At 30.1% G+C, this 55,318-nt stretch carries 50 protein-coding genes and 2 tRNA genes; 22 read left to right on the top strand and 30 right to left on the bottom strand.

Translation table 11 applies throughout. The annotated features are described in order from the left end of the window. Positions 1-457: 457 nt before the first annotated feature. The 4 genes from F7018_RS00040 to F7018_RS00055 form a co-directional block, all read right to left on the bottom strand. A tRNA-Cys gene (locus tag F7018_RS00040) sits at positions 458-528 on the bottom strand. A gap of 55 nt (positions 529-583) precedes the next feature. Beyond that, positions 584-946 (bottom strand): dihydroneopterin aldolase, encoded by a 363-nt coding sequence (gene folB, locus F7018_RS00045; RefSeq protein ID WP_150897931.1) that lies wholly within the window; start codon positions 944-946, stop codon positions 584-586. A gap of 23 nt (positions 947-969) precedes the next feature. Continuing rightward, positions 970-1,182, bottom strand: a complete 213-nt coding sequence (locus F7018_RS00050) for a zinc ribbon domain-containing protein (RefSeq protein WP_150897932.1) — start codon at positions 1,180-1,182, stop codon at positions 970-972. Between the two features lie 53 nt (positions 1,183-1,235). Next, positions 1,236-4,055 (bottom strand): beta propeller repeat protein, encoded by a 2,820-nt coding sequence (locus F7018_RS00055; protein WP_394350021.1) that lies wholly within the window; start codon positions 4,053-4,055, stop codon positions 1,236-1,238. A gap of 138 nt (positions 4,056-4,193) precedes the next feature. Between F7018_RS00055 and F7018_RS00060 the strand changes: the two genes are divergently transcribed. From F7018_RS00060 to F7018_RS00075, 4 genes are all read left to right on the top strand, one after another. Continuing rightward, positions 4,194-5,096, top strand: coding sequence for a RimK family alpha-L-glutamate ligase (locus tag F7018_RS00060; protein WP_150897934.1), 903 nt, complete (start codon positions 4,194-4,196; stop codon positions 5,094-5,096). Next, the gene (locus F7018_RS00065) at positions 5,063-6,028 is read left to right on the top strand and encodes a succinylglutamate desuccinylase/aspartoacylase family protein (protein WP_150897935.1); all 966 of its coding nucleotides are present in this window, start codon (positions 5,063-5,065) and stop codon (positions 6,026-6,028) included. Before F7018_RS00060 ends, F7018_RS00065 begins: the two co-directional genes overlap by 34 nt. A 77-nt stretch (positions 6,029-6,105) precedes the next feature. Further along, positions 6,106-6,357, top strand: coding sequence for a hypothetical protein (locus F7018_RS00070; RefSeq protein ID WP_150897936.1), 252 nt, complete (start codon positions 6,106-6,108; stop codon positions 6,355-6,357). Positions 6,358-6,486: 129 nt separating this feature from the next. Beyond that, positions 6,487-7,848 (top strand): DEAD/DEAH box helicase, encoded by a 1,362-nt coding sequence (locus F7018_RS00075; RefSeq protein ID WP_150897937.1) that lies wholly within the window; start codon positions 6,487-6,489, stop codon positions 7,846-7,848. Here the strand turns inward: F7018_RS00075 and F7018_RS00080 are convergent. Together F7018_RS00080 and F7018_RS00085 are read right to left on the bottom strand one after the other, a co-directional pair. Further along, on the bottom strand, positions 7,845-8,069 hold the full coding sequence (locus tag F7018_RS00080; RefSeq protein WP_150897938.1) for a hypothetical protein: 225 nt from the start codon (positions 8,067-8,069) through the stop codon (positions 7,845-7,847). The genes F7018_RS00075 and F7018_RS00080 overlap by 4 nt on opposite strands. Positions 8,070-8,150: 81 nt before the next feature. Next, positions 8,151-9,692, bottom strand: a complete 1,542-nt coding sequence (locus F7018_RS00085) for a glycine--tRNA ligase (protein ID WP_150897939.1) — start codon at positions 9,690-9,692, stop codon at positions 8,151-8,153. A gap of 70 nt (positions 9,693-9,762) precedes the next feature. Between F7018_RS00085 and F7018_RS00090 the strand changes: the two genes are divergently transcribed. Further along, positions 9,763-12,297, top strand: a complete 2,535-nt coding sequence (locus F7018_RS00090) for a DUF3857 domain-containing protein (protein ID WP_150897940.1) — start codon at positions 9,763-9,765, stop codon at positions 12,295-12,297. Between the two features lie 30 nt (positions 12,298-12,327). On the opposite strand, the gene F7018_RS00095 is transcribed toward F7018_RS00090, so the two are convergent. From F7018_RS00095 to F7018_RS00105, 3 genes are all read right to left on the bottom strand, one after another. Next, entirely contained in the window at positions 12,328-13,125 is a 798-nt protein-coding gene (locus tag F7018_RS00095) for a hypothetical protein (protein ID WP_150897941.1), read from the bottom strand. A 152-nt stretch (positions 13,126-13,277) separates the two neighbouring features. Further along, on the bottom strand, positions 13,278-14,186 hold the full coding sequence (locus F7018_RS00100; protein WP_150897942.1) for a hypothetical protein: 909 nt from the start codon (positions 14,184-14,186) through the stop codon (positions 13,278-13,280). Positions 14,187-14,231: 45 nt separating this feature from the next. Further along, a complete protein-coding gene (locus F7018_RS00105; protein WP_150897943.1) occupies positions 14,232-14,792 on the bottom strand; it encodes a class I SAM-dependent methyltransferase in 561 nt (186 codons plus the stop codon). Positions 14,793-14,845: 53 nt separating this feature from the next. On the opposite strand from F7018_RS00105, the gene F7018_RS00110 reads away from it, so the two are divergent. Both F7018_RS00110 and F7018_RS00115 read left to right on the top strand, forming a co-directional pair. Beyond that, a complete protein-coding gene (locus tag F7018_RS00110; protein ID WP_150897944.1) occupies positions 14,846-15,538 on the top strand; it encodes a ComF family protein in 693 nt (230 codons plus the stop codon). Positions 15,539-15,591: 53 nt separating this feature from the next. Continuing rightward, entirely contained in the window at positions 15,592-17,190 is a 1,599-nt protein-coding gene (locus F7018_RS00115) for an Ig-like domain-containing protein (protein ID WP_150897945.1), read from the top strand. A 4-nt stretch (positions 17,191-17,194) separates the two neighbouring features. On the opposite strand, the gene F7018_RS00120 is transcribed toward F7018_RS00115, so the two are convergent. Both F7018_RS00120 and polA read right to left on the bottom strand, forming a co-directional pair. Then, positions 17,195-17,575: a hypothetical protein gene (locus F7018_RS00120; protein WP_150897946.1), complete on the bottom strand. Its 381-nt coding sequence runs from the start codon at positions 17,573-17,575 to the stop codon at positions 17,195-17,197. Positions 17,576-17,585: 10 nt separating this feature from the next. Next, positions 17,586-20,420 carry a DNA polymerase I gene (gene polA, locus F7018_RS00125; protein ID WP_150897947.1) on the bottom strand — a complete coding sequence of 945 codons (2,835 nt, stop codon included), beginning with the start codon at positions 20,418-20,420 and terminating at the stop codon, positions 17,586-17,588. Between the two features lie 174 nt (positions 20,421-20,594). Between polA and F7018_RS00130 the strand changes: the two genes are divergently transcribed. Next, the gene (locus F7018_RS00130; protein WP_150897948.1) at positions 20,595-21,818 is read left to right on the top strand and encodes a metallophosphoesterase; all 1,224 of its coding nucleotides are present in this window, start codon (positions 20,595-20,597) and stop codon (positions 21,816-21,818) included. An 87-nt stretch (positions 21,819-21,905) separates the two neighbouring features. Beyond that, positions 21,906-22,199: a thioredoxin family protein gene (locus tag F7018_RS00135; protein WP_150897949.1), complete on the top strand. Its 294-nt coding sequence runs from the start codon at positions 21,906-21,908 to the stop codon at positions 22,197-22,199. Here F7018_RS00135 and F7018_RS00140 read toward each other — a convergent pair. Together F7018_RS00140 and F7018_RS00145 are read right to left on the bottom strand one after the other, a co-directional pair. Further along, positions 22,196-22,849, bottom strand: coding sequence for a polysaccharide deacetylase family protein (locus F7018_RS00140; RefSeq protein WP_150897950.1), 654 nt, complete (start codon positions 22,847-22,849; stop codon positions 22,196-22,198). The genes F7018_RS00135 and F7018_RS00140 overlap by 4 nt on opposite strands. A gap of 4 nt (positions 22,850-22,853) precedes the next feature. Continuing rightward, complete coding sequence (locus F7018_RS00145; RefSeq protein WP_150897951.1) at positions 22,854-25,964, bottom strand: glycosyltransferase family 117 protein; 3,111 nt, start codon at positions 25,962-25,964, stop codon at positions 22,854-22,856. A 184-nt stretch (positions 25,965-26,148) separates the two neighbouring features. Here F7018_RS00145 and F7018_RS00150 point away from each other — a divergent pair. Further along, positions 26,149-26,219: transfer RNA gene (locus F7018_RS00150), tRNA-Gln, on the top strand. A 58-nt stretch (positions 26,220-26,277) separates the two neighbouring features. Here F7018_RS00150 and F7018_RS00155 read toward each other — a convergent pair. Both F7018_RS00155 and F7018_RS00160 read right to left on the bottom strand, forming a co-directional pair. Next, entirely contained in the window at positions 26,278-27,921 is a 1,644-nt protein-coding gene (locus F7018_RS00155; protein WP_150897952.1) for a serine hydrolase domain-containing protein, read from the bottom strand. Positions 27,922-27,979: 58 nt separating this feature from the next. After that, a complete protein-coding gene (locus tag F7018_RS00160; protein WP_150897953.1) occupies positions 27,980-28,690 on the bottom strand; it encodes a helix-turn-helix domain-containing protein in 711 nt (236 codons plus the stop codon). A 170-nt stretch (positions 28,691-28,860) separates the two neighbouring features. Between F7018_RS00160 and F7018_RS00165 the strand changes: the two genes are divergently transcribed. Further along, the gene (locus F7018_RS00165; protein ID WP_150897954.1) at positions 28,861-29,337 is read left to right on the top strand and encodes a DUF4252 domain-containing protein; all 477 of its coding nucleotides are present in this window, start codon (positions 28,861-28,863) and stop codon (positions 29,335-29,337) included. A gap of 277 nt (positions 29,338-29,614) precedes the next feature. On the opposite strand, the gene F7018_RS00170 is transcribed toward F7018_RS00165, so the two are convergent. Further along, positions 29,615-29,815, bottom strand: a complete 201-nt coding sequence (locus tag F7018_RS00170) for a hypothetical protein (RefSeq protein ID WP_150897955.1) — start codon at positions 29,813-29,815, stop codon at positions 29,615-29,617. Between the two features lie 69 nt (positions 29,816-29,884). Continuing rightward, entirely contained in the window at positions 29,885-30,232 is a 348-nt protein-coding gene (locus F7018_RS00175) for an arsenate reductase family protein (protein ID WP_150897956.1), read from the bottom strand. 42 nt (positions 30,233-30,274) lie between these two features. Here F7018_RS00175 and F7018_RS00180 point away from each other — a divergent pair, with 42 nt between their 5' ends. The 4 genes from F7018_RS00180 to F7018_RS00195 all read left to right on the top strand — a co-directional run bounded on the left by F7018_RS00180 (position 30,275) and on the right by F7018_RS00195 (position 33,115). Further along, complete coding sequence (locus tag F7018_RS00180) at positions 30,275-30,730, top strand: DinB family protein (RefSeq protein ID WP_150897957.1); 456 nt, start codon at positions 30,275-30,277, stop codon at positions 30,728-30,730. Positions 30,731-30,743: 13 nt separating this feature from the next. Then, positions 30,744-31,892: a cystathionine gamma-synthase gene (locus F7018_RS00185; protein ID WP_150897958.1), complete on the top strand. Its 1,149-nt coding sequence runs from the start codon at positions 30,744-30,746 to the stop codon at positions 31,890-31,892. Between the two features lie 95 nt (positions 31,893-31,987). Continuing rightward, complete coding sequence (locus F7018_RS00190) at positions 31,988-32,581, top strand: TetR/AcrR family transcriptional regulator (RefSeq protein WP_246175012.1); 594 nt, start codon at positions 31,988-31,990, stop codon at positions 32,579-32,581. 51 nt (positions 32,582-32,632) lie between these two features. Then, complete coding sequence (locus tag F7018_RS00195; protein ID WP_150897960.1) at positions 32,633-33,115, top strand: acyl-CoA thioesterase; 483 nt, start codon at positions 32,633-32,635, stop codon at positions 33,113-33,115. A gap of 58 nt (positions 33,116-33,173) precedes the next feature. Here the strand turns inward: F7018_RS00195 and F7018_RS00200 are convergent, their stop codons facing one another. Together F7018_RS00200 and fbp are read right to left on the bottom strand one after the other, a co-directional pair. After that, the gene (locus F7018_RS00200) at positions 33,174-33,782 is read right to left on the bottom strand and encodes a superoxide dismutase (protein WP_150897961.1); all 609 of its coding nucleotides are present in this window, start codon (positions 33,780-33,782) and stop codon (positions 33,174-33,176) included. Positions 33,783-33,921: 139 nt separating this feature from the next. Next, a complete protein-coding gene (fbp, locus tag F7018_RS00205) occupies positions 33,922-34,944 on the bottom strand; it encodes a class 1 fructose-bisphosphatase (protein WP_150897962.1) in 1,023 nt (340 codons plus the stop codon). 178 nt (positions 34,945-35,122) lie between these two features. Between fbp and F7018_RS00210 the strand changes: the two genes are divergently transcribed. From F7018_RS00210 to F7018_RS00240, 7 genes are all read left to right on the top strand, one after another. Further along, complete coding sequence (locus F7018_RS00210; protein ID WP_150897963.1) at positions 35,123-36,718, top strand: hypothetical protein; 1,596 nt, start codon at positions 35,123-35,125, stop codon at positions 36,716-36,718. A gap of 153 nt (positions 36,719-36,871) precedes the next feature. Continuing rightward, complete coding sequence (locus F7018_RS00215; RefSeq protein ID WP_150897964.1) at positions 36,872-37,357, top strand: GNAT family N-acetyltransferase; 486 nt, start codon at positions 36,872-36,874, stop codon at positions 37,355-37,357. Next, a complete protein-coding gene (locus F7018_RS00220) occupies positions 37,344-38,588 on the top strand; it encodes an aspartate kinase (RefSeq protein WP_150897965.1) in 1,245 nt (414 codons plus the stop codon). The genes F7018_RS00215 and F7018_RS00220 overlap by 14 nt, the downstream gene beginning before the upstream one ends. 61 nt (positions 38,589-38,649) lie before the next feature. After that, the gene (locus F7018_RS00225) at positions 38,650-40,458 is read left to right on the top strand and encodes a GNAT family N-acyltransferase (protein WP_150897966.1); all 1,809 of its coding nucleotides are present in this window, start codon (positions 38,650-38,652) and stop codon (positions 40,456-40,458) included. Between the two features lie 73 nt (positions 40,459-40,531). Next, entirely contained in the window at positions 40,532-41,116 is a 585-nt protein-coding gene (locus tag F7018_RS00230) for a Crp/Fnr family transcriptional regulator (RefSeq protein WP_150897967.1), read from the top strand. A 74-nt stretch (positions 41,117-41,190) separates the two neighbouring features. Next, positions 41,191-42,483, top strand: a complete 1,293-nt coding sequence (locus F7018_RS00235) for an aminopeptidase P family protein (RefSeq protein ID WP_150897968.1) — start codon at positions 41,191-41,193, stop codon at positions 42,481-42,483. A gap of 6 nt (positions 42,484-42,489) precedes the next feature. Beyond that, positions 42,490-42,882: a hypothetical protein gene (locus F7018_RS00240; protein WP_150897969.1), complete on the top strand. Its 393-nt coding sequence runs from the start codon at positions 42,490-42,492 to the stop codon at positions 42,880-42,882. A 75-nt stretch (positions 42,883-42,957) separates the two neighbouring features. Here the strand turns inward: F7018_RS00240 and F7018_RS00245 are convergent, their stop codons facing one another. The 11 genes from F7018_RS00245 to F7018_RS00290 form a co-directional block, all read right to left on the bottom strand. Next, on the bottom strand, positions 42,958-43,320 hold the full coding sequence (locus F7018_RS00245; protein ID WP_150897970.1) for a cupredoxin domain-containing protein: 363 nt from the start codon (positions 43,318-43,320) through the stop codon (positions 42,958-42,960). Positions 43,321-43,437: 117 nt separating this feature from the next. After that, a complete protein-coding gene (locus F7018_RS00250) occupies positions 43,438-43,995 on the bottom strand; it encodes a carboxymuconolactone decarboxylase family protein (protein WP_150897971.1) in 558 nt (185 codons plus the stop codon). Between the two features lie 366 nt (positions 43,996-44,361). Further along, positions 44,362-45,207, bottom strand: a complete 846-nt coding sequence (locus F7018_RS00255) for a helix-turn-helix domain-containing protein (protein WP_150897972.1) — start codon at positions 45,205-45,207, stop codon at positions 44,362-44,364. A gap of 132 nt (positions 45,208-45,339) precedes the next feature. Then, the gene (locus tag F7018_RS00260; RefSeq protein WP_150897973.1) at positions 45,340-45,840 is read right to left on the bottom strand and encodes an endonuclease V; all 501 of its coding nucleotides are present in this window, start codon (positions 45,838-45,840) and stop codon (positions 45,340-45,342) included. Positions 45,841-45,845: 5 nt separating this feature from the next. Further along, complete coding sequence (locus F7018_RS00265) at positions 45,846-46,253, bottom strand: hypothetical protein (protein WP_150897974.1); 408 nt, start codon at positions 46,251-46,253, stop codon at positions 45,846-45,848. Between the two features lie 2 nt (positions 46,254-46,255). Further along, positions 46,256-49,105 (bottom strand): hypothetical protein, encoded by a 2,850-nt coding sequence (locus F7018_RS00270; RefSeq protein WP_150897975.1) that lies wholly within the window; start codon positions 49,103-49,105, stop codon positions 46,256-46,258. A 13-nt stretch (positions 49,106-49,118) separates the two neighbouring features. After that, entirely contained in the window at positions 49,119-49,718 is a 600-nt protein-coding gene (locus F7018_RS00275; protein ID WP_150897976.1) for a hypothetical protein, read from the bottom strand. A gap of 114 nt (positions 49,719-49,832) precedes the next feature. Further along, on the bottom strand, positions 49,833-51,041 hold the full coding sequence (locus F7018_RS00280) for a hypothetical protein (protein WP_150897977.1): 1,209 nt from the start codon (positions 51,039-51,041) through the stop codon (positions 49,833-49,835). Between the two features lie 102 nt (positions 51,042-51,143). After that, a complete protein-coding gene (locus F7018_RS00285) occupies positions 51,144-53,072 on the bottom strand; it encodes a hypothetical protein (RefSeq protein WP_150897978.1) in 1,929 nt (642 codons plus the stop codon). A gap of 90 nt (positions 53,073-53,162) precedes the next feature. Continuing rightward, positions 53,163-53,306: a hypothetical protein gene (locus tag F7018_RS18210; RefSeq protein WP_175578593.1), complete on the bottom strand. Its 144-nt coding sequence runs from the start codon at positions 53,304-53,306 to the stop codon at positions 53,163-53,165. 6 nt (positions 53,307-53,312) lie between these two features. Next, positions 53,313-55,244, bottom strand: a complete 1,932-nt coding sequence (locus tag F7018_RS00290; RefSeq protein WP_150897979.1) for an autotransporter outer membrane beta-barrel domain-containing protein — start codon at positions 55,242-55,244, stop codon at positions 53,313-53,315. Positions 55,245-55,318 lie beyond the last annotated feature (74 nt).

The raw sequence follows: 55,318 nt of genomic DNA on the forward strand, positions 1-55,318 counted from the left end.
TCAAACTATCGTTTTTCCGTTAGCGGGTGCAAATATAGAACCCTTTTTTAACATAACAACTATCTTTTTTAATCTTTTTTTGAATTATTCTTTACACGAGCTATTTATCAAGTAGTTATATGTTTTTTCACTTAAAAGCTAAGAGTTTTCTAATTAATTTCTTCTCTTATAAAAGCAGTAACATTACCTAATCTGTACACTAAATACAAATTTCACACATAACACTATTAAAATAAAAATCAACTCAAAAACAAGAAAACTTAAATATTATAAAAAACGCCTCTAATTACATCAATAATAATGAATCAATATAGTAAGTATAAATTTTACTTGGAATTACGTAAAACTATCTATCCTTTAAACATACTTAAATTACTATTAACTTTCTTTTAAAAAACTCAATAAACACATTGAGGATAACAAAAAAGCCTTTCAATATTTTGAAAGGCTTTTTCTGAGGTGTCGAGCGGATTCGAACCGCTGTACATGGTGTTGCAGACCACTGCCTAGCCACTCGGCCACGACACCTTATATTGATAAGGACTGCAAATTTACAGTTTTTATCCTTTTCTGCAAGCTTTTTTTAATTTTTACGCACATCTTTTACAATAATTACAACTTCTCCTACATTTCCTCCTATTGGTGGATTAATTTTTGAAACGCTAACCTCCGCTTTTTCAACAAGTTGTATCTCTCTAAAGATTCTATCTATAATTCTTTGTGCTACATGCTCCAATAATTTAGAACGAATAGCCATTTCTTCTTTTACAATATGATTTAAATGAACATAGTCTACTGTATCAACTAACTCATCTGTTTTTGCCGATTTTTGTAAATCTGCTTTTACTTCAACATCTACTCTATATTCTGAGCCTATCTTTCCTTCTTCGTCTAAACATCCATGATTGGTAAATAAACGAATATCATTTACTCTTATAATTCCCATATAGGCAAAGATACTATTGTTTCTTAATTTGTAAAGAAATCAAAAACATTACTTAATGCGCTTGTACTTGCTTTATAAAACTCTGTATAACTGCATCTTTGACAAGTTACACTAGTAAATTTTTTATTCTGTACATCAAAAATTTTAGACAATGTTCCTCCTGTAGCTCTCATTTCACTTACTTCGTAAGTATGATTATTACATTTTGGACAAGTATAGTTTAACGGTTTTTTCATTTTCTTTTATTTTTTATACTTATTAGAGTACTTAAATAAAAAAATGTTACAACTTACTTAATTTCTAACGTCTGCTTTTTGTCTTCAAGCTTTATAGTATATTTTCCTTTTGGTAAATAATAAACTCCGTTTTTTGCTTTTTTTACAATTGCATCCTTGTGTTTTTTCAAATATTCTTTTCTTCCTTTTTCAGAAAAAGAAGCATCGTATGTTACTTCATTAAATCCTTTCTCTACATCTTTTTTAATTATATTTACTAGAACATCTCCTGCATAAATTTTTATGCTAACCTTTTTATTTTCTTTCACATAAAAAGGAATGGAAATTTTAGGTGTATTTGGCTTTAACCACTTACTCCATGAACTTCCCCAAAAATTACTTTTTCTAATTTTCTTTACAGCAAACAATGTTTCTTCATTTTTGAAATCTTGCAACGGTGCTATGTTTGCTTTATACAAACTACGACCATGCGTTCCTACAATTAAATGCTTAGCCTTTGGTTGAATTACTAAATCGTGAACCGCTACATTAGGTAATCCTTTTTGGAATAATTGCCATTTTGCTCCTTTATTAAAAGATACATACAAACCATTATCTGTCCCTACATACAAAATGTTTTCTTTTTTAGGATCTTCTTTAATCACATTTACTGGTGAAATTGGAATATTACCACTTATGTTTTTCCACGTTTTTCCATAATCATCAGACATGTATACATATACATTAAAATCGTCCCAACGGTAGCCATTCAACGTAACATAGACTCTTTCTTTTTTATGTTTTGAAGCAATTACTCTACTTACCCATAAATTTTGAGGCAATGTATTTGAAATGTTCATCCAACTTCCTCCTCCATTTTTAGTAACTTGTACAAGTCCATCATCTGTTCCTATATAAATTAAACCAAATTGGAACGGGCTTTCCGAAATAGTAGTTAACGTACCATAAGCTACATTACCTTTTCTTCCTCCTTTGGTTAAATCTTCTGAAATAGTTTCCCAAGTATCTCCTTTATCTAATGAACGGTGTAATTTATTTCCTCCTAAGTATAATATATCCTGATTGTGTTTTGATAATTGAATAGGTGTTTGCCAATTAAAACGATATGGATTCTCTCCTAACTTATGCTTTGGTTGAATATATTTTTGCTGTCCAGTTTTTCTATTTATACGGAAATAGTTTCCAAATTGATATCCTGTATATACAATATTAGGGTCTCTATCATCTACAGCCACTTGCATTCCGTCTCCTCCCATAATACTCTCGTATGGATTTTTTCCTGTTTGCTTCCAACGCTTATCCATTTTAGCATTATGATTCGCTACCCAAACACCATTGTCTTGTAAACCTCCATACACTTTATAGTTTTTCTGATTATCGGCATAAACCGTATAAAACTGACCTACTGCTGGTTGATTCAGTTTTGTCCAACTTTCACCATCATCATATGAAATATTTAAACCTCCATCATTCCCATCAATTAAATGTCCTTGTTTCTTTGCATTTACCCATAATGCTTGATGATCGGCATGTACATTTTCTTTACTAATTGATGTAAATGTTTTTCCTCCATCTTTCGATTTTAAAATAGGAACCCCTAATACATAAATTCCTTTTTCATCCTGTGGATCTACTCGTATTTCTCCAAAATAATATCCATATGAATAATATAAATCATCTAAATAGCCTTCGTGTGTTTTCTTCCATGTTTTTCCACCATTGGTAGTCTTAAACACTTCTGCTCCAATTACCGGAGTATCAAATAACAATGTATTTGCGTTTTCTAAATACTTAGCTAAATCGTTTGGTTTTACAGAACCTGAACGCACCATTTGTTTTACATTTTCAGCTCTATACTTTTCTTGAAAACCATTCATTTTTAAATAGGTGTTCAGCTTTTTATCTTTCAATTTTAAAAAGTCTTCTACAGACATTGTTTTAAAATCGTCTTTTGTTAACGCATTAGAGTCTTCTTCTTTTTTCTTTTCCTTTTTTCTTCTAAACTGACTATCGTGAAAAGCATATACTACATTTTCATTAAAAACTGCTAAACCAATTCTTCCTACATTTTCTCCATTTGGGAAACCATTATTGTCGGTTATTTTTATCCAAGTAGTTCCTGAGTCTATTGATTTATATATTGCTGAATTCTTTCCATCTCCATCAAAATTCCATGCCTTTCTATTACGTTCCCAAGCTGCAGCATATAATACATTAAAATTATTGGGAGCTTGCTGCACATCTATAATTCCAGTATTTTCATTAATAAACAAGGTTCTTTTCCAAGTTTTACCACCATCGGTAGTTTTAAAAATACCACGCTCATCATTTGAAGAATATAAATGACCTATAACTCCAATAACAACCTCATCTGGATTATTTGGGTTAATTAAAATTCTTCCTATATGATGACTATCCTGTAATCCAACATTTTCCCACGTTTTTCCTTTATTAGTAGATTTTAAAATCCCAATCCCTGCATATGAAGAACGCGATGAATTATTTTCTCCTGTACCTACCCAAAGAGTTCCGTTTTTCCAATCAACTGCAATATCCCCTACATTTTGTGTTGGTGAACTATCTAATATTGGTGTAAAAGTTGTTCCATTATTATTAGTATACCATAAACCTCCTGATGCATAACCTACATAAAATTCAGTTGTATTTTCTGGATTTACATCAATATCTACTACTCGGCCACTCATTACTGTTGGCCCAATATTTTCAAAAGAAATATTTTTTACTATTGATGTTTTTGCTAGTGTTTCTTTTTGTACTAGCGACTCTTTTATTTTTTTTGAAGTAGTAGCCTGTTGTGCTACCAACGCATAAGGAACTAATGCTATAAAAACTTTACAAATTGTTTTCATCATCTTGGTTTTAGAGCTTATGAAAGTACTCTATGTAAACTTCATATCAAAAAAATTAACAGAAGATTCTCTTATCGTTTTAAAAAACAATTCTCTCTATGCAAAAAAATATTAGATTTGTGTAATTTGAACAGCATAGCTATGAATATTTTTATTCTTTCTGTTAGTAATCAAATATATTCTACTCAAAGAATATATAAAGAAGCACATCGTAGAGGACATAATGTTAGAATTATAAATCACTTAAGATGTTCTATAAAACTTACAAATGGTAAACCTGAAATTATTTATGAGGGTGAAAATATTATTGACATTCCCGATGTAATCATTCCTAGAATTGGTGCTTCTGCAACTCGTCATGGAGCAGCAGTTGTTAAAGAGTTTGAAATGAATGGTGTATATAGTGCTGCCACTTCTTTAGGAATTCTTCGTGCTCAAAATAAGGTTCGTACTTTACAAATAATGAACCGTAAAAACATTCCTATTCCAGATACTTTATTTTCTGTTAATCCAGAAAACATTAACGAACAAATAGATTTGTTAGGCGGAGCTCCAATTATAATTAAATTACAAGAAGGTACGCATGGTTCTGGAGTTATTTTAGCTGAAAGTAAAAAATCTGCTAAATCTATTATCGATACTATGTATGGTACAAATACCAATATTTTACTCCAAGAATTTATTCAAGAGAGTAACAGCGAAGATATTCGTGCTTTTGTTGTTGGGGATAAAGTAGTTTCTTCTATGAAAAGAAAAGGGTTAGAAGATGATTTTCGTTCAAATATTCATAGAGGTGGTAATGGCTTTAAAGTAAGCTTAACTCCTGAGGAGGAAGAAATAGCTATAAAAGCTGCCCAATACTTAAGGTTACCTGTTACTGGTGTTGATTTGATACGCTCAAAAAGAGGCCCTTTATTAATTGAAGTAAATTCTACTCCTGGACTCCAAGGTATTGAAGCTTACACAAAAGACAATATAGCCAAAGCTATTATTAAATTCTTAGAAGAAAAATGTTTAAACAAGAGTTTAAAAACGAAATTGTAGAAATACGTGGAAATAAAATTGGTTTAGGTGAATCTAAATTAATTAAAATCCCTATTGATAGGTTACCTACTGGTACTCTTATCGAAATTCCTGTGTATGTTTTTAACGGTGATAAATTAGGCCCTACCATTTTATTACAAGGAGGTTTACATGGTGATGAAGTAAACAGTATTGAACTTGTACGTAGAATGCTTATTGATAAATCTTATAAAATACATAGAGGTTGTGTTATAGTTGTTCCTTTATTAAACATCTTTGGTTTTTTAAGTTTATCTAGATATATGCATGGGAAAGATGTTAATAGAAGTTTCCCTGGTTCTAAGTCTGGTTCTTTAGCCAGTAGAATGGCATACTACTTAATGAAAGAGCTTACTAAAAATATCAATTTTGCTATTGATTTTCATACTGGAGGTGCTCAAAGAAATAACTTTCCTCAAATAAGATATACTCCTGAAGATGAAAGAGGGTATAAACTAGCCAAACTTTTTAATGCTCCTTTTTTGTTTGGTTCTAAATTGATCCCTAAATCTTTTAGAAATCAATGCTATAAAAACAACATCCCTGTAATTGTTTATGAAGGAGGTGAATCTTTACGTTTAGATGAAAATGCTATTCAACAAGGAATAAATGGCACACTTAGAATTTTAAAACACTTTGAAATGATCAATCATAGTGTTGAAGTTCCGGAAAATCTTATTACTATAGCTATTCATAAGCGAAAATGGATTCGTGCAAAAGTTGCTGGTTTATTCAATGCCAAGATTGAAAACGGAGCAACAATTAAAAAAGGACAAGTTTTAGGTAATATTATGGATACTTACGGTAAAACTAACTTTGATATCAAAGCTCCTTTTGATGGATATATTATTTCTAAAAACAACTTTCCAATTGTAAACATGGGTGATGCTTTATTTCATATCGGAACCACCTAACTAACTGATATTATTTGTTTTATTAATTATTTTTCACTTTCTTTAGAATCAATTAACTAATTAAAAAACAATAAATTATGGAATTAATTATTAGCTTATTAAGTGGTGCCGTTGGGGGTAATATTGCTGGTGCTTTATTAAAAAAATATTCTTTAGGTACTCTTTGGAATTCTGTTGTAGGAATTCTTGGTGGTGGACTAGGAGCCCAACTATTAGGTATGCTTAATATTGATATTTCTGGTATTATTGGAAATATCATTGGTAGCGGTGTTGGTGGTGGAGTTTTAATGGTTATCATTGGACTTATTAAAGGTGCAATGAAAAAATAAGCTAGCTAAATATTACATCTAAAAGGCGCTTTTTAGGCGTCTTTTTTATTTACTATATTTCCTAATAAATAGCAGTACCTTTGCAGCTTCATAGCTATACTTATTATCGCTATTTCTGAAAAAAAACATATGACATTTAAATCTTTAGGTTTATCTGATGCTTTACTAAAAGCCATCAAAGAAAAAGGATACAATTCTCCTTCTCCAATTCAAGAAAAAGCAATTCCACATATTTTAGAAGGAAAAGATGTATTAGCTTCTGCACAAACAGGAACTGGAAAAACCGCTGGTTTTACACTCCCTGTTTTACAATATTTAGCCGACACTAAACATCCTAAATACCGTCCAATAAGAGCTTTAGTATTAACTCCTACTAGAGAGTTAGCTGCTCAAGTTTACGATAACATAAGAGAGTATAGTACTTATTTAAATATAAAATCTACAGTAATTTTTGGAGGTGTAAAAGCATCTGGTCAAATTAAAACTATACGACAAGGTGTAGACATCCTAGTTGCTACTCCTGGTAGATTATTAGACTTATACGAGCAAAAAGCCGTATCGCTCAAAAGAATTAATGTTCTTATTTTAGATGAAGCTGATAGAATGTTAGACATGGGGTTTGTTAGAGACATTAACAAAATTATCAGTTTCATGCCAGAAAAACGTCAAAATTTGTTGTTCTCTGCTACTTTTTCTAAAGAAATAAGAAAACTTGCTGAAGGCATTTTAAAAAATCCTATTTCTGTCGAAGCTGCTCCGCAAAATTCTACTGCTGATAAAGTTGCTCAAAAAGTGTATTCAATTGACAAAAAAAAGAAAACTGAGGTAGTTATCAAACTCATCAAAGAAGGTAATTGGAGTCAGGTTTTAATTTTTACTAGAACCAAACACGGAGCTAACAAACTAACTGAAAAGCTTATTAAAGCAGGTGTTACTGCTGCTGCTATTCATGGAAATAAAAGTCAAGGGGCCAGAACCAAAGCACTTGCTAATTTTAAAAACAATACTAATAGAGTTTTAGTTGCTACTGATATTGCTGCACGTGGTATTGACATTCCTTTATTACCACATGTTATAAACTTTGAACTACCAAATGTTCCTGAAGATTATGTTCATAGAATTGGTAGAACAGGAAGAGCTGGAGCTAAAGGAGAGGCCATATCATTAGTTTGTAGTGAAGAAACTGAATATCAAAAAGAAATAGAGAAAATACTAAACCAAAAACTGAAGACTGAAATTATTGAAGGTTTCGAACCAACTGATACAGCAAAACCTAAAAGAGCTTCTACTCAAAAAAAGAAGCCTTTTAAAAAGAAAAAAGGTGTTGGTGCTACTGATAAAAAACCTAAATCTAATATTCCTAATGAATCTTCTAACAAAAAAGAAAGAAGGTCTAGGAATAATAAAAAGAATCAATCTTCTACTAATTCTAATAACAAACCACGAAAAAGAAACAACAGAAGAAGAAATAATAAAAAAGCTGAGAATTAATCCTCAGCTTTTTTATTTTGATTATTATTTATAATGTACTTCTTGTACTTTCCATCTTTATATCGGTAGTAAATAAATAAAGGCATTAAAATAAATGACATAAATAGAACTCCTAATCCCATTACTACTTGTGCTTTTGAATGCTCAGTATTTAAAAGATAAACTCCAGCAATCATCCATAACAAAAAGATAACGAATAGTATTTTTAATAAAGTCTTCATTGTTTTCTATTTAATAACGCAAAAATAAAAAATCCTACCATTTTTAGAATGATAGGATTTCAAGTTTTATATAAATATCAATTACATTTTTTGTAACCAATTTTTAACATCTACTTCCTCTTTAATAATATCTCTTAATTCAGAAATAGCTACACGTTTTTGCTCCATAGTATCTCTATGACGAATTGTTACCGTGTTATCATTTAAAGTATCGTGATCTACAGTAATACAGAATGGTGTTCCATTTGCATCTTGACGACGGTAACGACGTCCTACAGCATCTTTTTCATCATAAGACACATTGAAATCCCATTTTAAATCATCAACAATTTTACGTGCTATTTCTGGCAATCCATCTTTTTTAACTAATGGTAAAATAGCTGCTTTTGTTGGTGCTAAAACTGCTGGTAATTTTAAAACTGTTCTTGTTGTTCCATTTTCTAATTCTTCTTCTTGTAAAGATGTTGAGAAAACTGCTAAGAACATTCTATCTAAACCAATTGATGTTTCTACTACGTATGGTACATAGTTCTTATTTTCTGCATGATCGAAGTACTGTAATTTCTTCCCTGAATGCTCTTCATGTGCTTTTAAATCGAAATCAGTACGAGAATGAATTCCTTCTAATTCTTTGAATCCGAATGGGAATTTAAATTCAATATCAGCAGCTGCATCAGCATAGTGTGCTAATTTTTCATGATCGTGGAAACGATAATTATCAGCTCCCATACCTAAGCTTAAGTGCCACTTTAAACGAGTTTCTTTCCAAGTGTCATACCATTCTTTTTGAGTTCCTGGCTTTACAAAAAATTGCATTTCCATTTGTTCAAATTCACGCATTCTAAAAATAAACTGGCGTGCTACTATTTCGTTACGAAAAGCCTTACCTGTTTGAGCAATTCCAAAAGGAATTTTCATACGACCTGTTTTTTGCACATTTAAGAAGTTTACAAAAATTCCTTGTGCAGTTTCAGGTCTTAAATATAAATCCATTGCAGTATCTGCTGAAGCTCCTAATTTTGTTCCAAACATTAAGTTAAATTGCTTAACATCTGTCCAGTTTTTAGAACCTGTTAAAGGATCGGCAATTTCCAATTCTTCAATTAACGCTTTTACATCTGCTAAATCTTCATTTTCTAAAGACTTTCCAAGTCTACCTAAAATAGTATTTATCTTTTCTTGGTATCCTAAAACACGGCCATTAGTAGCAAGAAATTCTTCTTTATTAAAAGCGTCGCCAAAACGTTTTGCTGCTTTTTTTACTTCTTTCTCTATTTTACCTTCTATTTTAGCACAATAATCTTCTACTAAAACATCTGCTCTATATCTTTTCTTAGAATCTTTATTATCAATTAATGGATCATTAAATGCATCTACGTGACCTGATGCTTTCCATGTAGTAGGATGCATTAAGATTGATGCATCTATCCCTACAATATTTTCGTGCATTTGCACCATTGCTTTCCACCAATAATCTCTAATATTTTTCTTTAATTCTACTCCATTTTGAGCATAATCATATACCGCACTTAAACCATCGTAAATTTCAGATGATTGAAATACATAACCATACTCCTTAGCATGCGATAATACCTTTTTAAATTGATCTTCTTGTTTTGCCATGGTGCAAAAATATAGGTTTTAAATTAACTTTTTAAGCACAAAAATATACATTTGCTAAAAAAACAGCTTTATGAAAAAAAGACTACTATTTTTTATTGCATTATTATCTAATATTTTTCTTGTTTTTACTCAAATTCAAAAAAAAGCAGCTCCATCATGGATTGAAAAAATTGATTACAGCATTAATCCTGATATTAATCTAGATGATGTTATTCAAGGAAATTTAATTTTACTCTACGATGAACAAATTCATATTGATAAAAAGGAAAATTATTTTCATTTTGCAACCAAAATAACTGAAAATGTTGGTATTCAACCTGCTTCTTCAATTAATATCACTTTTGACCCTACATATCAATCATTAGTAATCCATTCATTAAATATTATTAGAGATGGAGAAGTTATTAATAAACTACATTCTTCAGACTTTCAAACAATAAGAAGAGAATTAAATGCTGAAAGTTATATATATGATGGTAGTATCTCTGCTATTACAAATATTAGTGATGTAAGAACTGGAGATATTATTGACTATAGTTATACAATTAAAGGCTTCAATCCTATTCATCAAAATTTATATTCCGCTATATTTAATTTAAGCTCTTCTATTCCATATGGGAAATTTTTCATAAAAATTATTACTCAGAAACCTATTGAATACAGATTACTTAAAACTGATTTTAAATTAAACCAAACTAAGAAAGGAAATAGTTACATATACACTCTTAATGAGAAAAACATTAATCCCTTTAAATATGAAGCAAATACACCTTCATGGTATATTGATTCTGGAATTTTAAATATTAGCAATTACAAATCATGGGAAAATGTAATTAACTGGGGAATTAATGTTTTTAAAGTCAACAAATCGTTATCTAAAAACCTCAAAGAAAAAATCTTGCTTATCAATAACGAAAATAAATCTCAGGGAGAAAAAATAAGTGCTGTTTTAAATTTTATTCAAAATGATATTAGGTATTTAGGATTAGAGAGTGGTATTGGAGCGTATAAACCATTTACTCCTAATAAGGTTTTTGAGCAACGCTATGGAGACTGTAAAGATAAGAGTTTACTTATGGTTACTATGTTAAATTCAATGGGAATTGAAGCATATCCAGTATTAGTTAACACCTATTTAAAAGGAACAATAAAAAAACTATTACCTGCAACTGAGAATTTTAATCATTGCGTGGTAAAGGTTATAGATGAAAATAAAAATGAGTTATGGTTTGACCCAACAATTTCAAATCAAGGTGGTGATTACAAAAATATTGTTTTCCCTGATTATCGATATGGACTAGTTCTTAAAAAAGGCAATAAAGGTTTTGATAAAACCCCTTCTCCTTCCCCACATGCTATGGATGTTACAGATACTTTTATTCTTGATAAAGAAGGTAAAGGAGCTACATTAAATATTTCTACTATTTATTATCAAAGTGGAGCGGATTATATGAGAGAATATTATAAGAACAATAGTATAAACTCTATAAAAAAAGAATACGAGAATTATTACTCTAAATATTTCAACAATATAAAGAGTATTAAAAATCTTGAATATAACGATGATTTAGCCAACAATACTTTCACAATTTACGAAAACTATAGAATAGATAGCTTATGGACCCCCTCTATAAACAAAGGACAAATTGCTGTTAATTTTTATCCTTATACAATTTCTGAAGTAATTTCATTACCAACAAAATTGGATCGAAAAACTCCATTTGCTCTCAGTTTCCCTATAGAAAGAAACCATACTATAAAAGTCTATTTACCTGAAGATTGGAAAATGAATCAAGATAGTTATGGTATTAATTCATTAAATATATCTTATGACCTAGATATATATTATAACAAGTTTAAAAATCTTTTAACAATTAACCATTCTTTTAAAACTCTTAAAGACCATGTTACAACAGAAGAGTTCCCTGAGTTTTTTAGTGATTTACAAACACTTGATAAACAGATGGTTTATAATATAACTACCACAAACGAAGGTTTATCAAACAACGATAAAACTTCTTTATTTTGGTTAAAAACGTTTGGTTCATTATTATTTTTTCTGTCAGTTGGCTTTAGCATTTGGTTAGCTTTAAAAATTTACAATTACAACCCTGTACCAGTAATAGAAAGTCATTTTGAATCAGAAAAACAAATTGGAGGATGGTTAGTTCTAATTGGCTTGGGACTTTGCTTATCTCCTTTTAGAGTTCTTTTTGATTTATTCACCAACACAATATATATAAATGGTGACTGGCTAACATATATTAGTTCTAATAACTTAGGTTTTAACCCTGCTATTGGATTTCTTTTATTTTTAGAAACTATTATAAATGCATTCCTTATTATTTATTATCCATTAGCTATAATTCTATTTTTCAAGAAAAGAAGTAGTTTCCCTAAAGTGCATGCATTATTTTTAATTGGTTTTTTCTTATTTAATCTTATTGATCAATTAATAGCTAGTTACTACCTTAACGATGATGTTTCTAATAGTATATCTAACGATTTACTACGAATGTTTATCTCTTGTTCTTTAATAGTTCCTTATTTATTATTTTCTGATAGAGCTAAAGAAACTTTTGTAAAATTAAAAAAGAGGGAATAACCCTCTTTTTTAATTTTACTCTTTTTATTTTTATCTAAGCTTTAAAGTTGTAGCTCCTGTATAGACACCATCAACAAATGCACTCACAGTATATTCTCCTTTGTTTATATCATCTCTATTTACTAGAACTAACGATACTAAACTTAATCTATCATTATTATAATTTACTTCAATAGAATCTGAATACTGAATTTTACCTCCATCTTTTAAGTTTGTAACTCCTTTTGGCGCTACCACTTTTTTATTCTCATCTATAATTTGAATATAAACAGATTTTTCTCCTGCTTCAGTAATTACATTTTTTAATAAATCAAAATTGATTTTAAACGCGTCTGTTCTACTTGATCTCGATGTAGAGGTTAATTTTCCACTACTGCGCTCCTTCATTGCAATTGCTTTTACTGGGCTTGTTTTAATAACTCCTCCAATAGCTATTTTCTCTTCAAGTGATTTTTGTTTCTCTGTTAACTCTTTATTCTTTTCTGTTAAAGAAACATTTATTGTTTCCTTTTGCTTTAATATTTCATTGGTAATAACATTCTCTTGAGCTAAAGCGTTGTTAACTGTACTAAGTGAATCTACTCGAATAAATAAGTTTCTGTTTTCTCTTTCTAAAGTAACAATCTTTCTCCTATACTTTCTAATTAGGTTATAATTATCTGTTCGTAAATTTTTGATAGAATCACGTAGTTCTTTCATTTTTACCAACTCTACTTTTAATCTTTTAGAAAGACGTTTTTTTCTTACAACAACATCAGTGTAATCTTTTATCATCTCATCTAGCTCTTTTTCTAAATCAGTTTTTTCTTGTTGAAAGATTTGTTTCAAGTCTTCGTATTGGCTAGATTTCTGAAACGAGTACAATGTTAAAAAAAGTGTAAGCATTAAAAGCACAACAATTAATATGCTTTTTCTTTTGTGGGGAGTCATAATTAAGGGGGTTTATTTGGGGTTAATTAATAGTTTTCTACTTCATTTCTTTATCTTAATTTCACAATTGATTTACCAGCAAAAACGCCATTTACAAATATCTTAACTAAGTAAGATCCTTTGTGTATATTTTCTCTATTTACATAAATAAAAGAAATTACGGGTATTTGCTTATTATGATATTCTGCCATTAAAATATCACTACTCATTATTTTCTCTTTATTTTTTAATCTTACTTCCTTTGCAGGAGCTATTACCTTTTTATTTTCATCTAATATCTGAATATAAATAGGCTTTATTCCTTCTGAAATAATTTTATTTTCTAATAAGTTAAACTCTACTTTAAATGCATCGGTTCTACTCGATCTAGATGTAGAGGTATATTTATCTTTTCTTCTTTTTTTCATTGCCTCTACTTTTACTGATGATATTTCAATAATCTCTGCTACGGCAATTTTTTCCTTTAGAACCTTTTTCTCTTGTCCTAAGAAATAATTTTTATGCTTTAATTTCGTGTTTAGGTTTTCTTTTTCTATCAATGCTTCTTTTACACTATCGTTTTTAGTTTCCAGTTCATTATTAAGAAGGTTTAATGAATCTATCTGTGTAAAAAGAATTTTATTTTGTGTAGCTAAATTGGCGATTCTTTTTCTATAAAAACGAATCAATCCATAATCTATAGCCTTTAAATTTTGAATGGTATCTCTAAGTTTTATTATTTTATGAAGCTCTTCTCTAAGTTTTAATGAAACTTCATTTTTATCAAAGCTTACATCTTCATAATCCTTAATAACAATATTAAGTTCAGATTCTAGCTCCTTTTTTTCTAACTCAAAAACATTCTTTAATTCTGCATAGTCACTAGCATTCTGGTATGACAAATATCCAATGGTAATTATTAAAACCATCAAAAAGGCAACAATGCCGTTATTTTTCAATCTTGGTATAGTAATCATCATCTGGGGAATTATGATGAACAACTTGATGTGTTCTGCGCTAATATACTATTTTTTAACACACTTGTACACAAATGCCGGAGGAAAGTTAAGAGGCTCAAAACTTAAGGATATGTTTTTCCCAAAAACTTCTTTCAATTTTTTATAGTAAGTTAAGCTATATTGATATTGAATAAACATCCCATTTGACTTTAAAAAACGATAACTTTCTAATAAAATATTAGACGATATTTTTTTAGGTATAATTGTTAATGGTAAACTAGAAATTATATGATCTGCTTTATCATAACCTAACTTTTCAATTTCTTCTTTTATTTTTTCAGCAGAAGACTTTAGAACAATTAACTGCGGATGGTCTATTTCTTTTAATTCTTCATAAAAAGCATCATTGATTTCAAAACATATAACAACTGCACTAGGGTTAACTTTCTTTAAAATACTATGCGTAATTGCACCATTTCCAGGCCCCAACTCTACAATAACCTTAGCTCTTGAAAAATCTATTTCTTTTAGCATTTTATCTGCTAAAAATCTAGAGCTAGGAACTACAGTTCCAGATGTTTTATAGTTTTTTACGGCTTCTTTAAAAAAATTAAGTTTCTTGTTCAAAATGCTTTTTTGTTGGTTTTTTGTATCTTTCTATTAAAAAATGGCTTGTAAAGATGCGACTTTTAAAAGAAATATTCTATTTATTTTATCCTAATCTATGTGTTAATTGTACGTTAACCCTATTACAAAACGAAAATTACCTATGTACAACTTGTTACAATGATTTACCTATTATCGACGACAACCCTTATACAAATGTTACAATGTTATCTCCTTTTTATGGAAAAGTCCCTATAAAAAGCATTCGTTCTTTTTTATATTATCAAAAACACGGAATAACACAAAAAATTATTCATGAGTTAAAATATAAAAACCAACAACAAATTGGTGTATTTCTTGCCAATAGGTTTGGTAATAAATTAAAAGAATCTGGTGTTTTCAATAATATCGATTATATTATCCCTGTTCCTCTTCATCCTAAAAAATTAAAACATCGCGGTTATAATCAACTCACTAAATTTGGTCAAACTTTAAGTAAAATTTTAAATGTCAAATATATTCCTAATATCCTTATTAAAATTTCTATTTCAAAAACACAAACTTTAAAAAAGCGTTTTGAACGTTTTTCGAACAGTAAAACCAAATTTAAATTAACTAATTATACTTTTCTTGAAAAAAAACACGTTTTACTTATCGATGATGTTATTACCACGGGAGCTACTCTTGAAAACTGTTGTAAAGAATTACTTAAAACAAAAGATATTACCATTAGTATTGCTAGCATAGCTTACACAAAAAATGTATAAATTTCATTCGTCTTATTTTACTACTTTTGATCTTATATTTTAAATATTAATTTGTGAAAAACAAACACACTCTTTTAGTTCTTTTATATACTCTTATAATAGCTAGTTGCGCAAGAAAAGGTAGGCCTGATGGTGGTCCTAAAGATAAGGACGCTCCTATTATGGTTACCGCTAAACCTCCTTATGAAACTACCAACTTTAACAAAAAAAATATACGAATTGAGTTTGACGAATATATTGTTTTAAAAGATCTTATTAAACAACTTGTTGTTTCTCCTCCTTTAAAAAATCCTCCTTTAATTACTCCACAAGGTTCTCCAAGTAAATATATTAATATTAAAATATTAGATACCTTAAAACCTAATACTACCTATACTTTTAATTTTGGTAATGCTATCCAAGATAATAATGAAAACAATAAATTGGAAAGTTTCAAATACGTTTTCTCTACTGGAAACTACATAGATTCTTTAAGCTTAAAAGGTTCTGTTGCCTCTGCTTTTAAAAAAGAAAAGATTAAAGAAATTAGCGTATTATTATACAAATTAGATAGCACATATAATGATTCTATTGTTTACAAACAAAAACCAAGCTATGTAACTAGTACATTAGACTCTACAAATTTTGAATTTACCAATTTACGAGAAGGAAAATATCTTTTACTTGGTTTAAAACAGTCATCAAAAAACTACCTATTTAATAGTCAAAATGATGAAATTGGTTTTTTTAAAGACACTATTTCTTTACCTCAAGACACCTTGATTACAAAACCTATACGTATTTTTAAAGAACTTCAACCTTATAAATTTAAGAGAGGAAAAGAAGCTTCTAAAGGAAAAATTTTATTTGGATTTAATGGAGAAAAAGAAAATATGAAAGTCGATTTATTATCGTCTGTTCCTTCTGATTTTAAATCTTTTTCTGAGTTTGAAGAAGGCAAAGACACTCTCAACTTCTGGTATACACCAATAATAGAGCAAGATTCTTTAAACTTCATAGTAAGCAATACTAATTTTAAAGATACCATTACTATACGTTTACGTAAAAAGAAAATCGATTCTCTTTCTATTACTTCAAATATTCGTAGAACACTACATCTTAATGACACCTTAATTTTAAATACTAATAATCCTATTATAAATATTGACAAAACAAAGTTTTCTTTGATAAACAAAGACACTGTTGACGTTCCTTTTGAAGTTAAAAAATTAGAAAACAAAAAAATAGCCATTTTATTTTCTAAAAAACAAAAGATGAAATACGATTTTAACGTTTTACCTAAAGGAATTATTGATTTATACAAAACCTCAAACGACTCGTTAAATTATAAATTTAACACTTTAACTAATGAAGACTACGGAAGTATTATTTTAGATATTAAAAAAGAAACTAAATATCCTGTAATTATAGAATTACTAAACAAAGACCTAGTTTTAAAGAAAAAACATATTAATTCTTCAAGAAAAATCGAATTTAATCTGCTAGAACCTAAAGAATATACTATTAGAGCCATTGTTGATAAAAACAGTAATCATCAATGGGACACTGGTAATTTCTTATCAAAAAAACAACCTGAACAAGTAATATACTTTGAAAAAATTATTAAATTGAAACCTAATTGGTTTCAAGAAGAAATTTTCACTATTAAATAACGTTTTACCAACTTGCTGTTGGAGAAAATAAAAAATCCGTGGGGTTATCAACATCATATAAATATTGATAACTCCTCGTTTCTTTTTTACAAAAAGGTTCCATAAGGTTCAACATTTTTATAAAGCTTCTTAATGTGAGAACACAATAAAAAGTTTTATAATCTTCTGTAAGTATTCCTTCATCTGACTTAAATAACCCTAAAATTAGATTACAATTCCTAGGCTTTATAAAATCTACAGTAGATAAATCTAATCGTTGTTTTTTATTAATAATTACATCTTCAATTAGCTCACTAAGCTTCTGTGCTTCTTCCTTATTAAAGTTGTACAGTCTAACAACATTCTCATTAAGACCATTTACATTCTCCAAATAATCTAACTCCATTTTTTAGCTTTTAATGTGCCTCTAACCAATTTTCTCCTAAACCAACCTCAACGTCTAATGGAACTGTCATTTTAAAAGCATTTTCCATTTCTTCTTTTATAATTGGCTGAATAATCTCTAATTCATCTTTATGTGCATCAAACACCAATTCATCATGTACTTGTAACAACATTTTTGATTTGAAATTTTCTTTTTCAAATCTGTTGTGAATATTAATCATTGCAAGCTTTATAACATCTGCAGCACTACCTTGTATTGGCGCATTTACAGCATTTCGTTCGGCAGCACTACGCACAATACCATTACGAGAATTAATATCTTTCAAATATCTACGACGCCCTAAAATTGTTTCCACATAACCATTTTCACGAGCAAAATCTACTTGCTTTGATATATAGCTTTTTAACTTTGGGTATGTTTCGTAATACGTATCAATTAAGGCTTTTGCTTCTTTTCTTGATAAATCTGTTTGATTACTTAATCCAAATGCCGAAACTCCATAAATAATTCCAAAGTTTACTGTTTTAGCATTACTACGTTGCTCTCTAGTTACCTCATCGATGGCTACATTGAAAACTTTTGCAGCTGTTGAAGCATGAATATCTTCTCCATCCTGGAAAGCTTTAATCATCGTTTCTTCTTCACTTAAAGCAGCTATAATTCGTAATTCAATTTGAGAATAATCGGCAGCTAATAATACGTGATTTTCATCTCTAGGAATAAAAGCTTTTCTAACTTCTTGCCCTCTTTTTGTTCTAATTGGAATGTTCTGTAAATTCGGATTATTAGAACTCAATCTACCCGTTGCAGCCACAGCTTGAGCATATACTGTATGCACACGTCCTGTTTTAGGGTTTACCTCATTTGGCAAAGCATCTACATAAGTACTTTGTAGTTTTTTATATTGACGATATTCTAAAATATTAGCTATAATCTCATGATCTTTTGCTAATGCTGAAAGCACATCTTCTGCTGTTGAATATTGTCCCGTTTTGGTTTTTTTAGGTTTATCAACCAACTTCATGTTTTCAAACAAAACAACTCCTAATTGTTTAGGTGATGCTATATTGAACTCCTCTCCTGCTTCTTTATAAATATTTTGCTCTAATTGCTCAATATCTTTTGCTAAATCTACCGATAAAGACTTTAAAAAATCAGTATTTAAGTTAATCCCTTCTATCTCCATTGCTGTTAACACAGACACCAACGGTGCTTCAACATCTTTAAATAACCCTGTTAAGTTGCCACTTTCTAACTCCTCTGAAAAATGTTCTTTTAACTGGTATGTTATATCTGCATCCTCTACTGCATACTCACTTTGCTTTGAAAGCTCTACCTGACGCATTGACAACTGATTCTTTCCTTTTTTCCCTATTAACTCTGTAATTGATACCGGTTGATAATTCAAATAGGTTTCTGAAAGTACATCCATATTATGGCGCATATCTGGATTTATCAAATAATGCGCAATCATAGTATCAAACAATTTTCCTTTTACAGGCATATTGTAATTTGACAATACTTTGATATCGTATTTTAAATTATGTCCTACTTTTTCTATGCTATCATTTTCAAAAAACGGTCTGAATTCTTCAAGTATCGTTTGTGTTTCTTCTTGGTCTTCTGGAAATGTAACATAATACCCTTTCTTTTCCTCCCAAGAAAAAGCAATACCTATTAACTCAACTTCTAAAGCTTTTAATCCAGTAGTTTCTGTATCAAAACACACCGATTTCTGTTGCATTAATTTATTCAACAACAGTTTCCTAGACACTGGTGTATTTATTAATTGGTAAAAGTGATTTGTATTATCAATAGTTCTAAAACCATTAATGTTATTTTCTTCACTAACTTTTCCAGTTCCTGGTGCTGCAAACAAATCAAACTGACCTGTATTGTTAGCTCCATCTGCTACTGTTTTTTTAGTTGTTTTACTTGAACTTTCTTCAGCTACAGGTTTTTCTCCAAATGTTTTTAAGAAGTTATCACTTAAGCGTCTAAATTCTAACTCATTAAATATTTCTGTTGTTTTTTGAATATCTGGTTGTTCAAAAATCAATTTATCCTGTTCTAATTCAACAGGCACATCTAACATTATGGTTGCTAATTTTTTAGAAAGTAATCCTAGTTCGGCATTTGCTTCTACTTTCTCCTTCATCTTTCCTTTTAGCTCGTGGGTATTTGCTAGCAAGCCTTCCATAGTTCCATAGGCAGCAAGGAATTTTTTAGCTGTTTTTTCTCCTACTCCTGGCAGTCCTGGGATGTTATCAGCTGAATCTCCCATCATACCCAAGTAATCTATGACTTGTTCTGGGGTTTCTACACCAAATTTTGTTTTTACTTCCTCAATCCCCCATTTCTCATAACCATTTCCCATTCTTGGTGGACGGTACATAAAAATGTTATCTGAAACCAATTGAGCAAAATCCTTATCAGGTGTAACCATATAAGTTTGTAAACCTTCTTTCTCTGCTTTTTTTGCTAAGGTTCCTATAATATCATCCGCTTCGTACCCTTCTTTTACAATTGCAGGAATATTCATTGCTTCCAATATCTTTTCAATATATGGAACAGCTATTTTAATAGCTTCTGGTGTTTCTTGTCTATTCGCTTTATACTCAGGAAAAGCTTCTACTCTATCTACACTTCCTCCTCTATCAAAACAAACAGCTAAATAATCTGGTTTCTCACGCTTTATTACATCAATTAAAGAATTTGTAAATCCTAAAATTGCCGATGTATCCATTCCTTTTGAATTAATACGTGGATTTTTTATAAAAGCATAATATCCTCTGAATATTAGTGCAAATGCATCAAGTAAAAAAAGTCGTTTTTGTTCTGCCATTTTATTATTTAAAGCCTAATGAAATAAATTACTGATATAGATTGAATTAAGAAAAATAACCTATAGAAATAGTTCCTGCGAACTCCGTTTGTAAAGCTACAAAACTTTAACAAGATGTTAAAAATTGATTTTTTAGAATCCCCCTATCTTTGTTCGACTTAAAAAAACATAAATATGTCTCGTTGGCTTATAACAATCATTATCATTTCGTTACTTATTATTTTACTTGAAACTTATGCTTTTCAAGCCATTAAAACAGTAACTAAAAATAAGTTTACTCGTTACGGATGGTTACTCTTCGGAGTTTTAGCATACGTCAACTTTTTTTATGTAATTTTTACTTCCGATAGAAGCTCTGGTCAAACCAAGCAATTTCAATGGGCATTTGGTTTTTTACTACTAGCTTTAGTTCCTAAATTATTTATTTTATTGTTTATGCTAGGAGAAGATTTAGTAAGATGGATTCAAAAAGCTATCTCGTATTTTTCCTCAAATGACACTAAAGAACTGACTGGAAGAAGAAGTTTTATTGCCAAATTAGCTTTAGGTATTGCTGCCATTCCTTTTGCAAGTTTACTTTATGGAATTTTTAAAGGCAAATACAATTATAAAGTACTTAAATATCAATTAAAATTTAGTGATTTACCTGATGCTTTCGATGGTTTTACTATTACTCAAATTACCGATATTCATTCTGGTAGTTTTACTAATAAAGAAGAAATTCAATATGGTGTTGATTTAATAAACGAGCAAAAATCAGATGTAATTTTATTTACTGGTGATATTGTAAACAATTTTGCTACTGAAATGGATAACTGGATTGACACTTTTAAACAATTAGAAGCTCCTTCGGGAAAATATTCTATCCTTGGAAATCATGATTATGGTGATTATTCAAAATGGGATAGCAAAGAAGAGAAAACTGCAAATTTTGACGCCATTAAAGGAATTCATCCTAAAATTGGTTTTGACTTATTACTAAATGAGAATAGATATCTTGAAAAAGATGGTCAAAAAATAGCTTTAATTGGTGTAGAAAACTGGGGAAAAGGTTTTAATCAAGCTGGCGATTTACAAAAGGCTTCTGAAGGAATTAATAAAGACGATTTTAAAATATTAATGAGTCACGACCCTAGCCACTGGGAATATAAAGTTAAAAAAGACGATTTTAACTACCAGTTAACCTTAAGTGGTCATACTCACGGTTTACAGTTTGGTATAGAAATCCCAGGATTTATCAAATGGAGCCCTGCCAAGTATGTTTACAAGCAATGGGCTGGTTTATATGAGGAATTTGGACGCTATATTAACGTAAATAGAGGTTTTGGATACCATGCTTTTCCTGGAAGAGTGGGTATTTGGCCAGAAATTACTGTAATTGAGTTAAAAAAAGCCTGATTTTTAAAGGAATTTAAACAAATGTTAATATCTATTTAAAAAAAAATCGGTAATTTTGATAAATTTTTTATATAAAACTTTATAGAAATGACAAAGTTTGGTGAAATTATAAGTATTGACAAACCTGTTTTAATTGACTTTTATACAGATTGGAGCGAGGTAGAACCTAGCTTAGACACACTTCGTGATGTCGCTGCTGCTTTAGGAGACAAAGCTAAAGTTATTAAAATAGACATTAAAAAGAATGAAGTTCTTGCTGATGCTTTGCGCGTTAAAGGAAACCCAACTTTTATGATTTATAAAGATGGTGAAATGAAATGGCGCCAGACCGGTGAGCAAGATGCTAACACTTTAATTGGCTTAGTACAACAGTACGTTTAAAGTATAGCCTTAAATTCATACCCCTTTTTTGTATATTCTTCTAAAAACCTTGGAAGAGCATAATACAGCCTGCCACTTGCTTTTATGCTATCATGAAAAACGATAACACTTCCTTTTTCAGTATTATCTAACACGTTTTTTAAGCATTTTTCTTTAGTTACTGAGGTGTCAAAATCTGCAGAAAGGACATCCCACATTATAACCCTATACCCTTTTTTAAGTATATCATTTGCTTGTTTTGCTTTTATCTTACCGTAAGGAGGTCTAAACAATTTTGTTTCGTTAGACTCCTTTATTTTAGAAATCTCATTGTTAATAATCTCTTCACAAAGCTCAACATTCTTTATATAATCTTCTTGATTCGTTTTCCAACCATTTAAATGATTAAATGTATGGTTCCCTACCGAATGTCCTTCTTTTACTATTCGTGAAAAAACTATTGGGTGTTTTCTAACATTATCACCAATGCAAAAAAAGGTTGCTTTTGCATTATATTTTTGCAATTCATCTAATACAAACTCTGTAACCTCAGGAATAGGACCATCATCAAAAGTTAAATAAATTTCTTTTTTATTAGAAGAAAAACACCACGTATACTTAGAAAATATCTTTTTAAGTATACGTGGTGTTTTTATAAAATACAACCTCATTAATTTAAGGTTTTATAGAATCTAATTGTTGCATAAATCGCTCATTTTCTTCTGTTGATGATGGATTAAACAAACCTTCATGAACTAAATAATCTTTAAGCGCTTTTTTTCCATATTCTGTATCATCATAACGCATTATCTGCTGCATTACATTTTGATACATATATAAGTACGTTTCTATATTCTCTTTTACTAAATCTAAGTCTTCATAGTTAAACGTATGATAGTACTTTAATTTTTGTTGGAAAATATTTGTCAACGTTTCTGATGTTTCTCTGGCCTTATCAATATCTCCCATGCGGTAATATAACTCAGGGTACCCTAAAGAAATACTATAATGATCAAAGTCTTTAATTGGCATTTTGTATAATGATAAATCTAGTACATCTTTTGCTTTTACCGAGTCTCCTTGTTTCATAAACTCTTCTGATAATCGCATTAAGTTGTTTCTAATTGATATTGCATTACGCTTACTTTGCTCATCTAAATAGATTTTACCATTATTAATGGTTTTCCAATCCCATTTTTTAACATTAGCATACATTTTTTCTGGGTCAATACGCCCCATATCAAATATAGACTTTCCTTTGTTTGGTGTTTTTATTGGTACTAGTTTATATGCCATTCCATCTAGCTGTAAATAGTCTTTTAACCAAATATACTCTTCATCTGCATTTGCTCCTCCTGTAAAATAAATTGGGCGTTTCCAATCGAAATTATTTAAGATATCTAACATTAAAATTCTATTCTTTGTTAGCCCTTGCTCATCGACAGTAATATCTATATATGGTAAAATTTTATCGGCATCTTTTTTAGCTACCAATCCAGTTTTTAATACATTTTCTTTATTTACTGGAATTCTAATTCTATTTAATGGATAAAATTTTTCTTTAGAATCTTCTCCTGTTTCTAAATATGTTCTATCACTATCACTAGAAATCCAACGCATAAAGGTATCTATTGGCCAAATTGAATCTTTCAATTGTGGTAATGGATAATAATATGCTACATCTAAAGTTCCATACTTATATTGGTCATGTGTTAATTTTGATGGTATCGGATCAGCATCATAGGTTTTCTTTTTCATTTGATCTATATACCAATCTGTTTGAAAAAGACTTGTATTTACAATCTTAATATCAGGTCGAACACCTTCTACTTGTTGCATATACCATAATGGGAACGTATCGTTATCTCCAATAGTAAATATAATTGCATTCGGATCGCAACTTTCTAAATAAGTTTGTGCATTTAACTGTGCAATATATCTGTCTGCCCTATCATGGTCATCCCAGTTTTGAGCTCCCATTAATACTGGTACTGCTAGTAAAGAAACTACCGATACCGCTATAGCTACTGCTCTTTTATTCGCATAATTCTTAAAATATTCATACAGCGCTAACACTCCAAATCCTATCCAAATAGCAAATACATAAAACGAACCTACTACTGCATAATCTCTTTCTCTTGGTTCAAATGGCTTTGGATTAGTATAGAATATAATTGCAAACCCTGTGAATGCAAAAAACATTGCTAGTGTATATAAATTCTTTTTATCCTTCTTAGCCTGATATAATAACCCAATTAATCCTAAAATTAATGGTAAAAAGAAATAGGTATTACGTCCTTTATTATTCTTTACATCATCTGGTAAGTTTTTTTGCGAACCTAAACGAGCTTCATCAATAAAATTAATTCCACTTAACCAGTTTCCTGACTCTATATCTAAATGTCCTTGTATATCATTTTGACGACCTACAAAATTCCACATAAAATAACGCCCGTACATATAACCGAACTGATAATCGATCATAAATTTCATATTTTCTATAAAGGTTGGACGTCTTTTACTTCTTGCAGGTATTCCTGCTATTCTTTTATAATGCTGTTCCGAACCAGGAGCCACCATTCTTGGTATAAACCCTTTGTGTTTACTTGAGTAATTTGGTAATATATTTTTATATTTATTTACAATTACATATTTCCCGTCCTTCTTTTCGTATTTAGGCTTATCGTCTTTATATGGTTTCTCTGAATCTAATTCTCCATCATAAGATACAGAATAGTATTTATCGTAAAACACATTTGCATCTCCATATTGTTCACGATTATAATACGCTAACAACTCTCTCGCACTTGATGGATTATTTTCATTAATTACTGTATCTGCGTTTGCACGTATTGGTAACATTAACCATGATGAAAAACCAATCATGATAAACAATATCGACAACACTAAAGTATTTCCTGTTACTAAACCTTTTTTACGAGTATAATTTAATCCAAAATAGAACATTGCAATTAATACTATTCCGGCTATAATAGTTCCTGAATTATACGGTAATCCTATTTGGTTAATAAAGAAAAGTTCTGATACACTAAAGAACTTAAGTGTGAACGGAAATAAAAACTTAAATACAAATGCCAATACTAATATTGAAACTACCGTTGCTATTGCTGTAGTTTTTACATTGATATCTTTATACGTTTTAAAGAAGTATAATAATACTATTGATGGTATTACTAATAACGATAATATATGTACTCCAAACGAAAGTCCTACAACAAAGCTTATTAATACTAGCCATTTATTACCTCTTGGTGTATTAATTTCACTTTCCCAACGTAATCCTAACCAAAATAACAACGCCATTAAAAATGATGACATTGCATATACCTCACCTTCTACTGCACTAAACCAAAAACTATCTGAGAATGTATATGCTAAAGCTCCAACTACTCCACTTCCTAAAACAGCTATAGCTGCACTTTTACTAAACTCACCATTTCTAGTGGCCATTTTCTTAGCCAAGTCAGTTATAGTCCAAAACATAAACAAAATAGTAAATGCACTTGCTAAGCCCGACATAAAGTTTACCATCATAGCCCACTGACTAGGGTCGCTGGTAAACATTGCAAAGAAAGCTCCTAGCATTTGAAATAAGGGTGCTCCAGGTGGATGACCTACTTCTAATTTTACTGCTGTAGAGATATATTCACCACAATCCCATGAGCTCACGGTAGGTTCTAATGTTAAAGTATAAGTGATTAATGCCACTGCAAATGTAACCCAACCTAAAATTGTGTTCCATTTTTTGTAGTTAAATTCGTCCATAGATTTTTAATAAAGTTATTGCGAATGTACTAATAACTAGTCTGTTTTTGTTTCTAGCAAAAATATAATTTTGATTATATTTGTAGTGATGTAAATCAGATAATTTTCTGTTAAAGAAAAAAAATCAAAAAAAGTTTTGTGTAAACGAAAAAAGTATGTAAATTTGCATCCGCAATCACGCAATTGGCCTATGGTGTAATGGTAACACACCGGTTTTTGGTACCGATATTCAAGGTTCGAGTCCTTGTAGGCCAACTAAAAAGACTTAACAAATAATGTTAAGTCTTTTTTTTGTTATATATTTTGATTCTTTTTACTTCTTTTCAATTACCGAAGGCAGTATATATCCCTTTATAATCTTATCTGCATTAAGGTGAGCAATGGGGTTATTATACGCAGAAGAAGTTATAACTACCACAAATGGAATGTCTTTAAAAATAAAAATCTTGTTTCCGCCTCTTCCACTACAAAAAGAAACCTCGTAACTCTTGCCTTGTACTTTGTATTCTTTATTCCAAAAAAGATAACCATAGTAACCGTTTTCTATCCCTGCATTAATTTGGCTAACTTGTTTTGATAAACTTTTATCTACCCATTCTTTGGTTAGAATCTGTTTTCCATTCCACATTCCTTTATTCTTATATAATTGACCATACTTTGCAAAATCAATAGCTCTTAATTGTATTCCTCCAGCTGTGTTTCCTACTTTTTGTGGAGTGTATTGCCATTTATAGTTAGTTATATTTAATGGTTTAAATAATTTTTCTTCTGCATAAGACACCAATCCTTTTGGAACCGATTTATGAATAACATCTCCCAAAACAACGACTCCTGCTGTAAAATAAGAAAAATCTTTCCCTATTCTTTTTTTCTTTCCCATAGGTAAATCAAGTGAGAATTTAACCCAATTACTCGTTGGATACATCTTCTCTTCATTTCCTATACTATTGTAATTACTATCATCTCCAACAAATCCTGAACTCATTGTTAAGAGAGATTTTAATGTTACCGAGTCTTTCTTTTTACTATAATTTTCAAAAGATTGTAAATCATAAAAATCTTTCAACAATACATTTTCACTTTGTATATAATTTTCTTTAATTGCTATTCCTAATACTGTAGAAGCAAATGATTTTCCTACCGACCTTGCATCATGCAAACTATCTCTAGTTTCTCCATTAAAATATTCTTCTATTAACAATTGGTTGTCTTTTATAACTACAATCCCATTGATATCTTCAAATCTTTTTTCTGTTATTTTTCTATTTAAATCCTCTATCTTTTTTACATTAAAAGTACTTTTTGATAATTCCCATCCACTATTCGGTTGTATTTTTTGAACAGGAATCAAACTTTCATTCACGGGAATTTTAGCCACCTCAACGGTAATATTTCCTTTAGCTAACAATGGACCTACTTTTAATGTTTCTGTTTTTACATAAGGTCGAACCTCAAAACCTAAAGAATGTTTACTTCCTACCAATACATCTTGTCCTCCACTTAGTTTCATGAATTTCATCCACATAAACCAACCCCAAAAATCAATTTGTTCTGGATACATTAAAGGAATAAAGTGTTTTCTTTTTTTGGTTTTAAAGTCAACTGTTCCTGCTCCTTTGTTTAAATTCTCAGTATGTATCTTTTTTCCATCTACTATAATTGAAAACTGAAAGTTTCCTTTATTTAGTAATTGATCATCTCTTAAATTAGGAGCTAACAATTTAAGACTTTCAATAAGAGGTTTATCTAATGCAAAGTGAATATTTAAGTATTTGTCCTTATGTAAAGTGAAACTGTTAGTGTAATTTTTTGAAGTTATTTTACTTTTTTGAAAATCAATTTTGGAGAAAAATAATTTTCCAGTTGCTATTTCTTCAGATTTTTTTTGTGCGAAACTTATCGTATTGTTAGAAATAAATAAACATACAACAAGCACTAAGTAATAATTCAATCTCATGTTTTTAATTTAAATTTTCAACAAACATATATTCACACAAGACAGCAATAGCTCCAAACTATAAAATGGCACTCATTTTTAGTTGTTCTGAAGTGTTTTTTATTGATTTTTTATAAGCTAAAGGAGTAACGCCTTTTATATTTTTAAACACCCTATTAAAAGTTGTTTTTGAATTAAAACCACATTCAAAAGATAAACCTAACAGTGTTATATGATTGTATTTTTCGTTACGCATTTTTTCTATTACTGCTTCTACCCTGTATTCATTTACAAAATCAGAGAAATTCTTATTCAACCCATCATTAATTACTTTTGATAGAATATGCGGAGTCATATTTAGATTCTCTGCTAAAGATTTTAATGTTAGATCAGGATTTAGATAAAACTGGTTTGCTACCATCTGTTCTTTTAACCATGATGCTTTTTTGTAGATTTCTTCTGATGGTTTTTCTTTTTTTATAGTGTCCTCACTATTTTTAAGCGGTACTGTTTCCGGTTTTAAAAAGATTTTAGCACCAAGGCGAGTCGCTATAAAAAAGATGGATGCTACAGAACTTAACTTAAAAATAAATACTACTGAACTACTAATACTATAAGGAGCCCACAAAAACGAAAAGAATGCAAATACAATGACAACCTTATACATCCATTTTAAAATATAAACATCTTTTGGCTCAAATCTTTTATTTAACCAAGAATGATAAATCCTATAGGTAAAAAGGTAAATAACGGAGAATAGTACAACTGCAAAAATAATTTTTTTAGCCATGGAAAAGGTTTATAGTTAAGACTATAAATCCTTCTTTTTGTTACAAGTTTACAACTCATTATCAACAGCTTGCATCTAATCAAATTTAGCTTCATAATTTTCCAAAATTATTTTTATTGTAACAAATTTTAAAGCTGGTCGTCTCCCTTGTAAAACTAAAACAAACCATTATGAAACGAATTTTAACAGCATTATTCTGCTTTTTCTTAGTAAGCTTATCTGCACAAGAAGCCAAGTTCAAACAATTTTACAAGAGTCATAAAGACAAATCTGCTTTTTCTATAAACTTATCTAGCTCTTTTGCTGGTTCTTTTTTAGATGACACTGATAATAAAGAATTAAAAAATCTTTTAGAGCAATCAAGCGACTTTAAGGTTATGATATTTAATAACAACAACAATGATGTTTCAAAAGATTTTAGACGTTTTTCTAGAAAAAACAGTTTAAAAACTTTGGTAAGAGCTAAAGATAAAGGCAGTAAAGCAGAAATTTTATTCTTAGAAAAGAAGGGATATGTAAGAGAAATTATTGTAAGAGCTAGTGGCGATAGCGATAAATTAGTATTATTAGGTATTAAAACTAAAATTACAAAAGACGAATTAGCTAGCTTATTAGCTTCTTCTAAAAACAAAGTGGCTTCTAGATAAAAGCAAACACTAGTACTTTTATATCTTTAAAGTACAGCAACTACTTTGAATAACTATATTTATATAAATACCATAACGGTAATTATTTAAACAATACAACGAGGGTTATAATGTCTTTATAACCCTCGTTATTCTTTTAGTATCATTAGGCTTACCAAAACACTTTGCTTATAAGCAAAATACTTCTTTCACTAGTAACAAAATATTCTTCATTCGAAGCTTTGTTTATTCTTCCGATAAGAAGAGTTTCAAAAGCTTATGGTTAAAAATATTTTATTTAGTCTTTCTTCTTTTCTGATTCTTTTAATTTCCCAGAAAACAAATAATATAACCACATCACAAAGCCAAAACCAGCACTCAATATATAATCTATACTCTCTACATTTTGCCCTTTTATCATTGCAAAAAGATATTTTACAATTACTGAGACTAAGCAGAACACTATCAAATACACTAAATATCTTATTATTCTATTCATTTTTTTCTAAAAACAAAAAAACCACCTCATTACTAAAGCAGTTTTTAATATTTATTCTTTAAAAAAGTCTTAATTCACCCTTTCTTTTAAAGCCTCTACTACTTTTTTACTGTTTCCTATAAAAATCTCATTGTCTACAATAAAAACTGGACGCTTTAAAAATGTGTATTCTTCTAAAATAAATTGACGATAATCAGTTTCCGTTAAGTTCTGATTTTTTAAATCTCTTTCCTTGTATAACTTTGCTCTTTTATTAAATAAACTCTCATAGCTATCCGTTAATTTTCGCATTTCTTCTAATTGCTCAACAGTTATAGCTTTGGTTTTTATTTCTTGCTTTTCAAAACCGTCAATATTTACTTCTTTTAAAATTCTACGGCAAGTATCACAAGTTTGTAAAAAATAAACTTTCTTCATGGGTAAATAATTATCTTTGAGCTAGCTAAAATAAGTAGAAAAATGAACAAACAATTTGAAGTTTTAAAAAAATCAAGAGAATTAGTTTTAAAAAAAATAGAAGGTTTATCAAGTGAGCAATTACATAAAATTCCAGAAGGATTTAAAAACAATATTGCTTGGAATGTAGCCCATTTAGTAGTAACTCAGCAGTTATTACATTATAAGTTATCTGGATTAAACTGCTTAGCTTCAGATGAATTAATTGAAAAATACAGAAAAGGTACTTTTCCTACGAAAGTATTTACTGAAGAAGAATTTGATGAAGTAAAAGATTTATTAATTGGTTTACCAGATACTTTAAAAGAAGATTTTGAAGCTGGAATTTTTACAAGCTATACTACTTACGAAACTAGTACAGGGTTTGTTTTAGATTCTATTGAAAGTGCTATTGCCTTTAATAATTTACATGAAGGTATTCATTTAGGTAATATCATGGCTTTAACTAAGTTGGTATAAAACAAAGCAGCGCATGAAATTTAACACCAAAGCCATACATGGAGGTCAAAAGCATGAGGAGTCTACAGGCGCTGTAATGACTCCCATTTTTCAAACCTCAACATATGCACAAGCCAGTCCGGGAGTACATAAAGGTTATGAATATTCTAGAGGTGCAAATCCAACGAGAACTGCATTAGAAAATTCGTTTGCAGCATTGGAAAACGGAACACATGGTTTTGCATTTGCATCAGGATTAGCTGCTATTGACTGTGTTTTAAGAACTTTAAAACCTGGTGATGAAGTTATTGCTGGTGATGATATTTATGGTGGTACTTACCGTATGTTTATGAGACTATTTAAAAACTACGGGTTAAATTTTCAGTTTGTAAGCATGGATGAAATAGCTAATGTAACCAATGCTATTTCTAACAACACCAAATTAATATGGATTGAAACACCAACCAATCCGTTAATGAAAATTGCAGATATCGCTGCAATTACCAAAGCTGTAAAAGCAAAAAACGCTAATATTTTAATAGGTGTTGATAATACTTTTGCAACACCTTATTTACAACGCCCTTTAGATTTAGGAGTAGACATTGTAATGCATTCGGCAACAAAATACTTAGGAGGTCATTCCGATCTTGTTATGGGTGCTTTGATGGTAAAAGATGCTGAACTTGCTAAAGAGTTACATTTTATACAGTTTGCAGCCGGTGCTATTGCTGGACCAATGGATTCGTTCTTAGCTTTAAGAGGTGTTAAAACTTTACACTTGCGTATGCAGCGCCATTGTGAAAACGGAAAAGCTGTTGCTGAATTTTTGAATGCCCACCCAAAGGTTAGCGATGTTTATTACCCAGGGTTAGAAAGCCATCCGAATCATGAAATTGCTAAAAAGCAAATGGATGATTTTGGTGGAATGGTTTCTTTCCGTTTAAAAGATGAAAGTAAAGAAGCAGCGCTTTCTTTTTTAGAAAATACTAAAGTTTTTACGCTTGCTGAATCTTTAGGTGGTGTAGAAAGTTTGGTAAGCCACCCTATAACAATGACACATGCATCGATACCAGAAGCTGAACGTTTAAAGTTAGGAATTACGAATTCATTAATTCGTTTAAGCATTGGAATAGAAGATATTGACGATTTATTAGCTGATTTATCACAAGCTTTAGAGATATAAAATTGACAACTCCTCATAGTAAGGAGTTGTTTTTTATTACAAAAAATACCGATTGGTATATTTTTTATATATTTACACTTTAATCTAGTACTATTGTGTCTAAATCAGAGAAAACAAAAGCTTTTATTATTGAAACGGTTGCTCCAATATTCAACAAGAATGGGTATTCGGCAATGAGTTTATCAAAAATAACTCAAGCTACTGGTTTAACAAAAGGTGCTATTTATGGTCATTTTGAAAACAAAGAAGAGCTAGCCATTGAAGCTTTTCGTTTTTCTGTAAGAAATGTTTTAAAAGATTTAAATGCACATATTAATAAAGACGCTTCTCCTATAGAAAAGTTATATAACATTGCTTCTTTTTACGAAAACTATTATAACTATAGTAAACAATTTGGAGGTTGCCCTATTTTAAACATTGGAGTAGATTCTAACAATCAAAATACGGCTATTTCTAATTTAGTTCGCTCTTATAATACTCGAATTTTAGAACAATTTTCTTTATTAATTGAAGCTGGAAAGCAAGCTAATGAAATCAAACCTACTATAGATAATGCTACTTATGCAAAACGTTTTTTTTATATGATTGAAGGTGCTGTATACATGTCATATATAATGAAAGACCCTAGTTTTCTTACAGATTTATCATTAACCATGAAACAGATTATACAACAAGATTTACAACTATAACTATTTTTTTAATTAAAAATATACCAATTGGTATATTTAAACTTATTTACTATGGAATTACCAAAAATTTTAGAAAGCAAAACAAAAATAAGGTTTCAAGACTGCGATCCTTTTAACCATTTAAACAATGCTTCGTACTTTAATTATCTTATCAATGCTAGAGAAGATCAGCTAATTGAAAATTACAATTTAGACATCTATGCTCATGGGAAAAACAAAGGAAAAAGCTGGGTAGTAGCTTCTCATCAAATTTCTTATTTGAAACCTGCTACTCTAATGGAAACTGTTACTATAGATTCACAATTAATTAATTACGGAGATAGAAAATTGTTAGTTGAAATTCGTATGTGGAATGAGGCAAAAACTGAATTGAAAGCGGTTTTATGGAGCTCTTTTGCCTATTTTAACTTAGTACAGTTAGCTTCTGAAAAGCATTCTGAAGATTTATTAAATTTATTTGAAAGTGTAGTTTTACCTGTAGAAGAAACCTCTTTTGAAGAAAGAATTAAAAGCTTACGTTTTCAAAAAGTATAAGCATAAAAAACCCGCTAATAGCGGGTTTTATTTTATATGTTGGCTAATAACTTTGTTATTATTTAGCTTCTGCATATCTTCTTTCAACCTCGTTCCAGTTGATTACTTTAAAGAAAGCATCAATATAATCAGGACGACGGTTTTGGTAGTTTAAGTAGTAAGCGTGCTCCCAAACATCTAATCCTAAGATTGGCGTTCCACCACAAGTTACACCTGGCATTAATGGGTTGTCTTGGTTTGGAGTAGAACAAACTTCTACTTTTCCTCCTTTGTGAACACATAACCAAGCCCATCCAGAACCAAATTGAGTTGCAGCAGCCTTAGAAAAAGCATCGATAAAAGCTTCTTTAGAACCAAACTCAGCTTCGATAGCGTCTTTTAATTCTCCTGATAAATATCCTCTATCTTCTGGGTTCATTACTGTCCAGAATAAAGAGTGGTTGTAAAATCCACCTCCATTATTACGAACAGCTCCGTTGCTCATATCTAAGTTTGTTAAAATATCTTCAATAGACTTTCCTTCTAAATCAGTTCCTTCAATAGCAGCGTTTAACTTAGTTGTATATCCGTTATGGTGCTTACCATGGTGAATTTCCATCGTTCTTGCATCTATATGTGGTTCTAATGCATCGTAAGCATATCCTAATTCTGGTAATTCAAAAGCCATAATTATTTGTTTTTTAATAGTTTAAAATTTCGTTTTTCCGATTGTAAATTTAACTCAAAAAAATAAGGCAAACAACCGTTTGCCTTATTGAAAATTTATTTAACTATAAGTTATATCAATCTTATTGTTTTAATGCGTTTTAGTAATTCGCGTCCTCTGGATATTTAGCCATAAATTCTTCTGCTTTTTCAACCATGTTGGTACTTCCACAGAAAAAAGGTACTCTTTGGTGTAATTCAGTTGGTTCTAAATCTAAAATTCTTCTGTAACCATCAGTTGCCTTACCTCCTGCTTGTTCTGCTAAAAATGCCATTGGATTACATTCATATAACAAACGTAATTTTCCTTTAGGTCCAATAGTACTTGTTGGGTACATATAAATACCTCCTTTTAACATATTTCTATGGAAATCAGAAACCAATGAACCAATATACCTAGAAGTATAAGGTCTGTTTTCCTTTTCCTCTTGGCAGTATTTTAAATATTCTTTTACTCCTTGTGGAAAATGTACATAGTTTCCTTCATTTATAGAATATATAGATCCTTGCTCAGGAATTTTAATATTAGGATGTGACAAATAAAAAGTTCCGATAGCTGGATTTAAGGTAAATCCACTTACTCCATTACCTGTTGTAAACACTAAAATTGTAGAAGTTCCATAAGCAACATAACCAGCTGCTACTTGCTCTGACCCTTTTTGTAAAAAATCTTCTTTAGTTACCGGTGTTCCTTCTGGAGACACTCTTCTGTATATAGAGAAAATAGTACCTACAGATACATTTACATCAATATTCGACGATCCATCTAAAGGGTCCATTAACAATACATACTTGTTATCGTTTCCTTTATTCTTTCCTTCAACAACAATATAATCGTCTTCTTCTTCGCTCCCAATTCCACAAACTATTTCTCTATTAATAAGAGTTTGTTTAAATAAATCGTTTGCTAAAACATCTAATTTTTGCTGAGTTTCCCCTTGTACATTTATATCTCCTGAAGCTCCGGTAATATCAACCAAACCAGCTTTTCTAATTTCGTGATTTACTACTTTTGCCGCTAATCTTATCGAGTTTATTAAACGAGAAAGCTCTCCAGAAGAGTATTTAAAATGATTTTGGTTATCAATAATATACTCGCCAAGGGTCATGTGTTTGTTATTCATCTCAAATTTTTGTGTGTTGCGTATGTCTGCACAAAGATGCTACCTTTTTGGGGTTACTACAACGATTTCGTTTATATTTTTTTAGAATATTAGCTATCAATTGATAGTCGCTAATACTCTTATATAAAGAAACAAATATTTTTTTATATTCGCTAACTGTTAAAGAAATCTTAAAACTATGAAACGAATACTACTATCATTTATTTTTTTATTACCAACTATCCTAGCAGCACAAAGTACCAATCTTGATCGAGAAAGGTTTAGTGTTTCTTACGTAAAACTTCCTTCTGATCCTATTATAGATCATGACAAAAGAACATTTTCTATCAATCTTAATGGAATTTCTATCCAAGGATACTCAAGAGTAAACGCACCAGGTACTTTAGATATTAAGTATAATTTTGAAGGCACAACAGTAAGTGATATAAGCATTGAAAAAATTAAACACGAAAAGAAAAACAAAGACGGTAAAGTAATATCGGTATCTTATACTTACAAAGCAAAAGCTAAGTATACTTCAAGAGCAACTATTAATGTTATTAATTCTTTTAACGGTAAGAGTTATGAGCAAAACTTTCAGGAAAAATCATACTACACCAGTAATGCTTATAACAGCTATTATAAAGCAGAAAGGCATTATGCAATTAATAAATATGATATAAAAAGTAATCATAGATCTAAGCATAAAACTGGTATTAAATCTAGCATCAAATCTTATTTAAACTCAAGATATGGCTATATTCCATTTACTACTAATCGTGAGTTTTTATGGATTCTAGGTTCAGATCGTCATCCAGAACATAAAAAACATCATGAAGCATATAATAAAGTGAAAACAATTTTTGCTAAAATGAAGTATGATGAGCCTATGGATGAAATTCACAAAGAATTAGAACCTGTTATACAATATTTTAACGACGTTATTCCTCGATACCCAGGTAAAAAACGTAAAATGAGAAAAGTAAAATATGCTAGTTATTATAATCTTGCTAATATTTATTACTACTTAGATATGCCTGAAAAGGTGAAAGAAAATGCTCAGAAGTTAATAGAGAATGGTTATGATAAATCTGATGGGAAAAGATTTTTAAGATATGCAGATGCATTAATTAAAGATTTAGAAACAAATCAGATGAAGTCACGACACATGAAAGTTATTACTGAGGATCTTAGTAATATAGAAAAAGAAGCAGAAGAAGTTGCTTCACCACAACCTAAACAAAACTTAGAGTTTAATAAAGCCTATTTAATTACTAAGAAAAACGATACTGTTTTAGTTGATATAGACACTAAAAATATAGATAAGATTGCTTACGATGTAAGAACGGTACAATACGACAATAATGGTTCGCCAATAGGAACAAGAATAAAAAAAGCAAAAGTTTGTAAAGAGCTTTTATTTGTTGATGGTTTACATTACAAAAACATTAAGTTTAAAGAGTCTTCTGCTAAAAATGGTGCATTAAGCGTTAGTAAAGCTTTAGAAGGAGCTTCAGACAAATTATGTAAAGTATTATTTGAATCTGATAAAATCAATTTATATAAATTCAATAATAAAGAACTTGTATTTGTTACTCCAGGAAGCGATAAAGGAAAATCTACTTTAAGTATGGCATTTGTATTTGGATTTAAGAAAAACCTAATGAAACTTGCCAAAGACTGTCCAGAGGTGGCTAAAAAGGCAAAAGCAAAAGCCTACAAAAACACAGAGGAAAGTTTATTAAAATTCTGTAATGATCTTACAGATTGTGATACTTCAAAAAGTATAAAATAAAACACTCTCAAATAAAGAAACGCAACCGGTAAGGTTGCGTTTTTTACTTTTATATCGTTTATGAAAAATTCAACAATTTAAAATGATGTGTTTTAATTTTCTATTTGTTTTTGAGTAGTTTTTTAAGAAGTATCTTTACACAAAAATTTTACAATGAGTTTTATAATTAGGTCCGGAGAAAGTAAGGATGCTCAAGCTATATTAAATTTAATTATCGAATTAGCTGTTTTTGAAAAAGAGCCAGATGCAGTAAAAGTTACCGTTGACGATTTATTACGTGATGGTTTTTCAGACAATCCTAAGTTTAAAACTTTTGTTGCTGAAGAAGCAGATGGGAAAATTATAGGAATGGCATTATTTTATGAACGCTACTCAACTTGGAAAGGTAAAGCAATTCATTTAGAAGATTTAATGGTAACTGAATCTAAAAGAGGAATCGGGGCTGGTAAAGCTTTGTATACTTCAATTATGAAATACGCTCATGAAAATAACTTTAAAAGAGTTGCTTGGGAAGTGTTAGACTGGAATCTTGGTGCTGTTAACTTTTATAAAAGTACGGGTGCTACCGTTTATGATGAATGGAGAGTATGCCATATGAGTGAAGATAACTTAAGAGAATTTTACAATGAGAATATTTAAGTTTGGAGGAGCGTCTGTTAAAGATGCTGAAAGCGTAAAAAATGTAGCTCGTGTTTTACAACATGAAGGAACTGAAAATCTTTTAGTTGTTATCTCTGCAATGGGTAAAATGACCAATGCATTTGAAGAAATTATAAACAATTATTTTTATAAAAAAGATAACTTACAAAACTCAATAGATTTTGTAGTAAACTACCATCAAGAAATTATAAATGATTTATTTGAAGAAAATCATGAGATTACTAATAAAGTAAGTCTTTTATTTGGCGAATTAAGTGGTTTTATGGCTCAAAACACCTCAACTGATTATAATTATGTATATGATCAAATAGTAGGGTTTGGTGAACTTATATCTACAAGTATTGTAAGTGCTTATTTAACTAAAATTGGAGTAAATAACCAATGGTTGGATGTAAGAGATTATATACAAACCAATTCTAATTTTAGAGATGCGAAAATTGATTGGAAACTAACTGAAAAGAAAATCAGTGAAAATGTAAATACTTCTCAACTAAATATAACTCAAGGTTTTTTAGGTAGTAATGGAAAAAACACTACAACCTTAGGAAGAGAGGGATCTGATTACACTGCTGGCATTTTTGCTTATTGTTTAAACGCTGAAAATGTATCTATTTGGAAAGATGTTGACGGAGTTTTAAACGCAGATCCTAGAGTATTTACTGAAACGGAGTTATTACATGAAATATCATATACTGAAGCTATAGAAATGGCTTTCTATGGAGCTTCAGTAATACACCCAAAAACAATTCAGCCTTTAGAACAAAAAAACATACCATTATTTGTTCGTTCTTTTAAGGATATTACTAAAGACGGAACTTGCGTGGGAAGAGGAAAAAAAATAACACCAGAAGTACCTTGTTTTATCGTGAAGAAAAATCAAATTTTAGCTTCAATTTCTGCTAAAGACTTTTCTTTTATGGTTGAACACAACATTAGCGATGTATTTAAAAAATTACATGAGTATAAATTGAAGGTAAATTTAATTCAAAATTCAGCCATTAGTTTTTCTGTTTGTATAGAAGATAAGTACAATCGTTTCGATGCCTTTTACAATGATTTACAAACAAATTTCAATATTAAATCATACAAAAATGTAACGCTTTATACCATTCGTCATTTCAATGATACAGCTATAAAAACCATACAAAAAAGAGGTAAAGCTATTATACGTCAAATCAATACAGAAACAGCTCAATTGGTCATCGAATAAAAGCTATTAAAGCTCGCAAATTTCCGTTATATTTGCAATTACGTCGAATTGATATCTGTGTATGGGATTAGTAACACCAAAAGAAGTTGCAAAGGCAATAGGAGTCGATAAACTGGGAGCGTTTGGAACGTTTTCTGGTTGGCTTTTAATGAAAATTTTGCGCATTTCTACGGCCAATAAAATTTATAATAAACATAAGCATAAGAAGGACTTACCTTTTTTAAATGGACTTTTGAATGAGTTTCAAATTGAATTTGAAATTCCTGAAGAAGATTTAAAACGTATTCCTAAAGAAGGACCTTTTATTACCATTTCTAACCATCCATTAGGAGGTATAGATGGGATTTTATTGCTTAAATTATTGGTTGAACACAGAGCCGACTATAAAATTATAGCCAATTTTTTACTGCATAGAATTGAGCCTTTAAAGCCTTATGTAATGCCAGTAAATCCTTTTGAAAATCATAAGGATGCTAAATCGAGTGTTGCTGGTATTAAAAATGCATTATTACACTTACGTGAAGGAAAACCTTTAGGTATTTTTCCAGCAGGAGAAGTTTCTACGTACCGAGATGGTAAATTAATGGTTGATAAAGAATGGGAAGAAGGAGCTGTACGTTTAATTAAAAAAGCTAAAGTACCAGTAATTCCTATTTATTTCCACGCTAAGAATAGTCAGTTATTTTATTTCTTATCTAAAATTAGCGACACCTTACGTACTGCTAAATTACCATCGGAATTACTTTCACAAAAAAGCCGAGTAATTAAAGTTAGAATTGGAAAACCTATTTCAGTAAAAGATCAAGATACCTACACTGAGATTCCAGATTTTTACCAATTCTTACGTAAAAAAACATACATGTTGGCGAATCCTTTTGAGAAAACACCTCAAAAGATTTTATCAACACAAAACCTTAAAATACCTAAAAAAGCAAAGAAAGTTACTTCACAAAAATCTTCTGCTCTCTTCATTAAAGAAGTTGATGAGTTAAGAGACAAAGGAAGCAGACTATTGCAAAGTAAAAACTATGAAGTCTTTTTTTCTAACGCAAAAGAGATTCCGAATATTTTACATGAAATAGGACGATTACGTGAAATTACCTTTAGAGATGTTGGAGAAGGTACTAACAAAGCTATTGACTTAGATAAGTTTGATAGGTATTACCACCATTTATTCTTGTGGGATAATGTACAGAATGAATTGGTAGGTGCCTATAGAATGGGTCTTGGAAAAGATATTTTTAAGAAATATGAAATTAACGGATTTTATATCCACACCTTATTTAGAATAGAACCTGAATTATATTCAATGATGCAGAGTACTATCGAATTAGGTAGAGCTTTTATATCAAAAAAGTATCAGCAAAAACCAATGCCTTTATTCCTTTTATGGAAAGGTATTGTTCATGTTACTTTACGTTACCCTAAGTACAAATACTTAATGGGTGGAGTAAGTATTAGTAATCAGTTTTCAGAATTTTCAAAATCGTTAATGATTGAATTCATGAAATCTCATTACTACGATCCATATGTAGCTCAATACATACATCCTAAAAAAGAATTCAAGGTAAGTCTGAAAGACGCCGATAAAGACTTTGTTTTTGATGCTACTAAAGCAGACATGCAAAAGTTTGATAAAATTATTGACGAAATTGAACCTGGAGCTTTACGTATTCCTGTATTAATTAAGAAATATGTAAAACAAAATGCACGATTGGTTGCCTTTAACGTAGATCCGAAATTTAACAATGCTGTAGATGGATTAATGTATATTAAAGTAGCCGATATTCCAGACAGTACTGTTAAACCTGTTATGGAAGAGTTTCAAGCCGAATTAGAAAGGCGTGCTTCTGAGAGTTTAAATAAATAATACTATTATCTTATAAAAAGGGTGCTTGTTTAAGCATCCTTTTTTTATACTTTTAAACCAAAATTAGCTCCCTATGAGTGTTTTAAAAGAAAATCTTACACAGTACATACAAACTATCATAAACAATGAAACTTTGAATTCATTTGTACCTGAAATTGTAAAACACTTTTCTCTTAAAACCCTTGCCAAAAACGAATACTTTGTTGAAGAAGGTAAAATATGTAAACACTTTTGCTTTATAGAAAGTGGCGTTTTACAACATGCTATTCAAGTTTCTAACGAAGAAAAAACAACTTATTTAGGTTTAAAAAACACTTGTACCGCCTCTTTAAAAAGCTTCTTACAACAAACTCCTTCTCGTAAAAACATAAAAGCTTTAAGCGATTGTAATTTGTGGGTAATTTCTGTTACTGACTTTAAACTTCTTTTAAAAAATAACAAAGGCTTTCATCAGTTTTATTTCAATTTAATTGAAAATCAAATTTTTTTAATTGACGATTATCGTATTGATTTACTTACGCTAACTCCAGAAGAACGTTACCAGAAGTTATTATTAAACGAGCCCATATTATTACAAAAAGTTCCGTTACATTATTTAGCCTCTTTTTTGGGAATTTCAACAAGGCATATGAGTAGAATTCGTAAAAATGTAAAATAACGCCAAATGGCTAATATTTGCACATTTTGTTTGCTTATTTTTGGAACAAGTTTATAATTTAATTTGAATTTATTATGAAATACCATCCAATAAATAGAGATTTATTTATTAAAAATCGTAAAAACTTTATGGCACAAATGAAGCCTAATAGTTTAGCTGTTTTTAATTCGAACGATATATATCCAGTAAGTGCTGATAGTACTTTACCTTTTGAACAACATAGAGATATTTTCTTTTTAAGTGGTGTAGACCAAGAAGAAAGTATTTTAGTAGTATTCCCAGATTGCCCAAAAGAAAACTTACGTGAAGTTTTATTTTTACGTGAAACCAATGAGCACATTGCTGTTTGGGAAGGTGAAAAATTAACTAAAGAAAAAGCTTTAGCTACAAGTGGTATTAAATCTGTTTTTTGGTTACAAGACTTAGAAAAAGTATTAGCTGAAATGATGGCCTTAGCAAATACTGTTTATATTAACACAAATGAGCACTATCGTGCTTCTGTAGAAACAGAAACTCGTGAAGCTCGTTTTAACAAATGGTTATTAGCCAAATACCCTGCACATTCAGTAGCTAAAAGTAATCCTATTTTACAGCGTTTACGTTCAATAAAAGATCAAATTGAGTTAGACTTATTACAAACTGCTTGTGATATTACCGAAAAAGGTTTTAGACGTGTTTTAGATTTTATAAAACCTGGTGTTTGGGAATATGAAATTGAAGCTGAATTTATCCACGAATTCATTAGAAATCGTTCTAAAAAATTCGCTTATACACCAATTATTGCTTCAGGAAACAATGCAAACGTATTACACTACATTGAAAACAATCAACAATGTAAAGCTGGTGATTTAGTTTTAATGGATGTTGGTGCTGAATACGCTAATTATTCTTCTGATATGACAAGAACTGTACCTGTTTCTGGTCGTTTTACTGATAGACAAAAAGCTGTATATAATGCTGTAAATCGTGTAAAAAACGATGCTACAAAATTATTAGTTCCTGGAACCATTTGGGCTGATTATCATGTAGAAGTTGGTAAACTAATGACTTCTGAATTATTAGGTTTAGGTTTATTAGATAAAGCTGATGTACAAAACGAAGATCCAAACTGGCCAGCATATAAAAAATACTTTATGCACGGAACTTCTCACCACATGGGATTAGATACTCATGATTATGGTTTATTACATGAGCCAATGCAAGCTAATATGGTATTTACTGTTGAACCTGGTATTTATATTCCAGAGGAAGGCTTTGGTGTTCGTTTAGAAGATGATGTAGTTATCCAAGAAACTGGAGAACCATTCAACTTAATGCGTAATATTCCAATTGAAGCTGATGAGATTGAAGATATTATGAATAAATAATTAAAAATGAAAAAACTAATATTATTACTGTTTTTCATTACTTCTATTGCTTATTCCCAAAGTAATATTAAAGACTTAAATTGTTCTCTTTTTAAAGTTGGTAATTTTAAAATAGTAGATGATTTAAGTGGTATTACTAATATCAAAAGAACGTCAAAATATCAAATTGAAGAAAATAAAAAACATAATTACAAGATAAAATTAGTAGTAACCTGGATTAACGATTGTACTTATCAACTTAAGCCTGTTGAGGACTTATTAAATCCACAGAATAAAAATCTTCCTGAAATGATTTTAACTTGTAAAATTATTAAGAAAACCAAAAATGGTTATCTTCAAGTTTCGACATCAAATGTTAGTGACTTGACATTAAAAAAAGAAGTAATTCAAGTTGATTAAATTGAATTCTCTTTTCACATAAAAATCAGAAAACCCCGTAATATTTACGGGGTTTTCTTTTCTATATAAAAAAGCTTACTCTACTTTTAAGCTGTATTGTGGTGTTGGATTTAATGGGCAAAAATATACATACTCTCCCTTTTTTAAAGTTACTTTCTTAGAAGTAGACTTTCCATTATTCTTTACTAAAGAAGTTACATAGGCATTTTTGATATGATCTTTTGCTTCTACTTTTCCTTTTGGAGCTAATACAAAACCTACATCATGTCCTACTCCTTTATTAGAGATTTCAAAAATATAAGTTCCTTCTTTTAAGGTTAATGCTTTTTGAGTAAACTCTCCTTTAGTTTGCTCTAAAGCTACTGTTTTAACATCTTGTGCATTTGCTTGAAAAGCGATTCCTAATGTTAATACTAAAATTGCGATAATACGTTTCATTTGATTTGTTTTTATAATTATGGATGATTTATTTAAGGGTTGAGCAGCCTTGTAGCCTATAACTCCGTTATTATAGTTATGCCTCACATATTACTACAAGAACTAACTCAAATTTTATTATGCGTTTACGTTAAATTTTCCTGATTCTACTTTTGGAAAATCGATTTCAGTTTCAGCAATGTGGTTAACATAGTTTGTTAATGTATTCGATACTACGTTTAATACTATTTCTAATACATCTCCGTCGTTATAACCTGCTGCTTTTACTGCTGCTATCTCTTCAGAACTTACTTTACCTCTATTTTTAGTTACACTTTGTGCAAAGTTTAACCCTGCTTGTACTTTTGCATCAGCTGCTATTCCTTGTCTGTTTTGAGCAGTTTCTTCTTCAGTTAAACCATTCATTTTACCAATAGCAGTGTGTGCTGATAAACAATAGTTACACTCGTTTTCTTCTGCGATTGCTAAAGCTAATTGCTCTCTAAACTTATTAGAAAAGTTTCCACTTGCAGTTAACTCCCCTAAGCTTAAATAACTTTGTAATGTTGCTGGTGAATTACCAAACACTTTTATTAAATTAGGGATAAATCCTAATTTGTTTTGTACTGCATCAAATAATTCTTTTGATTTTCCTGTTGTAGTTTCTGGGTTTAATGTTTCAATTCTTGTACTCATTTCTTTATTTTTTTTAGGTTCTTATTTTTGTTTGTCACACAATTCTCCTTCAGAAAATTGATTTTCGTATTCTTGGTATCCCCAACAATTAGGGCACTGATATTCTTTTGTCTTCATCTTTTTTGTTTTTAATTAACCGTGAAAACCATCGGTTAAAATTCTAGTACAAAGATGCGACGAGAATGTTCTTCTAAAAATGGACAAAGGTTCCTATGATTAGGACTTTTTTTAAAATATTAACCTATGTTAATTGGCTGATTGAAAAAGAATGTTATATTTGTCTCATTATTACATAACATATCCCCTTATGTTATACCCCCTTTAATAATACCCCTTACTCGTAGCCCTTGTGTGTTGCGAGTTTTTTTATGCCTTTTGTTCTTTTTGAAATTGTTTTGGCGATTGCCCTGTTGCTTTTGTAAAAAAGCGAGAAAAGTATGCAGGATCATTAAATCCTAAATCGAAAGCAATATTTTTTATAGCTTCTGTTGAATATAAAAGTTGTCGTTTTGCTTCAGTTATCACTCTATCTTTAATAAAATCACTTGGTGTTTTTGCTCCTATTTTTTGAAAATGCTTTGCCAATGATTTTGGAGAAATACCTAAACGATTTGCATAATCGGTTACGCTATGTAGTTTTTTAAAGTTTTGCTCTACCAACAAACTAAAATCTTTAAAAAGCTTTGTTTCGGAGTCTTCTTTTATAATATGATGCTCTTTTTTGATTCTTACCGAATGAATTATAAACTGTTTTAAATATGCTTGTAACATATCGTATTGAGCCGTATCTGTATTCTTTAACTCATCTTTTAAGCTTTCAATAATGAAGTTTAATTTTTCTATGTCTTTTTTACACGGTTTTACAAATGGTGTTTCATAGATATTATTAAATAAAATTCCATTACACGCTATTTCTGAATCATGTGTTTGAATACAATAGAAGTCTCTAACAAAACTTAACATATGTGCTTTATTGATATTTTCTGATTCAACTGAAAATATTTGTCCTGGTGATAAAAAACACAATACATTTCCTTCAAAAGAATAGGTTTCAAAATCTATACTATATTTTCCACTACCTTCTTTTATCCAAAAGATTTTATATTCATCTATTCGTTGTGGTTTGTTTATAACACAAGTTCGTTCAAACTGAATTGTTTGTAAACTAAAGATATCTTTGTACGAGTGTGAGGTTACTTCTTGTATAGCCATAGTTTTGCATAGTTTTATTCTTGGTCGAAAAAATTAAAAATACTGACATAAAAAAACCGCTAAAATTAGCGGTTTTGGAAGTCAATTATTATTTCTTCACTAAATATCAATAACGATTTCTACTCAAGTTTTTCATATACCCCTTGTTTCGCTATCTACTTGTTTTAGTATTGTTGGCATTCTGTATTCTCCATGCATTTCTTTAATATTTGCTATAGCTTCGTCTAAATCAAAATCTATAACACTAACATAAAGTGGATTTGTACTCTCTCCTCTATAAACTTCTCTACTTACTTTTTCTGTATTATTAAAACTTCTTTTAGCAATTCCTATAATAGGTACTTTTTTACCTAAACTCTCCCATAAATACCCTCCTAGACCATTTTTTTTATCATTATTAACAAAACAATGACCATCTACTATTATAGCCGTTAATTTATTAAGTTTAACCTTTTTTAATAATTCTAAAATACATGGTAATTCTCGTTTGTAAAACATACCCGATTCATATGGGAGTACATTAGGATATGTACATGTTATTATTTTTTGTGGTTCTTTATCTTCCCAAGAAAACAAAGCACCAACAACTTTAGCACTTTGTTCATTGTAATATACATCTATAGCTAACAACATCCTTGCTAATTTAACTCAAGTGGCTTTGCATTTTTTGGGTCTTCTCCTATAATTTCGCATAATTCTTCTAATAAATCTTCAGCAAAAAAATTGTCTCCTAAAGAATTTCCTTCTTCATCATACTCTACAAAATATACATTAGTAGCACCAATATCTAAACTTTCATTTTTTATCATTCCATTATTGTAATAATCAATACTCCATCCAATACCTTCTCCTTTTACATATTGTTGCTCCCATGTAACTTCTCTTTTTCCTGAAGCATAATCTGTTCCCACTGCAAACCCCGTAAAAGGCTCTCCTTTATAATCCATATATAAACCTCCTGTATATATATTTACCTTTTTTGTTTCTGTTAAATCTTCATAATCTATCCTAATTTGCTCAGGCATTCTCTTATATGTATTTTTCATTTTTAATTTATTCTTTTTGTTATTTTTTCTAAAAATAATACATTTCTTAAAATCAATTGACAATCTAAACAACGTATCATATAACTCTGATCTTTTAAATTCTTATTATACCCAATAAATCCATTTAACACCTCTTCCGTTAATTTTATTCCTTTGTTTTCTAGTAGCCAAAGTAAATCATTCAAAGCCAATACTTCTGCATGTGTTCCTGGAATCCCTCCTGTTCTATGCATTTTATATAAATCAGTATGTTTTATTCCTTTTTTCAATTCCTTTAAATGCGTTTTTATTAATGATTCAATATATGGATGCATCTTATATTGTAAATACCCTTCTTTTTTGAAAAGACTATATAACTCATGAATTCCTTCTATATCGAATTTATGACGATTATAATTACTAGTTTTTAAAAATTTATTCATTTTAGTTTTAGGGTAATTTGTTCTAGTAACTATAATTTCCCCTAGTTTTTTATCTCTATGAATCATTCCTGCTACTAAAACATTATCCTCTAACCATTTTTTATCAACATACTTATTTCCTTTATTATTTATTTTAATAATCTTTTCTTTACTTAAACCACTAGTGTAATTAGGGTTTAAAATGTTTTTTACTTCTGTATCAACTTTATGTAATAGTAATCTGGATTGCCTTCGTATAACAAAAGGAATCTCTATTAAATTTGGAGTTATTGCATTATAATAATCAAATCCTTTTTTATAACTAGGTTGTGGAGAGTTGTCTAGAGTTTTAATCGCATTTGCTAACTCAGATCTTACTCCTGATGTATTATATATATTTTCTAAAACATCATCAACCTTGTCAATTTCTCCTTTTTTAACTAAATCATTTACGCTTTTTTCAAAGTTTTTATTTTCAACTATTTTTTTTGCAGATGTTCTAATTTTCTTAAAAAGGAAATCACTTACATCAATACTTAAACTTGCCATTTCTAACCAAAAAAGATATTTAGTAACCGTTCGTCCTAAGTCAGAGTCAGCATTATTCGTTAGTTTTAACAAAGCATTTACTGAGGCTTCACTAACTTCTATCCCTCCTAAAACTGTTTTTGCCGTAGCAATTACCTTTGCTGCTTTGCGTGTTTTAAAGAATATAGTTTTTCCTCCTTTTAAAATTTTAAACAAACGCCCTGCTCTTAATAAGTTTCCTACTCCAGAAAGAGTTGTAATAATATCTATTGCATATTCACCCGCTGTAATAATATTTTTCCAAAATGCGGTTTCATTATTTGCGTATAACATAAAAGCTGGAAGTACAGTAAATAATTGATTTGTATTTTCCTTATCTTTTAATATAAATCTCGGGTTATCGCTATCAATTAATACTATTGGAGCAAAGGGGTGGTATTGGTAGTTGTGTTTTTCTTGTTTTTCTACCAATTTTTTTTCATTCCCATCGGCTGTTCTTGTGGTTACTTCTTCAAATTCACCTGTTTTTATGTTAACAGAAATATCAATTAAAGCTTGACTTCCATCCCAATCTATACTTGAATTATCAGTGTGAAATCCTAAAATTTTGTTAGATTTATATGCTAAAAGTACAGGGGATTTATCGGTAATTACTACTTGTTTATTCGTTTTGGGATTAATATTCGCATACGAGCTACTTTTCCAGATACTCCAAATAAAATATACATAGGTTTGAAAATGTTCTCCATTTAAACCATCAATTAGCTTGTATAAAAGTATTTTTTTATCTGCTTTTCTAATTAATAAGTTTTTAATAAAAAGATCATTTATTTCTTTACTTCCAATGCCTTTCTCTTCTAGTACTTTTGAACCGTCTATGGTTTTTGTTTTTTGCCTGTGCGTGTATCTAAAATAAAGTATTCGTAATGTTTTTATAATTAAATCTTCCTCATTAATGCTTAAATAGTTTCGTATATAGCCTTTGGCTAATCCTTCCAGCAAATTCCAAAGAGAGTCAATATTAAATGCATAGTATAAGGGTTGAGCTAAATGATATACAATAGCTGCTTTATTATCTAACTTACTATTATTATAGGCAGGAGCTATTTTTTCAATTAATTTAATTAAAAATAAATTACGCCATTTAGATTGGTAATCTGTATATTCTTTGTAATAATTAAAGATTGTTTCGTTTAAAAACTGCAATACTGTAGTAATGTTTTTACAATAAATACGCAGTCCTATAAATAGGTAATCTTCTTCCGTTGGAACTATACCTCTTATTTCATTGCTATCTTTTTTATAATAATACGATAAGCAATAGCTAAAGCCACTTCCAAATGATTTTGAAATAACAGGAAATCTATGAATCAAGTTACTTTTAGTGTTCGCAACTACTTTAATCGTATCTGCTATTGAAGTTCCGTATACACTTTTATACTTATAAGGAACAATAGGGTAGCTTTTAAAATAGGAAAAAGCACTTTTCTGATAAGCAACATAGTTACTCAAACTATTTAAGGTTGCTATTTGAATAGAAGCAACTAAAGTATCTTCTTTATTTACATAAAATTCATAACCATCACTATATAACTCATCTAGAATGGTTATTTCTGTAATGTAATTTTCTATCTCTTGTTCAGCATATAGATCTAGGTTTTTATCATAAGTAATCGGCCTATAAAAAACACCTGTGGAATACACTCGTTTTACAAAAGCTCTATTATCCTTATCTAAATATAGTGTTTGTGGAACATCTACTCTTTTGTATTGCAATCCAAAATCTTGAAAACTTATTGCTTCTTCTTTAAAAGTAGGTTCTTGTGTTATTTTTTTAATCAGTACTTCTTGGTTGGTTTTACTATTTGAATCACCAACTTTTAAATAACTAATTAAATCTTCTATTGTTGTTAACGTTGTCATTTCTTTTTCTTTTTTAATCAAACAATCGATAACCAACTCCTATATTATGTGTTGGCTGACTTATCTGGTTTAGATTTAACCGATAACTCGCAAACCATTTTCCTTTTCGGTTGTATTGCAGTCCAAAGCTTAGGTTATTGAATGTATGGGTATTGCCTCCTATTTCTGAAAACAAGTACAATCCGCTTCTATAAACCTTTGGGTGTTCTATGGTTTTTGTTATGGTTATTTCTCTTGGTACTTTTAACTTATATGAGATATTACTGTCTAACAATTTTCCTTTTACAAGGTCGTAGCTATAAATTTCTACATCGGTATTATTTAAGGTATCTCTATATGTTTTAGCTGCTACATAATTGGTAGTATCTTTTATAAAAATGGTGTCTTTTACTATTTTTGTAACATTGTTTTTGTGTACATACACCCTTTTATATTTTACTGTTTGTACTTTAAAAGTATCTATCTTCGTTTTCCAAACTGTATCTCTTACTATTGTTGTTTTAGGGTTTTCTATTGCTACTTTTTCATTTCCTTTTTTAAAAAGATTTATTAATAACAACAGAACTATTATTGCCAATAGAAATCTATCGACCTTTGTATTTAAAAAGTTCATGTTTGTTTTTTAAAAGGTTAGAAATACAAGTGAATATTTTTCTATTCACTTGTATTGTTTAAAAGGAAAGAATCGCTAAAAACGAATGCTAGCGGTTAAACTTTGTATTTTAGATTATGGTGTATAGACGTTTGTTTTAAATCTTCCACTAATTATAATATCAACCCCACTTGTATCATCATTAAAAGATACATTTTGTAAAGGAAAGCCAAAGACATCACTAAAAGTTATTGTTCCATTAATAGCCCCATAACTTCCTCTTATTATAGAAGGCGTTGTAGTAGAGTATGGGTTATTAGAATTCTGAGAATTTGCTGCGTTTGAAAAAGCTAATCTTGTAATATTGACACTTGAAAGCCTTTGGTCTCCATACTCGGCATTAAAAGGGATTCCTCCTATTGTAAGTGCCCCTAAAACTCCGTCCGTTGGATTAGATACATTCCTAAAGCTTATCCAAAAATCAACCATATTACCAATTCTAACAAAATTTCCTCTAGGACTTACTGTACTATATTTTTTAGAATTATCATCTAGACTATTCCCTGTAACTAATACTGGAGTAAAAGTACCCTCCTCATAAAAATTAGCTTTCATTAATCCAGCATTAGTAGCATCTGCTACTGGTATAACTACATCTGTACCTGAACTTGAAGCTAAAGTTCTTGTAGAAGCATTGTAAGATAAATTTGTACTACCTCCGCCACTTGAACCTGTAGCGTTAATAATTGGTCTTTGTGGATCTGTTTTGTCAATCGTAATATTTGTTCCTGCCTGTATTTGAGACACATCATCTAACGTAGCAATTGTACCTGCTTTATTTGGCAACTTTAAGACTTTACTAGATGATGTTGTTTCTTGTTTTAATTCTTCTGTCGGAAACGCTAAATTTAAACTAGAACTTCCATCTGTTTTTTGATGTGTACTAGTAAAACTACCATTATTAACATCAAAATTTAGCTTTGATTGCTCATCTAACATTGCAACCCTCTGTTGCAATAAAAATGTAGATTGCCTTGAATTAAGCATTCCTACTTCATTATGACTCAAATCTAATTTTCCAGTAGCATCAAAACTATTTTCAACTGTTAATTTATTAGTTGTTTTACTTCCATTATCGGAAACCTGTTGTAAATTATATTCTTGTGCTTTTTTCTCAGGAGCAACACTTACTTCTCCTGTTTCATCAATTACGAATCTACGATTTGCTTCTCCTTCAGGCTGTTTACTATCTATATAACTATCAATTAATTCCGCATACTGTTGTTGCGTAGGTTTATCTCCTGTTTCGAAATACTTTTTTAATGTTTCTTTGTTTTGTTTCATGTTTGTTCTTTTTTATCTGTTTTTATTTAATTTTGATAAAAAAGAGGCGCTAAAAACGAATATTGCTAGCGACTAAACTTTTTAAATGACTATGGTTTATTTTTATACAACCTGAGTTGTTACTACATTTCCTGAATTATCAATACTTATTCTAAAATCTTTAGAGCCATCTGGAGTTTTTAAAATTACCCCATAACCCGAACCTGTACTTTTATAATCTTTAGCAGTTGTTACTTCTTCTGTAGCTGCATTTCCTAAAACTACTTGGTTCGATTTTGTTGGTTGGGAATTATAACCTATAACTGTAGTGTTATTATATATAAACTGCGGTATAAAAGTATGTAAACCAGTCCCTGCTGTGTCTATATTTTGAGCCACTGATTCTAAAGTGTTTGCATCAATAATCTTAAATGATCCAATCATTCCATTTGGTAGTCCTGTTGGTGCTGTCCCAGTTGTTCTAAACTTTAAGTTTACAATAGAATCTGCTGTTCCAAACCCATGATTTATAACCGTAACTCTATTATTTTCAAAATCCACTTCTGCTGCTGTAAAAGATTTTGATTTAGTTGTGTCTTCAATAAAACTATTCCAAGATCTAACCCCTAAAGCTATATTTTTTTCACCTGAATTATATCGTAAAGATTGGTAACCTAATGCCATAACATCATTACCTGTATTATTAACAATAGATTCATCTCCTATACCAATAGTATAGTTACCTAAATTTTGTCTGGCACTTGTATAGCCTATAGCAACAACAGAAGAACCTTTATTTTCCGATAAAGTACTATTTCCTAATCCAACAATTCTATTACCTATATTTTTAATTCCAGAAAAATACCCTACTACAACACTATCGTACCCTGTATTATATCGCAAAGCATGATTACCAATTGCTATTGGTGTGTGTCCCGTAGAAGCATTTGATGATAATGCGTTATTACCAATTGCTATACAGTTATTACCTTTATTTTGATACCCTGCTCTAAAACCTAAAAAGGTCGCAAGACTACCTGTATTTGATTCTCCAGACTGATACCCCACTCCTGTACTACCATCATGTGTGTTTAATGCAAGAGCACTGTGTCCTACAGCAGTTGAAAAAGCTCCTTTATTTGAACTAGCTGCATTATAACCAATACCTGTTGTATATCTTCCCCTATTACTAGCCCCAGATGATACACCTACAAATACAGAACTGTCTCCTGTATTATCTGCACCTGAAGAATATCCAACACCAACAGAAGTTCCACCTGTATTCATTCTCAAAGCAAAATCGCCAATTGCTGTAGCATAGTTCCCTGTATTATTTTGAGCTGCATAATTACCATTGGCTACAACGTTTGCCCCTGTGTTATTCTGTGCAGCAGAAATACCCGTACCAACAACATTTATCCCTGTGTTATTTAATAACGCTTTTTTTCCTAATCCGATACTTTCTCCATCAATATAATCTGTCTCATTGTGTACGTGTGTTTGCTGCTTTAGAAAACTATCATTACCTATATATAACAAATCTTTATGCTTTGCTTTATTTAATACAGTTCTTTCCTTGCCCAATTTCAAATAATGATTCCCTAAATCAACATCTTGGGTAGCTCCTGTGTAAGGAACTAAATTACTCACATCAACTGCTCCACCTCCTTTTAAATTACTCAAATCAACGGTAAAAATTGAATTGTCATCTCTTGTAAATGTAGCAATACCATTATTATCAACTGTCCCTGATACTAATCTTGCTAAATTTGTATCATCTATATATGGGGTTAAGTCTATTTCCTTTACTGTAATCCCATCTTTTAATAAAGACAGTTTATTATTTACAATATCAGATAAAGTATATTCTGGAGTTCTTTCTTCTTCCGCAACATTTACTTCTCCTGTTTCATCTATCACAAATCTACGATTCGCCTTTCCCTCTGGTGGTTTACTATCTACATAGCTATCAATTAACTCTGCATACTGTTGCTGAGTAGGTTTATCGCCTGTTTCGAAATACTTTTTTAATGTTTCTTTGTTTTGTTTCATGTTTATTCTTTTTTATCTGGTTTTAATTTTTCTGATAAAAAAGAGGCGCTAAAAACGAATAATGTTAGCGACTAAACTTTTTACTTGTATTTATTCTTCTTCCAATACAGGCATTAAAACATTTATTGAGTTAAACACATTATGTGCTTCTAACAAACTAAAAACACCTTTGCTTTGTGCATATTCTGTACATTGAATTAAATACGTAATTGCTTCTGTTTGTTCTTTTTTCATTGTTTTTTATATTAATGTTATTGCTAAACTCCCAGCATTATCTATACTTAACCTATATTGTTTTGTATTATCTGGTGTTGTTAACACAAGTCCTTTTCCTGCACTTGCAGTTACATAGTCTCCCTTTGTAAAAACTTCTTGTACGTTTGAATTCCCTAAAACTACTTGGTTTGATTTTGTAACTACTGAATTATAACCTATAGCTGTAGAATTAGTAACCTCAAATTGAGGTGTAAACCTATGAACTGTTGTTCCATTATTATTAGGCAATGTAGATATATTAAAAGGCGCTGCTATTTCTATAGTATTTGAGTCTACTATTAAAAAAATAAAGATACTATTATTATGCAGACCTCCTATATAATGTCCATCACTAGCATTGTATCTAAGGTTTACATAAGAACCATTAGTTCCAAAACCATGATTATTAATAGTTATTCTGTTAGTAGCTATATCTACAACAGATAGATCAGTAAAAGATTTAGAATTAATAGAATCATCATTAAAGCCAGATTGAGATAAATAACCTAAAAAAGTATTAAAATCCTTATCTGCATATTTTCCTGAAGAAAAACCTATAGATGTAGAACCTTTACCTGTATTATAACTACCACTATCATTACCTAATGCCGTTAACCAGTTTTCTTTGTTATATCTACCTGAATAATTTCCAATCATAACAGAATTATTACCTAGATTTCTCTCTCCAGCTACTTGTCCCATGGCATTACAATAATCCCCTTCATTTTTAGAGAGCGTATTATTACCTATGGCAGAAGTATATAAACCGCTATTATTAATCATAGCATAATATCCTAAAGCAGAAGCAGAAACACCTGTGTTATTTTTACCACTCCAATACCCTATAAGAGTAGAATTACTTCCTGTATTATCCCCTCCTGAATTATGTCCAAAAAATGACGATGCACTACCTGCGTTATTTTTACCACTCCAATGCCCTACAGAGGTAACATGCATTGAATTATTATTAAAACCAGAATCTTCTCCTATAAATATTGCCTCGTTTCCTGTATTTATAGCTCCAGCTCTATAACCTAACCCAATTACATCATAACCTGTATTTTGACCTAATGCACTTGTACCGACTGCTGTAGAATTTTGTCCTCCTCCTACATTCATAGCCCCATTACCTATAGCAACAGTATTATTGGCCGTAACATTTTGCATAGCAAAGGAACCTATAGCAATAGAACCTTGCCCTCCTCCGTTCATCATAGAAGAAGGACCTATAGCAATGTTTCTCATATTAGATCCTAAAGATGCATTTTTCAAAGCATTATGCCCTATAGCAATTCCATTAGAACCTACATAATTCAGTGCTGCGCTTTCTCCTAAACCTATAGTTGAATTATCAAACGTTATTGATTTAATAATTCTAATAAAATCTCTCCCTTTTATATTTAAAGGAGTATAATGTTGCTTAGATCCCACAGTGGTTTCCTTATCAGATCTTATATTAACACTCCCAAGATCAACATCTTGGGTAGCTCCTGTATAAGGAACCAAACTACTCACATCAGTTGCTCCACTTCCTTTTAGATTACTCAAATCAACGGTAAAAGTTGAATTGTCATCTCTTGTAAATGTAGCAACACCATTATTGTCAACTGTTCCTGATACTAATCTTGCTAAATTTGTATCATCTATATATGGAGTTAAGTCAACTTCCTTTACTGTAATTCCATCTTTTAATAAAGACAGTTTATTATTCACAATATCAGATAAATTATATTCTGGAGTTCTTTCTTCTTCTGCAACATTTACTTCTCCTGGTTCATCTATCACAAATCTACGATTCGCCTTTCCCTCTGGTTGTTTACTATCTACATAGCTATCAATTAACTCTGCATACTGTTGCTGAGTAGGTTTATCTCCTGTTTCGAAATACTTTTTTAATATTTCTTTGTTTTGTTTCATATTTATTCTTTTTTATCTGTTTCTATTTAATTTTGATAAAAAAGAGGCGCTAAAAACGAATAATGTTAGCGACT

Source organism: Tenacibaculum aiptasiae, from assembly GCF_008806755.1.
Taxonomy (GTDB): domain Bacteria; phylum Bacteroidota; class Bacteroidia; order Flavobacteriales; family Flavobacteriaceae; genus Polaribacter; species Polaribacter aiptasiae.

What these genes read in the sequence shown, in the direction of transcription:
- folB (WP_150897931.1), bottom strand. Translation starts at nt 946, where the DNA reads ATGGGAATTATAAGAGTAAATGATATTCGTTTATTTACCAATCATGGA.
- F7018_RS00050 (WP_150897932.1), bottom strand. Translation starts at nt 1,182, where the DNA reads ATGAAAAAACCGTTAAACTATACTTGTCCAAAATGTAATAATCATACT.
- F7018_RS00055 (WP_394350021.1), bottom strand. Translation starts at nt 4,055, where the DNA reads ATGATGAAAACAATTTGTAAAGTTTTTATAGCATTAGTTCCTTATGCG.
- F7018_RS00060 (WP_150897934.1), top strand. Translation starts at nt 4,194, where the DNA reads ATGAATATTTTTATTCTTTCTGTTAGTAATCAAATATATTCTACTCAA.
- F7018_RS00065 (WP_150897935.1), top strand. Translation starts at nt 5,063, where the DNA reads ATGTTTAAACAAGAGTTTAAAAACGAAATTGTAGAAATACGTGGAAAT.
- F7018_RS00070 (WP_150897936.1), top strand. Translation starts at nt 6,106, where the DNA reads ATGGAATTAATTATTAGCTTATTAAGTGGTGCCGTTGGGGGTAATATT.
- F7018_RS00075 (WP_150897937.1), top strand. Translation starts at nt 6,487, where the DNA reads ATGACATTTAAATCTTTAGGTTTATCTGATGCTTTACTAAAAGCCATC.
- F7018_RS00080 (WP_150897938.1), bottom strand. Translation starts at nt 8,069, where the DNA reads ATGAAGACTTTATTAAAAATACTATTCGTTATCTTTTTGTTATGGATG.
- F7018_RS00085 (WP_150897939.1), bottom strand. Translation starts at nt 9,692, where the DNA reads ATGGCAAAACAAGAAGATCAATTTAAAAAGGTATTATCGCATGCTAAG.
- F7018_RS00090 (WP_150897940.1), top strand. Translation starts at nt 9,763, where the DNA reads ATGAAAAAAAGACTACTATTTTTTATTGCATTATTATCTAATATTTTT.
- F7018_RS00100 (WP_150897942.1), bottom strand. Translation starts at nt 14,186, where the DNA reads ATGATGATTACTATACCAAGATTGAAAAATAACGGCATTGTTGCCTTT.
- F7018_RS00110 (WP_150897944.1), top strand. Translation starts at nt 14,846, where the DNA reads ATGCGACTTTTAAAAGAAATATTCTATTTATTTTATCCTAATCTATGT.
- F7018_RS00120 (WP_150897946.1), bottom strand. Translation starts at nt 17,575, where the DNA reads ATGGAGTTAGATTATTTGGAGAATGTAAATGGTCTTAATGAGAATGTT.
- polA (WP_150897947.1), bottom strand. Translation starts at nt 20,420, where the DNA reads ATGGCAGAACAAAAACGACTTTTTTTACTTGATGCATTTGCACTAATA.
- F7018_RS00130 (WP_150897948.1), top strand. Translation starts at nt 20,595, where the DNA reads ATGTCTCGTTGGCTTATAACAATCATTATCATTTCGTTACTTATTATT.
- F7018_RS00135 (WP_150897949.1), top strand. Translation starts at nt 21,906, where the DNA reads ATGACAAAGTTTGGTGAAATTATAAGTATTGACAAACCTGTTTTAATT.
- F7018_RS00140 (WP_150897950.1), bottom strand. Translation starts at nt 22,849, where the DNA reads ATGAGGTTGTATTTTATAAAAACACCACGTATACTTAAAAAGATATTT.
- F7018_RS00145 (WP_150897951.1), bottom strand. Translation starts at nt 25,964, where the DNA reads ATGGACGAATTTAACTACAAAAAATGGAACACAATTTTAGGTTGGGTT.
- F7018_RS00155 (WP_150897952.1), bottom strand. Translation starts at nt 27,921, where the DNA reads ATGAGATTGAATTATTACTTAGTGCTTGTTGTATGTTTATTTATTTCT.
- F7018_RS00160 (WP_150897953.1), bottom strand. Translation starts at nt 28,690, where the DNA reads ATGGCTAAAAAAATTATTTTTGCAGTTGTACTATTCTCCGTTATTTAC.
- F7018_RS00165 (WP_150897954.1), top strand. Translation starts at nt 28,861, where the DNA reads ATGAAACGAATTTTAACAGCATTATTCTGCTTTTTCTTAGTAAGCTTA.
- F7018_RS00170 (WP_150897955.1), bottom strand. Translation starts at nt 29,815, where the DNA reads ATGAATAGAATAATAAGATATTTAGTGTATTTGATAGTGTTCTGCTTA.
- F7018_RS00175 (WP_150897956.1), bottom strand. Translation starts at nt 30,232, where the DNA reads ATGAAGAAAGTTTATTTTTTACAAACTTGTGATACTTGCCGTAGAATT.
- F7018_RS00180 (WP_150897957.1), top strand. Translation starts at nt 30,275, where the DNA reads ATGAACAAACAATTTGAAGTTTTAAAAAAATCAAGAGAATTAGTTTTA.
- F7018_RS00185 (WP_150897958.1), top strand. Translation starts at nt 30,744, where the DNA reads ATGAAATTTAACACCAAAGCCATACATGGAGGTCAAAAGCATGAGGAG.
- F7018_RS00195 (WP_150897960.1), top strand. Translation starts at nt 32,633, where the DNA reads ATGGAATTACCAAAAATTTTAGAAAGCAAAACAAAAATAAGGTTTCAA.
- F7018_RS00200 (WP_150897961.1), bottom strand. Translation starts at nt 33,782, where the DNA reads ATGGCTTTTGAATTACCAGAATTAGGATATGCTTACGATGCATTAGAA.
- fbp (WP_150897962.1), bottom strand. Translation starts at nt 34,944, where the DNA reads ATGAATAACAAACACATGACCCTTGGCGAGTATATTATTGATAACCAA.
- F7018_RS00210 (WP_150897963.1), top strand. Translation starts at nt 35,123, where the DNA reads ATGAAACGAATACTACTATCATTTATTTTTTTATTACCAACTATCCTA.
- F7018_RS00215 (WP_150897964.1), top strand. Translation starts at nt 36,872, where the DNA reads ATGAGTTTTATAATTAGGTCCGGAGAAAGTAAGGATGCTCAAGCTATA.
- F7018_RS00220 (WP_150897965.1), top strand. Translation starts at nt 37,344, where the DNA reads ATGAGAATATTTAAGTTTGGAGGAGCGTCTGTTAAAGATGCTGAAAGC.
- F7018_RS00225 (WP_150897966.1), top strand. Translation starts at nt 38,650, where the DNA reads ATGGGATTAGTAACACCAAAAGAAGTTGCAAAGGCAATAGGAGTCGAT.
- F7018_RS00230 (WP_150897967.1), top strand. Translation starts at nt 40,532, where the DNA reads ATGAGTGTTTTAAAAGAAAATCTTACACAGTACATACAAACTATCATA.
- F7018_RS00235 (WP_150897968.1), top strand. Translation starts at nt 41,191, where the DNA reads ATGAAATACCATCCAATAAATAGAGATTTATTTATTAAAAATCGTAAA.
- F7018_RS00240 (WP_150897969.1), top strand. Translation starts at nt 42,490, where the DNA reads ATGAAAAAACTAATATTATTACTGTTTTTCATTACTTCTATTGCTTAT.
- F7018_RS00245 (WP_150897970.1), bottom strand. Translation starts at nt 43,320, where the DNA reads ATGAAACGTATTATCGCAATTTTAGTATTAACATTAGGAATCGCTTTT.
- F7018_RS00250 (WP_150897971.1), bottom strand. Translation starts at nt 43,995, where the DNA reads ATGAGTACAAGAATTGAAACATTAAACCCAGAAACTACAACAGGAAAA.
- F7018_RS00255 (WP_150897972.1), bottom strand. Translation starts at nt 45,207, where the DNA reads ATGGCTATACAAGAAGTAACCTCACACTCGTACAAAGATATCTTTAGT.
- F7018_RS00260 (WP_150897973.1), bottom strand. Translation starts at nt 45,840, where the DNA reads ATGTTGTTAGCTATAGATGTATATTACAATGAACAAAGTGCTAAAGTT.
- F7018_RS00265 (WP_150897974.1), bottom strand. Translation starts at nt 46,253, where the DNA reads ATGAAAAATACATATAAGAGAATGCCTGAGCAAATTAGGATAGATTAT.
- F7018_RS00270 (WP_150897975.1), bottom strand. Translation starts at nt 49,105, where the DNA reads ATGACAACGTTAACAACAATAGAAGATTTAATTAGTTATTTAAAAGTT.
- F7018_RS00275 (WP_150897976.1), bottom strand. Translation starts at nt 49,718, where the DNA reads ATGAACTTTTTAAATACAAAGGTCGATAGATTTCTATTGGCAATAATA.
- F7018_RS00280 (WP_150897977.1), bottom strand. Translation starts at nt 51,041, where the DNA reads ATGAAACAAAACAAAGAAACATTAAAAAAGTATTTCGAAACAGGAGAT.
- F7018_RS00285 (WP_150897978.1), bottom strand. Translation starts at nt 53,072, where the DNA reads ATGAAACAAAACAAAGAAACATTAAAAAAGTATTTCGAAACAGGCGAT.
- F7018_RS18210 (WP_175578593.1), bottom strand. Translation starts at nt 53,306, where the DNA reads ATGAAAAAAGAACAAACAGAAGCAATTACGTATTTAATTCAATGTACA.
- F7018_RS00290 (WP_150897979.1), bottom strand. Translation starts at nt 55,244, where the DNA reads ATGAAACAAAACAAAGAAATATTAAAAAAGTATTTCGAAACAGGAGAT.